Origin of the sequence: Allobosea sp. Root483D1 (assembly GCF_001429505.1) — a bacterium.
Lineage (GTDB): Bacteria > Pseudomonadota > Alphaproteobacteria > Rhizobiales > Beijerinckiaceae > Allobosea.
Map to the genome: position 1 here is coordinate 460905 of NZ_LMJW01000018.1, position 54589 is coordinate 515493.

Consider the following 54589-nt stretch of genomic DNA (forward strand, 5'->3'; position numbering starts at 1 on the left):
GGCGCAGCCCGTCACGGGCAGCCAATGGTCGCCGAGCCGCTTCCAGGCGGCGACGGGGCTCGGCGAGGTCAGGCTCGCCCTCGGCGCTGAGCGGCTGGAACTGACCGACAAGATCGCCTTGACCAAGGCACGGCTCGACCTGGCGGCGGGGCCGGACGGGCTCGTCCTCGACAATCTCCGCGGCAGCCATGCCGGGGGCGAGGTCAGCGGGCGGCTTTCGGCCCGTCGCGAAGGCGGGCTGGCGCAGATCACCGGCAAGCTCGGCCTCGCCGGGCTCGACCTTGCCGCACTGACGCAAGGGGCGCTGACAGGGAAGCTCTCCGGCAGTTTCGAGGCCGGCGGCTCCGGCGAGAGCCCGGCGCGCCTGATCGCGGCGCTCGGCGGCGCCGGCTCGATCAGCGTCTCGGGCGCCGGCATGGCGCGTTTCGATCCCTCCGCGATCTCCAAGGTGATCGCCGCGACGGGCGAGGATGCTTCCGAGAGCGAAACGGACCGTCTGCAGGACCGGATCGGCGCGGCTCTTGAGAAGGCAAGCTGGCCGCTTGGCGATGTCACCATTCCCTTCACCCAGGCGGCCGGCGTGCTGCGCGTCTCGCCCGTCTCGGTCGAGCGTGCGGGCCTGCGGGCCGATGCGACCGGGCTGGTCGACTGGCGGGCGATGACGACCGATCTGCGCCTGAATCTTCGCCCGCTCGGCGCTGCGCCGAAGGGCTGGCCGGAGCAAATTCCGCAGGTCGGCGTCGCCTGGCGCGGGCCGCTCGATGCGCCGAAGCGTGAGACCGATGTCGGGGCGCTCTCCAATGTGGTGGCGGCGCGGGCGCTGGCGCGCGAGATCGAACGGGTCGAGGCTTTCGAGGCGGACCAGCGCGAGCGGGCGATGAACGTTCGACGCCTGCGGGCCGAGCGCGAGCTGCGCGAGAACGAGCGCAAGCTCGCCGAATTCCTGAAGGCCGAGGAGGAGCGCCGCATCGCCGAGGAAAAGCGGGCGGAAGAGGCACGCAAAGCCGAGGAGGCCAGGCTAGCCGAAGAGGCTCGCAAGGCGGAGGCAGCACGCAAGGCCGAAGAGGCCCGGCTCGTCGAAGAAGCCCGCAAGGCCGAGATCGCACGACGAGCGGAGGAGGCCAGGCAAGTCGAGGAGGCACGCAGGACAGAGATCGCCCGCAGGCTGGAAGAGGCGCGCGTCACCGAGGAGGCGCGCAAGCTCGAGATCGCCAGGCGGCAGGAGGAAGCGCGCAAAGTCGAGGACGAGCGGCGCAGGGCCGAAGCCGAGGAACGGGCCAGGCAGGCGGCGATCCGGGCCGCGATCGAAGGACGGCCCGGGCCGATGATCCTGCAGGGAGCGCCGCCCTCCTATATTCCGGGCGATCCCTATGTCAGGCCGCGCGGCGAAGCCCCGCCGCTGCCACCGCCGCTCGACATCCAGCCGGTGCCGCGGCCGCTGTCGCGCTCGCCCCTGCAAAACTGATTCAAGCGGCTGGCATACTGATTCAAGCGCATGCGGCGCCGATTCAATTTTCTTTCATAAACCGTTGAAATAGCGATATTTTCTCCCGCAGCAAGTCGATCAGCTGCCCCGGAGCAGCTTGAAGGCAATCGCCCACATCGTGGCGGCGACGATGCCATCGAGGATCCGCCAGGATCTTGGATTGGCGAAGAGCGGGCGCAGCCAGCGGGCGCCGTAGCCGAGCCCGAAAAAGAACAGGAACGACGCGGTCATGGCGCCGGCGGCGAAGACTAGTTCCTGCCCGGGAAACTGGCTGGCGATGCTGCCGATCAGCAGCACCGTGTCGAGATAAACATGCGGGTTGAGCCAGGTCAGCGCAGCGCAGGTGACGAGGCTGGCCGAGAGGCTCGCGCCGCCGCTGGCCCCGACCGCCAGAGCCTCGGATGAGCGCAGGGCCGAGAGCAGGCTGCGCGCGCCGTACCAGATCAGGAAGGCGGCGCCGCCATAGCGCATGGCGGGTTCGAGCAGGGGCAGCATCGCCGTCGCCTGCCGCAGGCCGACGACGCCGGCCAGGATCAGGACCGCATCTGAAAGTGCGCAGGTGAGACAGACCGCGAAGACGTGCTCGTTCCGCAGGCCCTGCCGCAGTACGAAGCTGTTCTGGGCGCCGATGGCGACGATCAGGCTGAGGCCCATGGTCAGGCCGGTGACATAGACGGAGAAAGGCATGAGCGACGGTCCTGTTTCGTCGCCCTGCCTAGGCGCTGGGTTCGATTTAGTGTAGTTAAACATCATTAGTCTGATTAAGCTGAGCTAATGCAATGCTCGATTATCCCGCTCTGCGGGCCGTCTCGCTCGTGGTCAGGACCGGCAGCTTCGACAAGGCGGCGCAGGCACTGAACGTCACGCCCTCGGCGGTCTCGCAGCGGGTCAAGCAGCTCGAGGAGCGGCTGGGGACGGTGCTGATCATCCGGGGGCAGCCCTGCACAGCGACCGAGCGGGGCGAATGGCTCTGTCGCCATATCGAGCAGGTCGGCCTGCTCGAAGGCGAACTGATGACGCGGCTGCCGGCCCTGGCCGAGCCGGACCTGCCGCAGCAGCGCGTCACCCTGCGGATCGCCACCAATGCCGACAGCCTCGGAACCTGGTTCCTCGGAGCCGTCGCAGCTTTCACGAAGCGCAGCCCGCATCTCCTCGACATTGCCGTCGACGATCAGGAGCATACGGCGGATTGGCTGCGGCAGGGGCGGGTGCTCGCTGCCGTCACCGCGCTGGAGAAGCCGATCCAGGGTTGTCGCGTGATCACGCTCGGCTCGCTGCGTTATCTTGCGACGGCGAGCCCGCAATTCATGATGCGCCATTTCGCGCAAGGTGTGACGCTATCCGCGCTGGCGCAGGCGCCCTCACTGGTCTTCAACCAGAAGGATCGATTGCAGAGCCAGTGGATGGAAGCTGCCTTCGGTGAAAGCCCCGGCCATCCCGTGCATTGGGTGCCGTCGACGCAAGGCTTCGTCGAGGCGAGCCTGCTCGGCATCGGCTGGTGCGCCAATCCCGAACTGCTGGTGAGGGACCATATCGCCGCCGGGCGGCTGCGCGAGCTCATGCCCGGCACGGCGCTGGACATACCGCTGTTCTGGCAGGTCAACCGGATTGCGGCCGAGCGGCTGACGGATCTGACGCGCGCGGTCGTGGAGACGGCGCGACGCCTGCTCGTCAATCCACTGGGGTGAGCCGAGCGGTATCGGCACGCCCGCGATAATGCGCAAGCACCCGCAGCCGCAGCGCCGAGGAGAGGTTGAGCTCGCCGCGGCCGGAATCGACCTCCATAACCAGACTGGCGACGGGCCGCTTCTCGGCGGCCGCGATCTCCTTCAGCGCCTCCCAGAACGGCTCTTCGAGCGAGACGCTGGTGCGGTGGCCGGCGATGGCGAGGGAGCGCTTGCGCAGGCCGCTCATGTCTTGCCGCTCACGCCTTGTCCTTGCCGTCGGGCTCGTCGGAAAGGCGATGGCCTTCGAGGCGGCGTTCCGCCTGCGCCTTCTCCGCCTCGGTCAGTTTGCGCTCGGCCTTGGTCCGGCCGAACTCGATCCGGTTCTGCGCGGCCTGCGCTTCGGCGCTCGCCCGGTCGCGGGCCTTGCGGGCGCGGCGGAGATTGACGATCTCGGCCATGGCCCCCTCAACCCGGGCTGAGCATGTCTTCGGCGACGACGGTCTTGTCGAACAGCGCCGCGTCGACGCCAGCCTTGAGGGCTTCCTCGCGCAGGGTCGTGCCGTTGTGATGGGCTGCCTTGGCGATGCTGGCGGCCTTGTCGTAGCCGATCGCCGGAGCAAGCGCCGTCACCAGCATCAGAGAGCGCGAGAGCAGTTCGGCGAGGCGCTCGCGATTGGGCTCGATGCCCTCGACGCAATTGCTGCGGAAGCTGTCGGCCGCGTCTGCAAGGAGGCGAGCTGATTGCAGGAACGCCTGCGCGATCACCGGCTTGAAGACGTTGAGCTCGAAATGGCCCTGGCTGGCGGCGAAGGAGACGGTCGCCTGGTTGCCGTGCACGCGGGTCGCGACCATGGTCAGCGCCTCGGCCTGGGTCGGGTTGACCTTGCCGGGCATGATCGAGGATCCCGGCTCGTTCTCCGGCAGGCTGATCTCGCCGAGGCCCGAGCGCGGGCCGGAGCCCATCAGGCGGATGTCGTTGGCGATCTTGAACAGGTCCATGGCCAGCGCGGTCAGCGCACCATGGCTGTAGGAAATCGCGCCATGGCTGGCGAGCGCCTCGAACAGGTTGTCGGCGGTGCGGAAGGGCAGGCCGGTCAGCCTGGCGACCTCGGCCGAGAAGGCCTTGGCGAAATCGGGATGGGCGTTGAGGCCGGTGCCGACCGCGGTGCCCCCCTGGGCGAGCGCCAGCAGGCCGGGCAGGGTCTGCTCGATTCGGGCGATGCCGAGCTCGATCTGCGCGACATAGCCGGAGAATTCCTGGCCGAGCGTGACCGGGGTCGCGTCCTGGAGATGGGTGCGGCCGATCTTGACAAGGTCGGCGAAGGCGTCCGCCTTGGCGGCGAAAGCATCCTTCAGCCGGCCGAGAGCGGGCAGGAGGTCGTTCGAGACGGCGAGCGCGGCGGCGATGTGGATCGCGGTCGGGAAGCTGTCGTTGGAGGACTGGCCCTTGTTGACGTGATCATTGGCGTGGACCGGGCTCTTCTTGCCGAGGCCTGCGCCCAAGATCTCGTTGGCGCGGTTGGCCAGCACCTCATTGGCGTTCATGTTCGACTGGGTGCCTGAGCCGGTCTGCCAGACGACGAGCGGGAAATGCTCGTCGAACTTGCCGGAAAGCGCCTCGTCGGCCGCCTGGACGATCGCCTTCTCGACGGTGGCGTCGAGCAGGCCGAGCTTGGCATTGACGGTGGCGGCGGCCTTCTTGACCATGACCAGCGCGTGCACCAGCGACAGCGGCATGCGCTCGGCCGGCCCGCCGATCTTGAAGTTCTGCAGCGAGCGTTGCGTCTGCGCTGCCCAATAACGGTCGGCGGCGACGTCGATCGGACCGAAGGAATCGGTCTCGCTGCGGAATCCGGTCATGATGGGAGTCCTTGGGTCTCAGGTCTTCTTGCGGAAGGCGTCGAGGCTGACGACCTGGGCGCCGCCTTCTTCCTCGGCCCCAGCCGATTTCTGCTCGACGGCTAGGTCGGGCTTGCCGGCTTCGTCCGTTTTTTCGGCGGCTTTCGACTTGGCGGCCGGCAGCGACTTCACAGACGCCTTGGCGGGCAATGCCAGCGGCACAGCTGGTACGACACCAGGCTCCGACGCCGCGCCACGCGGGCCCTTCGCCGGCACGGGCGGTTCGCCCGCCGCGGCTTCGCCGGCTGCGTCCTGCGTCTCGAACTTCAGGCCGAACTGGACCGACGGATCGAAGAAGGTGGTGATCGCGTCATAAGGGATCAGCAGCCGCTCCGGCACGCCGGAGAAGGAGAGGCCGACCTCGAAGGCGTGGTCGCTGACGTTCAGGTCCCAGAACTGGTGCTGGAGCACGATCGTCATCTCGTCCGGGTGCTTCTCGCGCAGGCGCTGCGAGAGCCGCACGCCCGGAGCGGTCGTCCGGAAGGTGATGTAGAAATGATGCTCGCCCGGGAGTCCGTCGCGGCCCGCCTCGGACAGGATCTTGCGGACGACGCCCTTGAGCGCGTCCTGCACCATCAGGTCGTAGCGGAGAATATCCTTGGTCATCGCGTCCGGGTTCCGTTTCCGCTCCTCTAGATCACGTCATGATCGGAGGGAAGCTCCCCGAAACGAAAAACGTGACCAATTCCATTAGTTTAGATCGCCTCTCATGCAAAAGAGACTGGGCGCTTCCGCTGCTGGCCCGCGTCGGCGCAGCTGCACAAAAAAAGTGGAGGCTTCTGTTGCCAGGCGCCTCCGAGCCCCGCCTTACGCGGCTAAACGCAAGGGCTTTGGTTTGGGAACCAGCACCGCTTACGCGGCGACAGCAACCCGAGCATTGTTGTCGTTGGCAACTATGCTTTTGGCCCGATAACGGCGGAACCATGCCGAGCAAAAGAACGACCTTTACACCCTCGTCGATCCTATTTCGCCCCCGCCGCAGCCCTGCAGCCTGACGGCTGCAAGTCCCTGCCGCTCGCGCCGCAGGGCTGTGGTGGAGGCGCCGGGTACCGCCCCCGGGTCCGAAAGGCTTATTCCGACGTCCGTTTATCGCCATAGCCGACCTTGCGGACGGCAAGCGGAATATAGGGACTGAGTGCGCGCGGGGAAAGAGAGCAGAACGCCGTCCCGGCTAATTTCTGCGGAGGCGGCGCAGAAACCACAGGGAGAGCCCCGCAGCCTGCGCCGTTTCCGAACAAGATTGCGATCAGGGCGCTGCCGCGCCGCCGATCACCGAGCCGTCATAGGCATTGAGATCGAGGGTCACCTCAAGGCCGCCCTGGGCGCGTCCGGCGATCTCCCAACGCCAGTCGGAGAGGGCGATCTCCTCGATGTGGACGAGGCCGTGGCGGAAGGCGATCGAGCGCGCCTGCGCTTCCGTGATCTTCGGCGCGGTGGCGGCTGCCGGATTTTGAGGCTTGGCTTCAGCCGAGGCCGATGCCGAAGCGTGCCCTGCCAGGCCCACTGCCAGAAGCAGTGCGGCCAGCATGGATAGTCTGCTCATAATACGATCCTCATCAGCCGGGCGTTTGATGGAGCATCGGATCATTCCGGAAACCGGAAGCCACCTTGGTCCGATGCTTCAAGCGCAGGCCCGAAGCGCCCCTTCTGTTCATCACGCATTCAGATTGGGGCGATCTTTCGGCATTGCAATATCCGAGGCGATCACGATTTCTTTCGATGTCGCGAGGGCTGCGTGAAAAGCGGTTGAGAGCTGCGGCGCGCGAGGAGCGCGCCGGTGCGGATAGCGCTATTGTCGCGGGCTTTTCAGATTCGAATTCGGGTTCAATGCACCAGTATCACGCCCTTCTGCAGCGCGTCCTCGACGAAGGCGTCCGCAAGGACGACCGGACCGGCACCGGCACGCTCGCTCTGTTCGGCCACCAGATGCGCTTCGACCTGTCGGAAGGCTTTCCGCTGGTCACGACCAAGAAGCTGCACCTGAAGTCGATCATCCACGAGCTGATCTGGTTCCTGCGCGGCGACACCAATGTCCGCTATCTCCAGGAGAACGGCGTCACCATCTGGGACGAATGGGCGGACGCGAACGGCGATCTCGGCCCGGTCTATGGCCGTCAATGGCGCTCCTGGCCGGCCCCCGACGGCAGCACGATCGACCAGATCGCCTGGCTGGTCGACGAGATCCGCCGCAATCCCGATTCGCGCCGGCTGATCGTCTCGGCCTGGAACCCGGCCGATATCCCGAAAATGGCGCTGGCGCCGTGCCATTGCCTGTTCCAATTCTTCGTGGTCGACGGAAGACTGTCCTGCCAGCTCTACCAGCGCTCGGCCGATGTCTTCCTCGGCGTGCCCTTCAATATCGCGAGCTACGCATTGCTGACCCAGATGGTCGCGCAGGTGACCGGCTTGCGCGTCGGCGATTTCGTCCATTCCTTCGGCGATACGCATCTCTACCTCAACCATCTCGACCAGACGCGCGAGCAGCTTTCGCGTGCGCCGAGGGCGCTGCCGACGCTGAGGCTCAATCAGGCGGTGCGGCGGCTCGAGGACTTCCGCTTCGAGGACGTCGTGATCGAGGGCTACGACCCGCACCCGGCGATCAAGGCGCCGATCGCGGTATGACGCTCTCCATCCGTCCCGTCCGGCCCGACGAAGCGGGGTTGGTGCTCAGTTTCGTGCGCGAGCTCGCCGAATACGAGCAGCTGCTGCACGAGGTCGAGGCCAGCGAGGCCGATATGGCGGCCGCCCTGTTCGGGCAGGAGCCGAAGGTGTTCTGCGATATCGCCGAATGGGACGGCGCTCCCGCCGGCTTCGCGATCTGGTTCTACACCTATTCGACCTTCACCGGTCGGCACGGCATCTGGCTCGAGGACCTCTATGTCCGGCCCGAGCAGCGTGGCCGCGGCATCGGCAAGGCCCTGATGGCGCGCCTCGCCAAGCGCTGTGTCGACGAGGGCCTGTCGCGCTTCGCCTGGTGGGTTCTGAACTGGAACGAGCCCTCGCGGGTGTTCTACCGTTCGATCGGCGCGGTGGCGCAGAGCGAGTGGACGGTGAAGCGGATCGACGGGGCGGCGCTGCAAAAGCTCGCCGCCGGAGGCTGAGCGGGTGACGAAGCTCCCCATCGTCCTGATCGCGGCGATCGCCGACAATGGCGTGATCGGTCGCGACAACCAGCTGATCTGGCGGCTGCGGACCGATCTGCGCCGCTTCCGCGAATTGACCATGGGCTGCCCGATCATCATGGGCCGCAAGACCTTCCTCTCGATCGGGAAGCCGCTGCCGGGACGGCAGACCGTGGTGCTGTCGCGCGATCCGACCTTCCAGCTGGAGGGCGTCCATGTCGTGCCGGCGCTCGATCAGGCGCTGGAGACCGCGCAACGGCTCGGCGGAGCGATGGGCGCGCGCGCCGTCATCGTCGCTGGCGGCGGCGAGGTCTATGCGCAGGCGCTGCCCTTCGCGGACCGGCTGGAGCTGACCTTCGTGCACGCCCGGCCGGAGGGCGATGCGGTTTTCCCGGCCTGGGATCGTTCGGCCTTCCGCGAGAGCGTCCGCAGCGAGCATCCGGCTGGCCCCGAAGACGAATTTTCCTTTGCGTTCGCGACTTTCGAGCGGCAGAGCCAAGCGGCTATTTGACGCTATTAGGCTCATCCGGAGCAAGACCGCGGGTTTCGATGGCAAGGCTTTCCGGACAATGCAGCGCCCTTTTCGATGCGCTGAGCCCTCGGCGCCGGTCTCGCCCGGTCCATTTCTTGCCGATTGAGCCATGGAGTGGTACATAGATACTGCCTTGGAGCGGCGGAATGATCATAGGCTTTCGCGATCAGTGGCTGCGGGCCTTTTTCGTGGAGGATGTCCATTCCCGAAACATTCCGTCCGAGCTCGAGGCTCGCTTGTTTCGGAAACTCCAGATGATCGACGACGCTGTTACGGATCAGGATTTGCGTGTGCCGCCCAGCAATCATTTCGAGAAGCTGCGCGGCAGTCTGGCCGGTTTCCATTCGATCCGCGTCAACCAGCAATGGCGGTTGATCTTCCGGTGGGATGGCGAACGCGGCGAGGCGGATGGTATCTACCTGGACGATCACAGTTACCGATGAGAGCGAGGCGACGATGCTGACGACCAAGCGCAAGCCGGCGAGCGTCGGGGAAATCCTCACGGAGGAATTCATGCAGCCGATGGGCCTGACCCAGAGCGCGCTCGCCGAGGCAATGGGCGTCCAGCGCAAGCACGTCAACGAGCTCTGTGGCGACCGCAGGACCGTGACGGCGGCAACTGCGCTGATTTTGGCGCGGGTGTTCGGCAACAGCCCGGATTTCTGGCTGAACCTGCAGCGGCGCAGCGACCTCTGGGCGGTGATGAACACGCCCGAACAGCGCGAGCGGGTCGAGCGCGCGCGCCCCTTGCGGAATGCCGCCTGAGTAGGCTGCTTGAGCTGTCGGATCGAGAACTGCGACGAACGGCCTACGACTAAAGGGGCTTGCGTCGTTGACGAATCCGTGGCCGATGCCCAATTCAACGCCCATTGCGCCACATGGCGCTGACAGCGATCTGCCGTTCAGCTATGCACGGTCGAAGCAAAGAGTGAGGAACGGCTGAGGCATGCCTTGGAGTAACCAGAGCGGCGGTAGTGGTGGCAGCGGCGGCGGTGGTGGCCCCTGGGGCCAGCGTGGCGGCGGCGGCAATGGCGGCGGCCCCTGGGGGGGCGGCGGTCCTTCCGGCGGCAACACCCCGCCCGATCTCGAGGAGATCATCCGGCGCGGCCAGGACCGGCTCAAGAATTTCATGCCGGGCGGCAATCTCGGCGGGCGCGGGCTCCTGCTCGTCGGCCTCGGTCTGGTGCTGCTCTGGCTCGCCACCGGCGTCTACACGGTGCGGCCCAACGAGGTCGGCCTCAACCTGATCTTCGGAAAATATGTCGGCAAGACCGCGCAGGGCCTGAACTACAACCTGCCTTATCCGATCGGCAGCGTGGTCAAGCCGCAGGTGACCAACGTCATCACCACCGAGGTCGGCTTCCGCACCGTCGAATCGGCGCGCACCTCGCGCCAGACCGATGTCGCCGAGGAAAGCCTGATGCTGACCGGCGACGAGAACATCGTCGACATCGACGTGATCGTGCAGTGGCAGATCGATCCGGGCGCGCCCGAGGCCTTCGTTTTCAACATCCAGGATCCGCCGGGCACGGTGAAGGCGGTGGCCGAAAGCGCTGTGCGCGAGGTCATCGGCCGGCGCAACATCCAGCCGGTGCTGACCACCGATCGCGCCGCGATCGAGACCGAAGTGCGCCAGCTGATGCAGGACACGCTGAACAGCTACCGCGCCGGCGTGCTGATCCGGCTGGTGCAGTTGCAGAAGGTCGACCCGCCGCAGCAGGTCATCGACGCCTTCCGCGACGTCCAGGCGGCGCGCGCCGACCAGGAGCGCCTGCGCAACCAGGCCGAGACCTACGCCAACCAGGTCGTGCCCGAATCGCGCGGCCGTGCGGCGCAGCTGCTGCAGTCCGCCGAGGCCTTCAAGGACCAGACGGTCAACGAGGCGCTCGGCCAGATCAGCCGCTTCAACTCGGTCTATGAGCAATACAAGAACGCGCCCGCCGTCACCCGCGAGCGCCTCTTCCTCGAAACCATGGAGCGCGTCTTCGGCGGCATGGACAAGGTGATTCTCGATCAGAACGGCTCCGGCAACGGCGTCGTGCCGTATCTGCCGCTCGGTGAGCTCGGCCAGCATCAGCAGCGCCGGCCAGCCGGCCAGAACCAGGGCCAGGCCCAGGCCCAGCAGCAGGGAACGACCCGATGAGCGGCTTCCTTCGCGTCGGCGCCCTGGCCGTCATCGCCATCGTCGCGGTTGTCTTCTACGCCGCGACCTTCGTCGTCCAGCAGACCCAGTCGGCGATCGTGCTGCGCTTCGGCGCGGTGCGCAGCGTCGTCACCGAGCCGGGGCTCTATTTCAAGCTGCCGGCTCCGTTCGAGCAGGTCACCTATCTCGACAACCGTATCCTCGACCTCGACCTGCCGGCGCAGGAGATCATCGCCTCCGACCAGAAGCGGCTGGTGGTCGATGCCTTCACGCGCTACCGGATCTCCGATCCGCTGCGCTTCTACCAGGCGGTCAACAACATCCCGCGCGCCAATTCGCAGCTCGCCTCGATCGTCAACGGCCAGGTCCGCTCGGTTCTCGCCGAGGCGACGTTCACGTCGATGGTGCGTAACGATCGCTCGCGGCTGATGAACCGCATCCGCGACGACGTGAACCGCGAGGCCGCTCGTTTCGGCATGACCGTGGTCGACGTCCGGTTGCGCCGTGTCGACCTGCCGCAGGCGAACTCGCAGGCGGTGTTCCAGCGCATGCAGACCGAGCGCCAGCGCGAGGCGGCGGAAGCACGCGCGCTGGGCGGCCAGCAGTCGCAGGAGATCCGGGCACGGGCCGAGCGCGACGCGATCATCATCGTCGCCGAGGCGCAGCGGAAGTCGGACGAGACCCGCGGCCAGGGCGAGGGCGAGCGTAACCGCATCTTCGCCGAGGGCTTCGGCAAGGATCCGGAGTTCTTCGCCTTCTACCGTTCGATGCAGGCTTATGAAGCGAGCCTGAAGGCCGGCGACACACGCATGTTGCTGACGCCGGATTCGCCGTTCTTCCGCTTCTTCAACGACCCGTCCGGCAAACGTGCCGGCGCGGCCAGCGATGCGGCCCCGGCGACGCCGGCAGCACCCAAGCCCTGATCCTAGAGCAGGATGCGAAAAAGTGGGAACCGGTTTTTCGCAGAAATCCTGCTCTAAATCCCTAGAATCGATCACGTTTTATGATTTTGGATCGCTTCGATCCAAAATCACCGTGATCTAGGACCGAGCGCTGCGCATGACAGATTTCCTCGCGGCGCTCGGCCTGGTCTTCGCCATCGAGGGACTGCTCTTCGCGTCAATTCCCGAGATCGCCAAGGAGGCGCTGCGAAGCGCCTCCGAGACGCCCGCGGAGCGGATGCGCCTGATTGGCATCGTCTCGGCGGTCGTCGGCGTCGGCCTGGTCTGGCTGGCCAGGAGCTGACCGGACCTTTTCGAACGATCACGGCATTATGACGCAATCTTGCGTCGCCCTTACGCCTCATTTTGACGTTCTTAAGTTGCGTTCGGATTCCGGCTGCGCTGCAATGACGTCAAGGCCGACAACTTGGCGCGACATCTCATGATCATGAGGACATCGATGGCACTCACACATTCCCATGCCTACCGTCTGGCGCGGGTCGCGACTGTCGCCGGCATGGCCTTCGCGACGGTGCCCGCCTTCGGTCAGGCGACGCCGGCACCTGGCAACGTCCAGGCCACGCCGCAGGCCCATGGCACCACCATCTCGCTGGCCGATCTCGCCGAGCGGGTGATGCCGGCAGTGGTCAACATCGCGGCAGTGACGACCAGCGAGACGCGCGGCCGCAACCTGCCGCAGCTGCCGCAGCTCGGCCCCGACACGCCGTTCGGCGACCTGTTCGAGGAATTCTTCAATCGCCGTGGCCAGGGCCAGCAGGGCCAGCAGGGTCAGAACCAGCCGCCGCAGCCGCGCCGCTCGCAATCGGCCGGCTCGGGCTTCGTGGTCGACCCGTCGGGCCTGGTGGTGACCAACAACCATGTCATCGGCGACGCCAACGAGATCACCGTGGTGTTCAGCGACGGCCTGCGCCTCAAGGCCGAGGTCGTCGGCAAGGACACCAAGGTCGACCTAGCGCTGCTGCGCGTGAAGCACGACAAGCCGCTGCCCTTCGTGAAGTTCGGCGATTCCGACAAGATGCGGATCGGTGATCCCGTCATGGCGATCGGCAACCCGTTCGGCCTCGGCGGCTCGGTCTCGTCGGGCATCGTCTCGGCCCGCAACCGCGACATCAACCAGGGCCCCTACGACACCTATATCCAGACCGACGCGGCCATCAACAAGGGCAATTCCGGCGGCCCGCTGTTCAACATGGCCGGCGAGGTGATCGGCATCAACACAGCGATCCTGTCGCCGACCGGCGGCTCGGTCGGCATCGGCTTCGCCGTGCCATCGTCGCTCGCGACCAACATCGTCGATCAGCTGCGCGAGTTCGGCGAGACCCGCCGCGGCTGGCTCGGCGTGCGCATCCAGAACGTCGATGACGCCGCTGCCGAGGCGCTCGGCCTCGGCACCGCACGCGGCGCGCTGATCGCCGGCATCGACGAGAAGGGCCCGGCCAAGCCGGCCGGCCTCGAGATCGGCGACGTGATCGTCAAGTTCGACGGCAAGGACGTGAAGGATTCGCGCGAGCTGCCGCGCATCGTCGCCGGCACACCGGTCGGCAAGGACGTTCCGATCCAGGTGATGCGCAAGGGCAAGGAGCTCGCCAAGACGGTCAAGCTCGCCCGGCTCGAGGACGGCGAGAAGGTCCAGCAGGCTTCGGCCAACAAGCCGGCGGTCGAGGCCGCCAAGCCCGCGACCGCTTCGGCGCTCGGCCTCGAATTCTCGGCCCAGAGCGAGGAGCTGCGCAAGCGCTACTCGATCAAGGACGGGCTGAAGGGCGTGATCATCACCAAGGTCGACAGCAACTCCAACGCCGCCGACAAGCGCATCCTGGTCGGCGAGCTGGTGGTCGAGGTCGGCCAGGAGCCGGTGAATTCGCCTGATGACGTCACCAAGCGGCTCGACGCCCTGAAGAAGGAGGGCAAGAAGTCGGCCCTGCTGCTCGTCTCGAACGCCCAGGGCGAGGTCCGCTTCGTCGCGGTGACGATGAACTGACCTCGTCAGCCTGGTCCAAGCACGATCAAAGGCGGCCTGCGGGCCGCCTTTTTTCTTGGGCGATGGCAGTGATCAGCATTTTGCATTGGCCGCGCGCTGGCGGCTCCGGCAGGTTTGCCGGAACACGCGTCAGAGAGGCCGCCAATGCGCATGAGCGAGATCCCCTTCGGCACGACCGACTGGTCGACAGTCGAGCCTGAACACTTCGCTGGAGATCAGGGGCAAGCGACCTGGCGCACGCGGCGCTTCGGGCCGGCGGACAATCCGATCCGCGTCAGGATGGTCGAGTATTCGCCGGGCTATGTCTCGGACCATTGGTGCGAGAAGGGGCATATCCTGCTCTGCCTCGAGGGCGAGCTCGAGACGACGTTGGCCGATGGCCGGGTCATGCTGCTTCGCGCCGGGATGAGCTATCAGGTCGCCGATCATGCCGAGCCGCACCGCTCGCGCGCGCCGAAGGGCGCGCGGCTGTTCATCGTCGACTGAGTTTCAGCCCCTGACGATCTCGTCGCCGCGATAGCCCTGGGCGTAGAGCAGCGCGGTGAGATCGGCATGGTCGAGGCGCGCATCGGCCGCGGCCGCGACCGCCGGCTTGGCGCGATAGGCGACGCCGAGCCCGGCCTCGCCCAGCATGGCGAGATCGTTGGCGCCGTCGCCGACAGCGAGCGTCGCCTCGTTCGGCAGGCCGAAGCGGGCGCGCAATTCGATCAGCGCGTCGAGCTTGGCCTGCTTGCCGAGGATCGGCTCGGCAACCAGCCCCGAAAGCAGTGCCCCCTCGCTGAGCAGGATGTTGGAGCGGTGCTCGTCGAAGCCGATCGTCTGGCTGATCGGGCCGGTGAAGACGGTGAACCCGCCCGAGACCAGCGCCGTATAGCCGCCATGGGCGCGCATGGTGCGGACCAGAGCGCTGCCGCCGGGTGTCAGCGTGATGCTCTTGGCGATGATCTCGTTGACGACGCCGAGCGCGATGCCCTTGAGCAAGCCGACGCGCTCGCGCAGCGCCGGCTCGAATTCGAGCTCACCGCGCATGGCCCGCTCCGTGATGCCGGAGACCTTGTCCTTCAGGCCGACATAGGCGGCGAGCTCGTCGATGCACTCCTGGCCGATCATGGTGGAATCCATGTCGGCGAGGAACAGGCGCTTGCGGCGGGTGGCGGCGGGCTGGACGATGATGTCGACCGGAGTGCCGCCCAGCGCCTCGCGCAGTGTCGCTTCGAGCTTGCGCGCATCGCCGGCTTCCGCGAAGAGGTCGGCCGCGATCTCGCCATCGAGGCGTTCGGTTCGCGCAGGGGCGGGCGAGGCAGCGCGCAGGCGGGCGAGCAGGCCATCGTCGAGCAGGGCCTGACCATGGGCGGAGACGAAGGTGGCGACGAGCGTCATGAGGGAGCCGGGCAACAGGTGAGATACAGCGCGGTGCTCATCGCAGGTCCGACCGCGAGCGGCAAGTCGGCGCTGGCGGTCGAACTCGCCCGCCGTTTCGGCGGCGTCGTGGTCAATGCCGACTCGATGCAGGTCTATCGCGACCTCCAGGTCATCACGGCGCGGCCGACGCCGGCGGAGATGGGCGAGGTGCCGCATCGGCTCTACGGCCACATCGACGGCGCGGTGAACCATTCCGCCGCGGCCTATGCGACCGAGGTCACGGCGCTCTTGCAGGAACTGGCGGGGCAGGGCGCCTTGCCGGTGCTGGTCGGCGGCACCGGGCTCTACTTCAAGGCGTTGACCGAGGGGCTTTCGGAGATCCCGCCGGTGCCCGAGGAGGTTCGCATCGCCTTCCGGGCTCGGGCGGAGCAGCGCGAAACCGGCGAATTGCACGCAGAGCTCGCCGACAGAGATCCGGAGATGGCGGCGCGCCTGCGGCCGAGCGATCGCCTGCGGGTGATGCGGGCGCTGGAGGTGTTCGAGGCGACCGGGCGCTCGCTGGCGAGCTTCCAGGGTTCGAGGCGGCCGGGGCCATTGGCGGGGCAAAGCCTGCTCAAGCTCTTCCTGGCGCCGGAGCGGGAGCTGGTGCGTGCCCGGATCGATCAGCGCTTCGATGCGATGATGGCGCAGGGGGCTCTCGACGAGGTCGCGACCATGCGTGAGCGCCGGCTCGATCCGCTGCTGCCGGTGATGCGCGCCCATGGCGTGCCGGGGCTGATCGCCTATCTCGACGGGCAGCTTCCGTTGGACGAGGCAGTGGCGCGCGGCAAGGCCGACACCCGGGCCTATGCGAAGCGGCAGGTGACCTGGTTCCGTCACCAGATGGAAGGCTGGGCAGCGGCGGCGCCGGAGACGGCGCTGGATGTCGCGCTCGCGGCTTGCAGCGCGACGGACTGAGCCATTCCTTTGACACGGGGGCTGTTCTTGCCTGCAGGCGCGGGAGCCCTCCCCACAAGGGGGGAGAGGACAGGCCGCGGCTCCGTGGATGAGCATGTGCAGCCTTCTTGCGATCGTCCTGTGCCGGCTCTAATCCCGCTTGACCATGCGGCGCTGCTCGTTTAGCGTTCGGCAACTTTCGTTCCAACAGGGCTGCGACATGCGCAAGCTTATTATCGTACAGGTGCGCTGGTAGGGGCCGGTTTAACAACCGGGCGTCCCCGACGCCAGCGCACGCCCAGGCCCCTCCGAGGGCCTTTTTTATTGCCTTTTTCCGACCGAACCTGACCAAGACCTCCGCAGGAGACCGTTATGAGCGAGATGATGACCGGCGCCGAGATGGTCGTTCGCGCCCTCCAGGACCAGGGCGTGGAGCATCTCTTCGGCTATCCCGGCGGCGCCGTACTGCCGATCTACGACGCGATCTTCCAGCAGGACAAGGTCAAGCACGTGCTCGTCCGCCATGAGCAGGGCGCGGTCCATGCCGCCGAGGGCTATGCCCGCTCGGCGCCGGGCAAGGTCGGCTGCGTCCTCGTCACCTCCGGCCCCGGCGCGACCAACGCGGTCACCGGCCTGACCGATGCGCTGCTGGATTCTATCCCGCTCGTCGTCATCACCGGCCAGGTCCCGACCCATCTGATCGGCTCGGACGCCTTCCAGGAATGCGACACGGTCGGCATCACCCGCTCGTGCACCAAGCACAACTATCTGGTGAAGAGCATCGCCGACCTGCCGCGCGTCCTGCACGAGGCCTTCTTCGTCGCGGCTAATGGCCGGCCCGGCCCGGTCGTCATCGACGTTCCCAAGGACATCCAGTTCGCCACCGGCGCCTATAGTCGCCCGCGCGACAACCAGCACAAGACCTATCGGCCGGTGGTCAAGGGCGACCTCAACAAGATCAAGGCCGCGGTCGAGCTGATCGCCAAGGCGAAGAAGCCGGTGTTCTACACCGGCGGCGGCGTCATCAATGCCGGCCCGCACGCCTCGGCGCTGCTGCGCGAGCTGGCGCGGCTGACCGGCTATCCGGTGACCTCGACCCTGATGGGACTGGGCGCCTTCCCGGCGGCCGACCGGCAGTGGCTCGGCATGCTCGGCATGCACGGCACCTACGAGGCAAACCTCGCCATGCATGACTGCGACGTCATGATCAATATCGGCGCGCGCTTCGACGACCGGATCACCGGCCGGCTCGATGCCTTCTCGCCGCACTCGAAGAAGATCCACATCGACATCGACCCGTCCTCGATCAACAAGAACGTCAAGGTCGACATCGGCATCATCGGCGACTGCGCCCATGTGCTCGAGGACATGGTCCGGATCTGGCGCGAAACGTCGCCGCAGATCGACAAGACCGCGCTCACCGCCTGGTGGACGCAGATCGATGGCTGGCGGGCGAGGAACAGCCTCGGCTACAAGCAGTCCGGCTTGGTGATCAAGCCGCAATACGCGCTCGAACGGCTCTATGAGCTGACCAAGGACCGCAACACCTACTTCACCACCGAAGTTGGACAGCACCAGATGTGGGCGGCGCAGTATCTGCGCTTCCAGGAGCCGAACCGCTGGATGACCTCCGGCGGGCTCGGCACCATGGGCTACGGCCTGCCGGCGGCGATCGGCGTGCAGATGAAGCATCCGGGCGCGCTCGTCATCGACGTCGCCGGCGAGGCCTCGATCCTGATGAACATGCAGGAGATGTCGACGGCGGTGCAGTACCGGCTGCCGGTCAAGATCTTCATCCTCAACAACGAGTACATGGGCATGGTGCGCCAGTGGCAGGAGCTTCTGCATGGCGGGCGCTATTCGGAGAGCTACTCGGCGTCGCTGCCGGACTTCGTCAAGCTGGCGGAGGCCTATGGCGGCCATGGCATCCGCTGTTCCGACCCGGCCGATCTCGACCGCGCCATCATGGAGATGATCGAGACGCCCGGCCCGGTGATCTTCGACTGCCTGGTGGCGAAGGAAGAGAACTGCTTCCCGATGATCCCATCGGGCAAGGCGCATAACGAGATGATCCTGCCGGACTTCGAGGGCGATACCGGCGAGATCATCGACGCCAAGGGCAAGCAGCTCGTTTGATCGGGCAGCGTCATGCTCGGGCCTGACCCGAGCATTTCAAGCGGAGTGAGGCGCCAGCCGGTGCCTTCTCGTCAGGAGATTCTCGGGTCTGCGCGGAGTTTATCCTTGGGCCGACCGAAAGTCGGACCCGAGGGCTTCGCCCGAGAATGACGGCATCGGCACAGCATGGGGGACCACATGGCGACCATCGGCCTGATCGGCGGAATGAGCTGGGAATCGACGGCAGTCTATTACCGGCTGCTCAACGAGGGCGTGCGGGCGCGCCAGGGCGGGCTGCACTCGGCCGATGTCCTGCTGCACTCGGTCGACTTCTCGGCGATCGCCGAGATGCAGGCGAAGGGCGACTGGGACCGTGCGGGGGCGGCGATGGCGGCGAGCGCGCGCCGGCTCGAGCAGGGCGGCGCAGTCTGCATCGTGCTGGCCACCAACACCATGCACAAGCTCGCCGACCACATCACGCAGGCGACGAACCTGCCTTTCCTCCATCTCGCCGACGTCACCGCCAAGGCGATCCGCAAGACGACTGCGCGCCGGCCCCTGCTGCTGGCGACGCGCTTCACCATGGAGCAGCGTTTCTATCGCGACCGGCTCGGCGCCTTCGGCGTCGAGGCGCTGGTGCCGAACGAGGCGGAGCGGACCGACGTCCATCGCATCATCTATGAGGAGCTCTGCCGCGGGCAGGTGCTGCCGGCCTCGAAGGCGCGCTATCGCGAGATGGTCGCGCGGGCGGCACTGGAGGAGGGGGCCGACGGCGTCATCCTCGGCTGCACCGAGATCGGGCTGCTGGTTTCGCAGGCCGATTTCGATATCCCCACCTTCGACACCACGGCGCTGCATGTCGAGGCGGCGCTCGACTTCACGCTGGCAATGGAGCAGGCGGCATGAAGCTCGTCATCGCCAACAAGACCCACTCGTCCTGGTCGCTGCGGCCGTGGCTCGTCCTCAAGGAATTCGGCATTCCGTTCGAGGAGGTGCTGGTGCCGTTCGGGCCGACCTTCGACGATCCGGAGTGGAAGCGCACCGTTGCCGAGTACACGCCGGCGCGTAAGGTTCCGTCGCTGGTCGACGGACCGATCGCTGTCTGGGATTCGATCGCCATCATCGAATACCTCGCCGAGACGCATCCGGAGCTGCCGATCTGGCCGCGTGACAAGGCGGCGCGGGCCATGGCGCGCTCGATCTCGGCCGAGATGCATTCGGGTTTCGTGGCGCTACGCAGCGCCTGTCCGATGAACCTCGCCTGGGTCCACCCGGCGCGCGATCGCGGCGAGGCGGTCGCGGCCGATATCGCCCGTGTCACCGAGATCTGGCGCGATGCAAGGCAGCGCTTCGGCGCCGGCGGCCCGTTCCTGTTCGGGGAGTTCAGCGCGGCCGACGCGATGTTCGCGCCGGTGGCCAGTCGTTTCACCACCTATTCGGTCGCGCTCGATCCTGTCAGCGCCGCCTATGTCGAAACCCTACAGGGCACTGCCGGCTTCCAGGCCTGGCGCGAGGCCGCGCTGGCCGAGCCCTGGATCGTATCCGAGGACGAGGTCGACGAACCGGTCCTGACCGATTTCCGCCCGCATATCAGCCGCAGCAAGGCCCAGCGATGAACACGACGCATTATCCGAGCGCCCCGACCGCCCAGCCGATCGCCCGCCACACCCTGGCGGTGATCGTCGACAACGAGCCGGGCGTTCTCGCTCGCATCGCCGGCCTGTTCTCCGGCCGCGGCTACAACATCGAGAGCCTCACCGTCTCCGAGACCGAGCATGAGAAGCACCTCTCGCGCATCACCGTCGTCACCTCCGGCACGGCGAACGTGATCGACCAGATCAAGGCGCATCTCGACCGGCTGGTGCCGGTCCATCGCGTCGTCGACCTGACCCTTCAAGGCGAGGCGATCGAGCGCGAGCTCTGCCTGGTCAAGGTCGTCGGCAAGGGCGACTACCGTGTCGAGGCGATGCGGCTCGCCGCATCCTTCGGCGCGCGCACGCTCGATGCGACGCTGACTTCCTTCGTCTTCGAACTCACCGGCACAACCGAGGAGATCGAGCGCTTCATCAAGCTGATGACCGTGGTCGGCCTGACCGAGGTCTCGCGCACCGGCATCGCGGCGATGAGCCGCGGCGCGGAGGCGATGTGACCCGGTAAGCTGGTTGCGGCATGAGTCGCAGCCTCGCCATCATCGGGTGCGGAACCGCCGGGCTGGCGGCCGCGCTGCTGCTCGAACGGGCCGGCCACAAGGTCACGCTGGTCGAGCGCTTCGGCGAACCGCAACCGCTCGGCTCCGGCTTGATCTTGCAGCCGAGCGGGCTCGCGGTCCTCGATGCACTCGGACTTGCCGCCCCCTTGATCGCCGCTGGCAGCCGGATCGACCGGCTGTTCGGGCTGAACGCTGATACGGGCTCCGTTGTCCTCGATGTGCGCTATGCCGCGCTGGAGCGCGAGCGCTTCGGCGTCGGCATCCATCGCGCGGCGCTGTTCGAGGCGCTGTTCGCGGCAGTGCAGAAGCGGCCGGTCGCGATCGAGACCGGGATCGAGGTCGGCGATGTCGAGACGGATAGTGGCGGAAAGGTCTGGCTGATCACGGCGAGCGATCGCCGCGTCGGCCCGTTCGATCTCGCGGTCGATGCGTCGGGCACGCGATCGCCGCTGCTGGGCCATGCCGCTGCCCCCGCAGCACGCGTGCCGCTGAGCTATGGCGCGCTCTGGGCCAATGTCCCGCTCGGCGGGGCCGGATTCGACCGCCATGCGCTGGAACAACGCTATCGCCGCGCCAGCGTGATGGTCGGCGTGCTGCCGATCGGTCGCCATGCCGGGGAGAGCGAGCCGCAGGCGGCCCTGTTCTGGAGCCTGAAGGCTGATGCGCTCGACGCCTGGCGCAACGCCGGGTTGGCAGCCTGGAAAGCCGAGGTCGAACGCGCCTGGCCGGCGACTGCGCCGCTGCTCGCGGAGATCGTCGATCCCGAGCAGCTGACCTTCGCGAGCTATCGCCACCAGACGCTGCCGCAACCTTTCGGCCGGCGGCTCGCCTTCATCGGCGATGCGGCCCATTCGACCAGCCCGCAACTGGGGCAGGGGGCGAACATGGCCCTGCTCGACGCGTATGCGCTGGCCGTGGCGCTCGATCAGGCCGCTGATCTCGATGGCGCGCTACGCCGCTATGCCCAACTGCGCCGCTGGCATGTCCGGCTCTATCAGGCGGCGAGCCGGATGTTCACGCCGTTCTACCAGTCGGACAGTGCCGTGCTGCCGTTGATCCGCGACCGGGTGGTCCCGCCATTGGCGCGGTTGCCTGGCATCGACCGGATGCTGGCGCTCCTGGTTTCCGGGCTGATCGGCGATCCGCTGCGAAGGCTGGGGTTGAAGGCGCCCGCGATTGCTGGTGAAAGCGATCGTCCGGCGCTGGCCGGGGAGGGGGCAGAGCGGTGACGATCGGACTGAATGAAATCTCGCTCGGCCTCGGCGCCATCGGCTTCGCCTGCTTTGCCTGGCCGATCTACCGGCGCCTGTCGGGGAAGACCGAGGCCGAGCCGCTTGGCTCGGGCAAGAGCCTGCGCTCGCCGCTGTGGTGGGCTGGTTTCGTGCTGACGGTGGCGGCGATCTTCCTGCAGCGGATCGCGGCGCAGCAGATGGCGGGTGGCTGAGCCGCGGCAGCGCGCTTGATTGCCGGCGGCGATTGACGGCAAATGCGCTGCGTAATCCCTTGCGAGCGAGCAGGCGATGTCGATCCATCTCGAAATCCGCAGCTATCGCGGCGGCGACCGTCACCGCCACGACTATAGCCAGATCCTGCTGCCAATGCAGGGCGCGATGCGGCTCGATGTCGAGGGGCATTGCAGCGTCGTGTCGAGCCAGTGCGTCGCGATCATCCCGCGCGATCACGAGCATGATTTCGTGCCGACGCCGGATTGCAGCATGCTCATCCTCGATGTCGAAGCCGGGGCCTTCGCCGGCGAGGCGGAGCCGGCCCTGCTCCGCGATACCGCGCCGTCGCTGACACGGGTCGAGCCCTGGTTGTGGCGGATGTTCCGCCAGCTCGGCGCCGAGGTCGAAGCCGGCGCCTGCCGGGCTGATGATGCCGCCCACCTGGCGCTGGCGGGGCTGCAACTGGTCGCACCACGCGCGATGCCCCGGCCCGTGCCGCACTCGGAACGTCGCGTCATCGCTATAGCCCGCGAGGGTGGAGCGGGGAGCGTCGCCGAGATGGCGAGGGCAGCCGGCCTCGGCCAGAGCCGGTTCCATGCGTTGTTCCGGGCGACGACGGGGCAGTCGCCCAAGCAATCACAGCTGGCCCGGCTGTTCGACGAGGCGGCCGAGCAATTGGCCACGACGGCGCTGTCGGTTTCCGAGATCGCCTATGCCCTCGGCTACCAGAACGCCTCGTCCTTCAACCGGCAGTTCAAGCGACGTTTCGGCCTGACGCCGTCCGAGTTCCGCGCCGCGGGCCGGAGTGGCCTGGGCCGATAAGCGCAGCTTCGGTCAAGTCGTTCGGAGCTTTGCCTCATCACGGGGGTGCGGGTGGTCGCTATGGTCGATGCAACTCCGCATCCATGAGGACCATTCGCGATGAAACTCACCGATTTCAAGGTTCTGACCTTCGACTGCTACGGCACGCTGATCGACTGGGAGACCGGGATCTGGAACGCGCTGCAGCCGCTGCTCAGCGCCGGCCGGCTCGCTCTGGGTCGTGAGGAGGCGCTCGCGCATTTCGGCCGCGTCGAGACAGAGCTGGAGGAGGCGGGGCCGTCGTTGCGCTATTCGACACTGCTCGCCGCGGTCCATGCGCGCCTCGCCAAGGATCTCGGCGTCAACATCCATGCCGATCTGAACGAGCGCTTCGGCGGCTCGGTGCCGGACTGGCCGGCCTTTCCGGATTCCGCCGAGGCGCTGGCCTATCTCAAGCGGCACTACAAGCTGGTGATCCTGTCCAATGTCGATCGAACGAGCTTCGCGGCGAGCAACCGCAAGCTCGGCGTGACCTTCGACGCGATCTACACCGCCGAGGATGTCGGCTCCTACAAACCCGACCCGCGCAACTTCGCCCATCTGCTGGCGCATCTGGAGACCGATCTCGGCCTCAAAGCGGGCGACGTTCTGCACACGGCGCAGAGCCTGTTCCACGACCATGTCCCGGCCGAGCGGGCCGGGCTCGCGCGCGCCTGGATCGATCGGCGCTTCGGCATGGCGGGCAGCGGCGCGACACAGGTTCCCGCGAACCAGCCGAAGGTCGACTTCCACTTCAAGAGCATGGCCGAACTGGCCCAAGCTCACCGGAAAGCCGTCGGAGGCTGATCAGCCGCTGAAGCCACCGTCTTCGAGGAAGCTCTGTTCCTCGGTCGAACTCTCTCGGCCGAGGACGGTGTTTCGGTGCGGGAAGCGACCGAAATCGCGGATGATGTCGCGGTGGATGACGGCGTATTTGACCGAGTCGTCATCGCCCGAGGCCTCGCTCAGGGCGACGCAACGCTCCTGGTCGGCAAGATCCTCGGAGTGCATGAACGGCATGTAGAGGAAGCGCCGTTCGGGATTGTCGAAGGCCTCATCGAAGCCGCGCGCGATCGCTCGGCCTGCGACCTCGCGGGCGAGCGGATCCGCCGCGAAGGCGTGAGCCGAACCGCGGTGGAGATTGCGCGGGAACTGGTCGAGCAGGATCAGCAACGCGTAGACGCCCTCCGGCGTCGCTTCCCAGTCCGAAAGCTCGCCCCTGGCGGCGGCATCGACCAGCGGCCGGAAGCGCCCGGCGATCTCGGCGTCGAAGGCATCGTCCTTGGCGAACCATTTGTCCGGGCCGGCCGCGCGCCAGAAGGCGAGGACTTCGGCGGCAGCAGGCGGGGTAGGCTGTGTCATGGTAGGCTCCGGATCAGGCGCTCTCTTCGGGGAAGATATAGGTGCCCTGACGGCGCGCGGGCGATGAAATTTCTCCTGCATGCCCTTGCGCGTCGGCAAGCCGTACGGTAGATGCCAGAACCGTAACGTACGGTACTCTCTGGATCGATGAGCGACACCGCGACCCATAGCCAAGGCGAGGCGCTGAGCGAGCGGCAGCAGGCCGTGCTCGACGCCGTGCTGGCGCTGATGGTGGAGCAGGGCGACCAGCTCACCATGACGGCGGTCGCCCGGCGCGCGAGCTGCTCGAAGGAGACGCTGTACAAATGGTTCGGCGATCGCGATGGCCTTTTGACTGCGACGGTGCAGTGGCAGGCCTCGAAAGTCCGGGCTGACAATTACGACCGTCAGGCGCTCGATGCGGCGACGCTGCGCAAGAGCCTGCGCGATTTCGCCGAGAACTGGCTCAGCGTGATCACGAGCCAGACCTCGATCGCGCTTAATCGTGCCGCCATCGGTCATGCTGCCTCGGGCAAGAGCAATCTCGGCGGCATCGTGCTGGCGAACGGGCGTGTCGCTATTGGCGAGCGGCTGAAGCCGGTTCTGGAGGCCGGTCGCGCCGCCGGACTGCTCTCATTCGACGACGCCGAGACGGCGTTCCGCACCTTTTTCGGCCTGGTCGGCCGCGACGTTCAGATCAGGCTGCTGCTGGGCGATGTGCTCGTCTCTGGCAAAGCCGAGATCCAGCGCGACGCGGCCCGGGCCACCGACCAGTTCCTCACCCTTCACGGACGGCAGGGCGCCGTACCGAAAGCCTGAAGCAAACAGATCAACCCCAAGGAAGGACGCATCACATGCGCGTTTATTACGATCGCGACGCCGACATCAATCTGATCAAGGGCAAGAAGGTCTGCATCGTTGGCTACGGCTCGCAGGGTCATGCCCACGCGCTCAACCTGCGCGATTCCGGCGTCAAGGACGTCATCATCGCGCTGAAGGCCGGCTCGGCCACCCGCAAGAAGGCCGAAGAGGCTGGCTTCAAGGTCATGACCCCGTCGGAGGCCGCCAAGGTCTCAGACATCATGATGATGCTGACCCCGGACGAACTGCAGGGCGACATCTACCGCGACGAACTGCACGGCAACATGAAGGAGGGCGCTGCCCTCCTGTTCGCGCACGGCCTCAACGTCCATTTCAACCTGATCGAGCCGCGCAAGGACCTCGACGTGCTGATGGTCGCGCCGAAGGGCCCGGGCCACACCGTGCGCTCCGAGTACCAGCGTGGCGGCGGCGTGCCGACCCTGATCGCGATCCACCAGGATGCGACCGGCAACGCCCATGACCTCGGCCTCTCCTACGCCTCGGCCAATGGCGGCGGCCGCGCCGGCATCATCGAGACCACCTTCAAGGAAGAGTGCGAGACCGATCTGTTCGGCGAGCAGGTGGTGCTCTGCGGCGGTCTGGTCGAGCTGATCAAGGCCGGCTACGAGACGCTGACCGAGGCCGGCTATGCCCCGGAGATGGCCTATTTCGAGTGCCTGCACGAGGTGAAGCTGATCGTCGACCTCATCTACGAGGGCGGCATCGCCAACATGAACTACTCGATCTCGAACACCGCCGAGTTCGGTGAGTACGTCACCGGCCCGCGCATCATCACCGCCGAGACCAAGGCCGAAATGAAGCGCGTGCTGACCGACATCCAGTCGGGCAAGTTCACCCGCGATTGGATGCTGGAGAACAAGGTCAACCAGACCTCGTTCAAGGCGACCCGCGCCCGCATGGCCGCCCATCCGATCGAGGAAGTCGGCGCCAAGCTGCGCGACATGATGCCCTGGATCAAGGCCAAGGCGCTGGTCGACAAGACCAAGAACTGAGAAGGCCTACTCCGTCATTCCGGACAAGCGGCGAAGCCACGCAGCTCCGGAATCCAACGTAGAATGCAATGTCTTATGATGGATTCCGGCGCTCCGCTTCGCTGCGGCCGGAATGACGGCATCGAGGTTAAAGGAAGTCGAACGGGCGCCCGGCAGGGCGCCCGTTTCGCGTTGAGGAACTTCGCTTCGGGAACCGCTTCCCGCGGCAGGCGTTGATGCTCCAGTCGATGGAAGCAGGAGCGTGCGATGACCGGCCAAGACGAACTGAGGCACATGGCGATCGAGCGGCTGCATCAGCGCCATGCCCGTCACGGGCTGGCCGATGTCGCCAAGCCGGCATCATGGGAAGATCAGATCCTCGTCCTGCTGCTGGGTGGTTTTCTCGCCGTCACCATGCTCGCGAGCATCCTGATGCGCGCGGCCGGCGGCTGATACGGTTCCGAAGCCAGCCAATGGAGGCGGCGATGCAAGACGACGTGAAGGAGCGCGAGGCGCGGATTCCCGAAAAGGGTGGCCAGCCGATCCCCCCAATGCGGGCGGATGTCCATTCCGATGCCGATCCGGCAGTCGAGACCCCGGTAGAGGCGAGGCAAGGCTTCCTCGACCGGCCTGTGCTGATCGTTCTCGTCGCAGGGCTGGTGCTCGCATTGGTCGGCTGGGGCATCGCTGGAATGTTGGCCTCTTGAGCCATCGCGACCCGGCCGAGACGAAAGAGCTCGACGACGAAGCAGACCAAGGCTGAACAGATGGAGGCGATGATGACACCGATCCGATCGATGCCTGCGTCCCAAGGTTTTCAGTTCAAGTTCGCGCATCTGGCGCTGGGGGCCTCGTTTGCCCTGGTGATAATGGTCGTCTTTGGCCTGCTGTAGCGTGCCAAGGCCCCAAAGCCGGCATGGTCAAATCCTGACCGGGCCGGCTTTCGTTTTGGGATCGTGATCTCCATCGGGCTCGCCCAATCACCCCTGACAGAAGCTGTCATTGAGCCCCGGAGCTTCTGACAACTCCTGTCAGGCTCAGGGTGTCCTGTGCCGTCTCACAACGACGGAGACAGGTCATGATCAGCTTCATCATCGGATCGGCCAAGCCTGTGCTCGCAGTGGTCGGCGCGATCGGCCACTGGCTGCAGTCGCGGCGCGACTACCGCACGCTCAGCGACATGAGCGAGCGCGATCTGCGCGATCTCGGTTTGCGCGACAGCGATCTGCGCGACACGAGGGCCGCCCCATTTTTCGGAGACCCGACCGCGATCATCTCATTGCGCGTCGAGGAGCGGCGCGGCCTTGCGGGCGGGGAAAGCGCTGGGGAGGTCCGGGGTGGCCTGAGCGCCGGTGCATCGTCCCCGCTGGAGCGGAGCGTTCAACGGGCGGACAGCGCCACGAGCAGCCGGGTGGTCTTCCTCCGGGCTGCGGAGTGAGCGGCAGGGGGGCAGGGTGACCGCTGACACCGGTCGACCGAAACAAGAAAGAGCCGGCCGCGGAAGTGGCCGACTCTTCGATTTTTGGGCAGGGATCAGAAGGTGACGTGATCCTTGATGTCGGCTTCGACGTTCGAGGGCAGCACGCTGCGCTTCACCAGATCGTCGAAGTTCTTGAACTTCGCTTTGCCGCGCTCCTCGACGATCTTCTTGGAACGGGCCTCGCCGATGCCCTTGAGCTGCTCGAGCTCGCTGGCGCTGGCAGTGTTGATGTTGACCTTCTTGGTCTGGGCCTGGGTTGTGGGCGCAGCCGGCTTCGCGGCGGGTGCAGCGGGAGTGGTCACGGGCGCGGCCGGCTTGGCCGGGGTCGTGGGCTGGGTCGCGGTCTGCGCGAGGGCCGGGCCGGCGGCGAGGGCGAGCGCAGCGAGGCCGATGGCGAAACGAGTCATGGTCATGATCTCGACTCCTGTAAGTCGTGCCCGGTGGAGCTGGAGCGCGGATGCCGGGCCGTCCGCGCCGCCGCGCCGGTGGTGAACCGGGGGATCCGGTCTCGACGCGATGGCCGGACTTTCGGCCGCCGCGCCTGAACGCGATCTGAGGTGAGCGTTCAGCTGGCGTTGTGCTTTCCGCCGGGTTTTCGCCACGGTTCGTCGGCGCTACTTGCCGGTGAACTGCATCATGTATTCGGAGAAGCGCCCGGCGCCGTAGATCAAGCCGAAGCCCCAGGCGAAGGACGCCGCGAAGTTCGCGATCTGGAAGGGCCAGAACGGCATCTTCACGATGCCGGCGACGAGCGCGATCACCGCCCGGATCGGCCCGAAGAAATGGCCGATGGCGACGCCGAGCACGCCCCATTTCTCGAAGAAGTCGTGGCCGCGCTGGAGCAGGGCCGGATTGTTGCGCACGGGCCAGTGGTCGTTGACGCGCGGGCCGAGGACGAGGCCGACCCAATAGGAAATCCAGAAGCCGGAGGCGGCGCCGAGCGCCGCCGCGAGCGAGAGCGGCATGAGATTGAGGCCCGAAGCGCCGGCAACCGCGCCAAAGGCGGTGAAGAACACCGTCGCCGGCACGAGCCAGGACAGGATCGCGACGCATTCGGCGAAAGCGATGAAAAAGACGATCGGCGCGGCCCAGTACTGGTTGGCACGCATGAACGCGACGAGCTCGTGCATCCATTGCTCAAGCGGGGGCATGGGCCGGCGATTCTCCCTAAGGGCGGTGAACGATATCGGGAGCGATAGAGCAGAAGCGTCGCTTTTTCGCTACCCGGTGAGCGGACTGCGAGACCGGATGCCGCGGGCGGGTTGCCTTCGCGGATTGATTGCCTAGTGTCGCGACGAACGGAAATAAGCCGCGCGGGCCGGGACGGCGCCGACGGCAGGGGACGGGATATCCATGGAGTCCAAGGTCAGCCCGCCCGGCGATGCGGGCGCGGCAGAAGAACAGCCGGCGGTCAGGCTCGCCGGCATCGACATCACCTTCCATCTCCAGGGCGGCAGCCGCTACCAGGCGGTGAAGGGCATCGACCTTGCGGTAGCACCGGGCGAGTTCGTCTCGGTGGTCGGCCCGACGGGTTGCGGCAAGTCGACCCTGCTCAACGCCGCCGCCGGTCTGCTGACGCCGTCTGCCGGCAAGGTTGCGATCTTCGGCCAGCCGCTTTCGGGCCTGAACCGCCGCGCCGGCTATCTCTTCCAGCAGGATGCGCTGATGCCGTGGAAGACGGCGCTCGACAACGTCAAGGTCGCGCTCGAGCCGATGGGCGTCTCGGATGCGCAGGCCGACAAGCGAGCCCGCGACTGGCTCGGCCGGGTGGGCTTGCGCGCCTTCGTCGAGCGCTATCCGCATATGCTCTCCGGCGGCCAGCGCAAGCGCGTCGCGCTGGCGCAGATGCTGATCCGCGATCCCGAGATCCTGCTGATGGACGAGCCCTTCGGGCCGCTCGATGCGCAGACCCGCCAGATCATGGGCAATCTCCTGCTCGATCTCTGGAGCAGGGACCGCAAGGCACTGATCTTCGTGACGCATGACCTCGAGGAAGCGATCGCACTCTCGGACCGGGTCGTGGTGATGACGGCAGGGCCGGCCGCTGGCATCGTCGCCGACTACCGGGTGCCGCTGCCGCGTCCGCGCGACATCGCCGAGATCAGGCTGGAGAAGGCCTTCCACGAGATCCATCGCGACATCTGGGCTTCGCTTAGGGTCGAGGTGCAGAAGGCCTATGCCATGGGCGAAGGCAAGGAACTGGTCGAGGGAGCTGCGTCATGAACCGCGTGAAGCTCCTTGCCCTGCAAATCCTGGTCATGGTCGTGTTCCTGGCGATCTGGCACATCGTCACCACCACCAGCCTGTTCGGCGAGGTGAAGACGATCCAGTTCTTCTTCTCGACGCCCGGCGAGGTTCTGGCCCGAACCTGGAAGCAGCTCACCGGCACCGATATCTACTGGCATCTCGGCATCACCCTGACCGAGACGGTGCTCGCCTTCGTGATCGGCTCGGTCGCCGGCATCTTCTTTGGCTTCGCCTTCGCCAGGAACGCGCTGCTGGCGGCGGTGTTCGATCCCTATATCAAGGCGTCGAACGCCCTGCCGCGGGTCGTGCTGGCGCCGATCTTCGCGCTCTGGTTCGGCCTCGGCATCTGGTCGAAGGTGGCACTCGGCTTCACGCTGGTGTTTTTCATCGTCTTCTTCAACGTCTACCAGGGCGTGAAAGAGGTCTCGCCGACCGTGCTGGCCAACGCCCGCATGCTCGGCATGAACGAGCGCCAGCTCTTCCGCCATGTCTACTGGCCGTCGGCACTGACCTGGATGTTCTCGTCCCTGCACACCTCGGTCGGCTTCGCGCTGGTGGGTGCGGTCGTCGGCGAATATCTCGGCTCGTCCGCGGGACTCGGCTACAAGATCCACGAGGCCGAGAGCGTCTTCGACGTCACCGGCGTGTTCTCGGGCATGCTGATTCTGGCGATCTTCGTGATCCTGATCGATTCGATCGTGACCCTGGTCGAGAACCGGTTGTTGGTCTGGCGGCCGGGGCAGAGCAGCACGACGACGACGTAACGTAAGCTCTGCTTGATTCCCGGCGCGAATGAGCGCCATCCTCGCCCTTCCACCGTTGAGGGGCGGTCATGGAACTCGACGTCTGCGATCGTATCACGGCCGATCCGACGCGCGAGGACATCACCCGCGCCATCGACCAGAGCGGCGACGATCCGGGTTGGTTCATCAACCTCTCCGACGATGACGGTTATGTCGAAGCGGAGCGGGACGAGCGCGGCCGGTTCCGGCTGGCCTATCACTCGGGCAAGGCACGGTTCGACGCTGCCGAAACGGTTGACGCCGCGACCCTGAACCGGATCCTGCTCGCCTATCTCGGCGGCGACACCAGCTGGCGCGGCAAGCTGGCCTGGCAGCGCCAGGTCTCGCCGGCCAAGGCGGCAGAAGCTGCGGGCGAACCGCCGGTCTGGGCGATCGTGGCGGTGGTCGCCTCGCTCGCGCTGATCTTCGTGATCGTGGAAGTGCTGCCGGAGAGCTGGCTGGAGCAGTTGCCCTTTGCCGGCACGACCTTCGGCAACATCGCCCTGATCGCCCTGCCGGTGGTGGTGATGGTCGCTGCGATGGTGGTCAACGCGATGCTGAAGGTGCGCCGGGCCAGGAGCTGGGCCCAGGCGCCGGGGCGCGTGATCCGGTCGCATATGGCGGCGCGGCGGCCGCCCAAGGGCAACGAGATCGGGACCGTCGTCAATATCCCCGCCGTGACCTATTCGTTCTCGGTCAAAGGCGTGACTTATCAGGGCACACGGATCAGCCTCGGCGACATCAGCGGCAAATATGCCGAGGAGGCGCTGGCGCGCTATCCGGCCGGCGCGAATGTGACCGTTTTCTACGATCCGGCCGATCCCGGCGATTGCGTGCTGGAGCGCGAGGCGCCGAAGGGAGCGGTCAAGGGCTGCGGCCTTCTGCTGCTCGGGGTCGCCCTGCTGGGCGGCGGTTTACACTGGGCGGTGACGCAAGGGGCCGAGGTTCTCAAAGCCCGAATGCCGGACGCGGATGTTCCGGTGATGCTGTTCGCCGGCCTGTTCGGCCTGATGGCGCTGCTGTTCTTCGTCGGGCACCGGCGCTATCTCGCGCGCGCCAATGCCTGGCCGGTCACACAGGGGGAGATCATCTCCAGCGTCGTCGAGCAGCGGGGCTCGACCGAGAACGGCAAGACGCGCACGACCTATCTCCCCGTCGTCGAGTTCGCCTACACGGTCGGCGGCAACCGCTTGCACAGCCGGCAGGTGAAGCTTGGGCTCGAAATCTCGGGGTCGGAGAGCTTCGCGCAGGCGATCGTCACGCGCTATCCGGCCGGAGCGGCGGTCGACGTGCACTACGATCCGCGGGACCCGTCGAATGCGGCGCTGGAAAACCCGACAGAAACCAACTGGCTCCTGCTCGGCGTCGCGCTGGCCTGCTTCGCCATCGCGCTCTATGCGAGCCGCGCCTTCCGCTAGGCGTCCCGGCCCGGCGGGGCTTCGAGCATGCGTACCAGTTCGGCATAACGCGGCATCAGTTCCTCGCGCCGTTGCATGTCGCGATCGAACTGCGTCCGCTTGTCCGCCACGCTGCTCTCGTCCTGCGGCGCGACGGCTCCCTGGAACATCTCGTCGAGGGCATGGGCCGTGGCTCGATCGCTGAGCCAGACGAGTTCCTGCTGCAGCGCCGTATACTCGGTCATCAGTTTGAAGCGCTTTTCGACCCAGCTCGGCTCGGCCGGGTCGTCGGCACCGGCTCCTGGCGTCTGCGCAGCGGCGCTGCCCTGGGCCATGGCGGCGCGAGCCTGGTCCGACAGGTCGAGGATGACGGCGTCGTCTCGATCAGGCGTTGCCGACGTCATGGCGGCAGGCGGAGAGCTTGCCCTGTCCGGAGCCGGCACGCCCGCTGACGGCGCGCTGTGCGGGAGTTCATAGGGGGAAGGCGCAGTCCGGGCCGCTACTGCGTCCACCATGACCGTCTCCTGTTTCGTCCGTTCTGGTCGAAAGCCGTCGTCGAGGCATCGTCGGGAGGCACCGAATCCAGCCAGTGTGGAAGGCGAGCTTTAACAAGCCTTGAATCTTTCCTGTCGCTTCCGCGGCGATCGGCCCCGGCTTCGCGCTCCGCGCCATGCCTACGCTTGCCCAGCTTGCGGCAATGCGCCTATCTTCATTGCGAAATCGCGCCTTTTACGAAGCGCGTCGTCGATCAACCGGAGGAAACCCATGTTTTTTACTCGTCGCGCGGCGCTGGCTGCGCTCGCCTTCACCACGGCACTCGGCGCTTCGTCTGCCTTCGCCCAGAACGCCGAGAAGCCCAAGCTGACGCTCGGCGTCGGCGGCAAGCAGCTCCTGTACTATCTCCCGCTGACGGTCGCGGAGAAGAAGGGCTTCTTCAAGGACCAGGGGCTCGACGTCGAGATCAATGATTTCGGCGGCGGCGCCAAGTCGCTGCAGGCGCTCGTCGGTGGCTCGGTCGATGTCGTCACCGGCGCTTATGAGCACACCATCCGCATGCAGGCCAAGGGCCAGGATATCCGCGCCGTGATCGAGCTCGGGCGCTTCCCGGCGATCACCATCGCGGTGCGCAAGGACCTCGCCGACAAGGTCAAGTCGGCGGCCGACTTCAAGGGGCTCAAGATCGGCGTCACCGCGCCCGGCTCCTCGACGGCGCTGACCGCGCAATACGCCATGGTCAAGGCGGGCCTCAAGGCGACGGATGCGCCGATCATCGGCGTCGGCGCGGGCGCCAGTGCGGTTGCGGCGATCAAGCAGAAGCAGGTCGATCTGATCTCGCATCTCGATCCCGTCACCTCGAAGCTGGAAGCGGACGGCGATGTCGTCTCGCTGATCGACACCCGCACCGAGGCGGGGACCAAGGCGCTGTTCGGCGGCTCGAACCCGGCGGCGGTGCTCTATCTCAAGAACGACTTCGCCGAGAAGAACCCGGTCACGACGCAGAAGCTCGTCAACGCGCTGATGAAGTCGCTGAAATGGCTTGAGACGGCCAAACCCGAGGATGTCGCCGATCTCGTCCCGCCGGAATACCATCTCGGCGACAAGCCGCTCTACCTGACCGCCGTGAAGAACTCGCAGGAGAGCTATTCGCGCACCGGCATCCCGACCGCCGACGCGATGAAGAGCATGTACGACTCGCTCAAGCTGCTCGATCCGGAGCTGACGAACTCGAACGTCGACCTCGGCAAGACCTTCATCGATTCGTTCGCCAAGAAGGCGGCGGCGGGGTCGTAGCCGAAACGGAAACCCTTCTCCCCTCGGGGGAGAAGGGGACAGCCTCAGCCCCGCGTCCCGCCGACCGAGATGAAAGCCATCAGGCAGGGCTCGGCCAACGGATTGCGCCAGCGATGCCGTGTCCCGTTCTGCACGATGCAATCGCCCTGGCGCAGATGGACTCTTTGCCCATCGTCCAGCTCAAGCGTCATCTCGCCGCGCACCACGACCCCGTAATCGATGGTGTCCGAGGTGTGCATGCCCGGTGCACTGAGATCGAAATGGTCGCCCATGCGCGGCACCTTCTCCGACATCTCCTGCAGCGCGCTCTCGAAGGTGACGCCGGCCGGCGGCTTCCAGCCCTCGGGTCGCCGCGGCGGATAGGAGATCAGACGGAACATCGTGCCGCCGGGGCCGGGAAAGGCGACCGTTCCCGCGAGCATCGGGTCGGATTCCAGCCCGGTGAGCTTCGGCACGCCCTCGGTCCTGTAGAGCTCGTAGAAGGTCAGCCCGGGATTTGAGTCGATCTCCACCACCTTGGGCGTGACGTCGAAGGACTTGAACACCGACTTGCCGGCCTCGTCGCGGCCGGTCAGCGCCCGTTTCGGGGGCGGCAGCTCGCTGGAATCCTTCGCTTGGACAGGGGCTGAGACGGCGGCCAGAGCGCCGCCGCCGACCATGGCGGAGAGCGCCTGGAGCAAACGCCGCCGATCGTCTTGCTCAGGCTGGGGGGAAGAAAATTCTGTGCTGCCCGCGGAGCTATTCTTGTTTCGCCGCGGCCAAAGCCAGGAAATCATGCGCATTTGTCCCCTCCGTTGTTCGACCGCTTGTTATGTCTGTGAGGTGATCGCTTCTTCGGTTTGATCCGTCGCGGATATAGTTTGCTGCATACTGATTTTCCCAAGAATTCGAGCGCTTGCAATTGGACATTAGACGCGTCGCCTAGGCGGAGTTCAGCGCGGATTCTGCTAGGGATGTGCAAGTAACGGGCGATGGCTCGTTCTTCGGGCGGCGAGGCAGCGTATTCGTTCGGTCGCCGGCTCATTTCTGATCCGCCTAAAGTCCAATTGTTAGCGATGATCAGCGGATGAATATTTCGGAGGCGTCTGCTGGAAGGCCTTTCCAGCGGGATGGCCAAAAGGTGCTCGCATGACGCCGAATGCCGCCGCCTTGTTCGCCTTCGTCATCCTGATCCTGCCGATGGGCTATCTGCTGCTGGCGGCGCCCGGCTTTCTGTTCGTGAAGCTCGACATCCTGCCGGTCGCCCGGCTCATGCGCATGATGTTCAGCGCCTATTTCCAGGTTCTGGTTATCGCTGCCGTCATCGGGACCGTGGTTTTCGCCCTGACCGAGCGCTGGGCTTTCGTTATCGGCGTCGGCGTGCTGGCCTCCACGCTGATGGTGCGCCGCTGGCTCCTGTCGCGGCTGGATAGCCAGATCGACAATTGGCCCGCCGACGTCGGTCGCCGGCTGCGCCGCCTGCACTATAGTGGCATGGCATGCAACGCGGTTCAGCTCGCCATCGTTATCGGCAGCATTCCCTACATCATGGGCTCGCCGGCCTGACAGTTCGGGCACCTGCGCACTGGACTTGCGGTCGCCACGGCGTGAGAGTGGTCGTTGACGCAAGGAGAGGCGCCATGACCGATCGCGCTGCCGTCGAGACCTTGATCCGGGACGCTTATGCCGCCCGCCATCGCGGCGATCTCGATGCCCTGATGGGATTCATGCACTCCGATTGCAGCTATCGACTCGCGGGCGGACCGCAGGCTGCCGAAGTCTTCGCGCAGCCCGAAGGCCATGCTGCCGTGCGCGAGCAAATGGCAGGGCTGATCGCGACCTATGCCTTCAGCGACATTGAGGAACTGGCGCTGACGGTCGATGACGACAAGGCGACGCTGCACTGGCGCGCCAATGTCGCATGCAAGCCGACCGGGCGCAGCGGCGCGTTCGAAATCATGGATGTCTTCACCATCGTCGACGGCAAGCTGAAGAGCGTCACCCAGTTCACCGACACGGCAGGGGTGGCGCGGCTGTCGAGCCCATAGCGCCAGGGCTGATCGCTTCCATCACGGCTTTCGATTGGCGCCGGCCGCACCAGCCGCTAGGTTCGCCGCGTCGTGTCGTCGAAGGCTGGCCTGCCCCCATGAACATCCTCTCGATCCAGTCCCATGTCGCCTATGGCCATGTCGGCAATGCCTCGGCCGTGTTCCCGATGCAGCGCCTCGGCGTCGAGGTCTGGCCGATCCACACCGTGCAGTTCTCGAACCACACCGGCTATGGCGCCTGGAAGGGACAGGTCTTCGACGGCGCCACCATCGATGAGTTGATGGAGGGCATCGGCGAGCGCGGCGTACTCGGAAAATGCGACGGCGTGCTGTCCGGCTATATGGGCTCGGCCGATATCGGCCACGCCATCCTCCAGGCGGTAGCCAAGGTGCGCGAGGCCAACCCGAAGACGATGTATTGCTGCGATCCGGTGATCGGCGATGTCGGCCGCGGCGTCTTCGTGCGGCCGGGTATCCCTGAATTCATGCGCGAGCAGGCGGTGCCGGCCGCCGACATCGTCACGCCGAACCAGTTCGAGCTGGAATTGCTCACCGATGTCGAGGTCAAGACGCTGGCCGATGCGCACCGCGCCGTCGAGGCGCTGCGCGATGCCGGTCCCAAGGTCGTGCTCGTCACCTCGCTGATCACCAACGAGACGCCGGATGACGCGATCGACCTGATGGCGGCGGACGGGCGGGGCACTTACCGCGTGCGCACGCCGAAGATCGACATCAACATCAACGGCGCGGGCGACGCGATCGCAGCGCTGTTCTTCGTCCATTATCTGCGCGACGGCTCGGCGGCGAGCGCGCTCGGCAAGGCGGCCTCCTCGATCTACGGCCTGCTGAAGCGGACCAAGGAAGCCGGCTCGCGCGAGATCCTGACGGTGGCGGCGCAGGACGAGTTCGTCACGCCCTCGCAGCTCTTCGCCCCCGAGGCGGTCTGAAGCGCATGAAGCTGCGCCTTGGCACCTTCAACGTCGAGAACCTGCTGACGCGCCACCGCTTCGAGCCGGGCGGGCGGACCGAGACGGCGGCGGCGATGTCGCTGTTCCATTTCCCGCGCGCCGATGAGCGCGATGCGGTCGAGCGCTCGCTTGCGGTCGCGCTCGAGGACGACAAGCGCCAGATGACGGCGCTCGCCATCGCCGAGGCCAATGCCGATCTCTGGATGCTGCAGGAGGTCGACTCGCTGGCTAGCCTGCAGGCCTTCTTCGCCAACTACGTCCACCGCATCGCCGACCACCGCTACGGCCATTTCACCCTGCTCGACGGCAATGACCGGCGCAATATCGACATTGGCTTCGCGGCGCGGCGCGACCTGGTGAAGCCGCCGCAGGTCACGGTGCGCTCCTATAAGGGCATGAGCTTCGCCGATGCCGAGGCGTTCTCGCCCGAGGTCGCCGCCTTCGGCATCAGCCCGCGCGACAAGGTCTTCGCCCGCGACTGCCTGGCGGTCGAGCTCGATCTCGGCGACCGGCGGCTGACCCTGTTCGGCTGCCATTTCAAGTCGATGAACAATGGTCGCGACGACGGCAGGCAGGCGACCCTGCCGATCCGCCGGGCCGAGGCGCTGGCAGTGAAGAAGATCGTCCAGAACTGGTTCGGTCCCGGCTGGCGCGAGGCGAACTGGGCGATCCTCGGCGATCTCAACGGCTACCGCATCGGGCTCGGCCCGCTGGCGGCGCCGGTCGACGAGGGCGACAGCGGCATCGAGCCGCTGCTCGAAGATTTCGCCGTCGATCCGATCGAGAGCCTGCCGCCGCATGAGCGCTGGACGCATTTCCGGCGCTACTGGTCGGAGGAGCGGCAAGCGCTGGTCGACAGCCATATGCCGCTCGACCATATCCTGCTCTCGCCAGCACTCGCCGCGGCCAATCCGAAGCCGTTGATGCAGATGATCCGGCGTGGCCTGCCTTATCGCGTGCCGCTCGATCCACGCGAGGCCGACCGCTCGATGGCCAAGCTCGCCTTGACCTGCGACCGCTATCCGCGCGTCGGCTGGGACCGGCCAAAAGCCTCCGACCATTGCCCGCTGACGATCGAGCTTACGATCCCGAAGGAGCCCGCATGAGCCGCCGCTTCGTCACGCTCGACGTGTTCACGACGAGGCCGCATGCGGGCAACCCGCTCGCCGTGGTGCTCGACAGCGAAGGGCTGGACACCGCTGCGATGCAGACCATCGCGCGCGAGTTCAACCTGTCGGAAACGGTCTTCGTCACGCCGCCGGCCAACCCGGTTAATCGCGCCGCGATCCGCATCTTCACGCCGGGGCAGGAACTGCCCTTCGCCGGGCATCCGACGGTCGGTACAGCTGCGCTGCTGGCGCTGCGCGATGCCGCGGAGGGGCGGGTGTCGGACAGCCTCATCCTGGAGGAGAAGGTCGGCCTGGTGCCTTGCGTCGTGGCGCTCGGCAATGCGCGTAGCGCCCGCGCCGCCTTCACCTTGCCGAAGCTGCCGGAGCAGATCGCGCAGCCGATCGCCGATGCAGCGCTGGCGGAGGCGCTTGGGCTGGATCTCGCCGATCTCGGTTTCGAGGGCCATCGGCCGAGCGCCTTCTCGGCCGGCGTCGCCTACACCACGGTGCCGGTTGCCAGCCGCGAGGCAGTCGCAAAGGCGCGCATCGCCGGGACCTTCGAGCGCACGATGGCGCCGGCCCAGAACGGCAATGCCTTCGTCTATTGCCGCCAAACGGAAGAGGCCGGGCATCACTACCACGCCCGGATGTTCTGGCCGGAGAGCGGGATTAGCGAGGATCCGGCGACCGGCTCGGCCGTCGCTGCCTTCGCCGGGGCGGTCATGGCATTCGATCGGCCGGGCGATGGCACGCACCGTCTCGTCATCGAGCAGGGCTACGAGATGGGCCGGCCCTCGCAGATCGAGCTGACGCTGACCGTCAAGGGCGGCGCGCTGGCCTCGGCGACGATCAGCGGCTCGGCGGTGGTGATGAGCGAGGGCGTGCTGCTGTGAATGGCGTCGTCGATGGCGAGATCGTCGGGCTCGATCGCGTCGAGGCCAGGATCGAGGCTTTCGACTGGGCTTTTGCCCGCGAGCGCGCCGACGAGATCGCGGCGCATTGGGCCAGGATCAGCGACGGCAAGCCGGCGATGTTCAATGGCCGCGTCATGCTGCAGCATCGGGCCGCGATCGAGGGCGGGGTGTTCCAGTCCGGTTATTTCGAGGCCGACTATGCCGCTTTCATGAGCTGGCGTGATTTCGGCCATCCCGGTCCGGTGATCCGGAACGGCTTTGCCATGGCGGCGCTGCGGTCGAGCGACGGCGCTTTCCTGCTGGGCCGGATGGGCAATCACACCGCTAATCCGGGCAAGGTTTATTTCGCCGCCGGCACGCCCGACCGGGAGGATGCCCGCCCGGACGGTACGCTCGACCTTGCCGGCAGCGTCACCCGCGAACTCTGCGAGGAGACGGGTCTCACGCTCGATGAGATCTCGGTCGAGGAGCGCTGGACGGCGGTGATCGCGCCGGGCCGCGTCGCCTTCATGCGGCCGGTCGGGATCGACCTGCCGGCTAAGGCGGCGCGCGCGCTGATGCTGGAGCGGATCGAAACGCAGGCGGAGCCCGAGCTTTCCGACATCGTGATCGTCCGCAATCTCGCCGATTGCGCGGGTTACGACATGCCGCCCTTCATGACGTCCTATCTCGTCCATATCTTCGGGCGGGGATGACCCTTACCGATCGAGGTTACCGATGGCCGACGCGTCCGAAGTCCTGAACCTGCCTGCCGGCAATCCCTTCGGGCGTGCCTGGGAGACGCCGTTCGGCCTGCCGCCCTTCGCCGAGATCACGCCAGAGCATATACGCGAGGCCTATCCGGCGGCGCTGGAGCAGCACCGGACCGAGATCGCGGTGATCAAGACCGAGACGGCTGCGCCCGACTTCGCCAACACGATCGAGGCGCTGGAGCGCTCGGCGCGCGGCATGAGCCGGCTGGGCGGCGTGTTCTATAATCTCGCCGGGGCCGACACCAACGAGGCACTGCAGGCGATCGAGCGCGAGATGTCGCCGGTGATGTCGCGGCACTGGTCGGCGATCATGATGGATCACGACCTCTTCGCCCGCGTCGATGCGGTGTTCGTGCAGCGCGAGAGCCTGGGGCTGGACGAGGAGCAGTTGCGGCTGCTGGAGCGGACGCATCGCGGATTCATCCGCTCGGGCGCCAAGCTCGAAGGCGAGGCCAAGGCCAGGCTCGCCGCGATCAACGAGCGCCTGGCCGGCCTTGGCACCAGCTTCGGCCAGAACCTGCTCAAGGATGAGTCGAGCTATGCGCTGATCATCGAGGACGAGGCCGATCTCGACGGCCTGCCGCCCTTCGTCGTCGCGGCGATGGCCCGTGCCGCCGCCGATCGCGGCCAGGACGGCAAGCATGCGGTGACGCTGGCGCGCTCGATCATCGAGCCCTTCCTGACCTTCTCGACGCGGCGTGACCTGCGCGAAGAGGCTTTCACCGCCTGGAGCAAGCGGGGGGAGAATGGCGGCGAGACCGACAACCGCGCCATCGTCGCCGAGATGGTGAGCTTGCGGGCCGAGAAGGCCAAGCTCCTCGGCTTTGCGACCTTCGCCCATTTCAAGCTCGACGATTCGATGGCGAAGACGCCGGAGAACGTCCGCAACCTGCTCGAGCTGGTCTGGAAGCCGGCCCGCGCCCGCGCCGGGCAGGAAGCGGCCGATCTTGCGGCGCTCGCGCAGAGCGAGGGCGAGAACGCTCCGATCCGCCCGTCCGACTGGCGCTTCTACGCCGAGAAGGTCCGGCAGAAGACCTATGCGCTCGATGAGGCCGTGCTGAAGCCCTATCTCCAGCTCGACAAGATCATCGCCGCTTCCTTCGATACCGCCGGCAAGCTGTTCGGGCTCTCTTTCGCCGAGCGCCCGGAGCTGAAGGGCTACCATCCGGACGTACGCGTCTTCGAGGTGACGGAGACCGCGAGCGGCCGGCATATCGGCCTCTTCCTCGGCGATTATTTCGCCCGCGCCTCGAAGCGCTCGGGCGCCTGGATGAGCGCCTATCGCGGCCAGCGCAATTTCGACGGCGAAATCCGGCCGATCATCGTCAACGTCTGCAACTTCGCCAAGCCGGCGGAGGGCAAGCCGGCGCTGCTCTCGATCGACGATGCCCGCACGCTCTTCCACGAATTCGGCCATGCCCTGCACGGCCTGCTCTCGGACGTGCATTACGGCTCGCTCGCCGGCACTTCGGTCTCGCGCGATTTCGTCGAACTGCCCTCGCAGCTCTACGAGCACTGGTTCCTGACGAAGGAGGTGATGCAGCGCTTCTGCCTGCATGCCGAGACGGGCGAGCCGATCCCCGAGGCGCTGGTCGACAAGATCAAGCGGGCGCAGACCTTCAACCAGGGTTTCGCCACGGTGGAGTACACCTCCTCTGCGCTGGTCGATCTCGCCTTCCACTCGCTGGAGGCGCCGGCGCAGGTTGATCCACTCGCCTTCGAGGCCAAGGAGCTTGCCCGGATCGGCATGCCCGCCGAGATCACCATGCGCCACCGCACGCCGCATTTCTCGCATGTCTTCTCGGGTGACGGCTATTCGGCCGGCTATTACAGCTATCTCTGGTCGGAGGTGATGGACGCCGACGCCTTCAACGCCTTCATCGAGGCGGGCGACGTCTTCGCTCCCGAGGTCGCCGGCAAGCTCAAGCGCTATATCTATTCGGCCGGCGACACGCGCGACCCGGCCGAGGCCTATACGCTGTTCAGGGGCCGCCTGCCGACGCCGGATGCATTGCTGGAGAAGCGGGGGTTGGCGGCGTAGCCGCCGCCTCTACTCCCGCGCCAGCACGACCAGACGCGCGCCGCGCCCGCTCAACAATGTGAGCGCGCCGCGCTCGATCCGCCAGCTCCGCGTCGCTTCCAACGCCGCGCGGAACTGGTTCTCGAGCTGCATGCGCGGCTCGGGGCAAGCCATCATCGTGCCGACCAAAGGCCCGAAGCGGATTGTCTTGTCGCGGATGGTCGCCTGGCCGCCCATGCCGTTGCAGCCGCTATGGGCGGAGACGCGCCCGTCCGACTCGATTTTCAACGTGGCTCGGACATCGGCCGGCAGCGGCCGGCCACGCAGGTTCTCGACGCGCCAGGAACCGGCGGGGCCGCCGACCTCGGCTGGCGGCGCGACGCGCTGGACGACGATCTCGCCGCTCGCATCCGGCACGAGCGCGGCATGGTGCTCCGTCGTCGTGAACCAGAGCTGGCCGCGGACCCTGATCTCGGCACGCAACGCGTAGCGATGGCCTGGCCGGATCACCGCGTCGTTGAAGCGCAGCCGGTAAGGGATCGGCACCTGCCCGCGCGGGGCGATCCGCGTGCGCGCGATGGTGCGGGACGGCGCGTCGGCGAGCGAGACGTCGAGCAGGCTGACCTCGACCACGGCACCAGGCGGCAGCGCGATCCGCTCGCGATAGGTAACTGTGCCCGAGAGCGTGCGCGGCGCGGCGAGCGCAGGCAGCGGCAGCGCGGCCAATGCGAGGGGCGCAACTGCGAAGATGCGACGGGTGATCATGATCTACGCTTCTCCGTTGGCCTCGCCGGCATTTTGCCCTTCGAAGCCTTTCACTGCCGAAGCGACCAAGGATGCCTTCTCTCCGCCTGCGGAGAGAAGGAGGGTTACGGGTAGCCGAACTTCGTCCGTGTCGCGCGGATCTGCCCGATGGCGCCACCATCATTGCCGGCGGCGCAGCTCTTGCGGGCGGTGTCGATCTCGGCGCTGACGCGGGTGTGGACACCCTTGGTGGTGTGGCCAGTCTGCAAATCGTTGTCCATCACCGCCTGGAAGCGGTCGACCTCGCCGGCGCAGCCAGTGCCGGTCGGCATGCGGAAGGTGTTCGGCGTGACCCCGGTCGGCGCCTGCTCGGGCGAGGGGGCCGGTGGTGGGCCGCCTGACGGCGTCTGGCAGGCTGCGAGCAGCAATGCGGTGAGAGCCGGCACGAGGATCGATGTGGTGCGCATGGACAAGGCTCCGGCAGGTCGGATGCAAACCATGGTCGATTCCGTCGGCGAGGCAAAGCCTCCTCGCAGGAGGAGAGGCCGTTCAGTCCTGGCTAGGCATGAAGAGAGCGATAAAGGTGAAGAAGCCTGCCGCCGCGACCGCCAGCCAGATCGAATGCAAGCCGACCCGGCCATGCGCGAAAGCACCCAGGAGCGCGCCGCCGAGCAGGCTGAGCCAGAGCACGAAATGGCGCAGGAAGGCGAGCTTCGGCCCACCGAGCAGGGCACCGGCAATCCGCTGCCCCATCTTGACCAGTGTTCCGGTCATATAGGTCAGGCCGATCGTGACCTCGCCGTCGCGCTGGAAGACGGCGTTCTCGGCGCCCATCGCCAGAGCGAGGATGCCTGCAGCGGCGATTCCCGCCCCGATGGAGTCGAGCCCGGCCGACAGGGCCAGCGCCAGCGTCACGAAGGCGAGCACAGCCGCCTGGCGCCGTCGCCCGCCGAAGTGGCCGGAGAGCGAGCCGCAGATCACGCCGAGGATGAAGAGGATGATGATCATGCCGGCCAGCACAATGCCATCCATGCGGCGCTCCACCAGCTCGATGCCGAGGCGTGTGGTGTTGCCGGTCATGAACGAGACGAAGAAGCCGCCGAGATTGAGGAAGCCGAGCGCGTCGACGAAGCCGGCCAGCCCCGAAAGGCCGATGGCAAGCCCGATGGCAGGACGATCATAGCGCAGCATCGAGACGGACTCCGGTTATGCGGACCGGCTTCCAATGCGCCATAGTCGGCCGAATCACGTCATCAGATTAATCCACACATCTCATCCGTCATTCCCGCGCGCCGGAGCTTTGCGCACTTACTCCCGTCACATTTCGACGGAACGCTGGCTGCCATGACTGTGCTGCACACCACCGAGCTCGAAATCTTCGCCGACTACTTCCAGTTCTATCTTCAGGACGAGGCGGTCGACGAGGATTGGGGGATGTTCTGGACCGACGAGACGGTGGAGCGGATGCTCGCCGTCGGCGAATGCTCCGTCGGCATCGCGACAGCGCGGAACATGAACGTCCCGGTCGTGGTCTCGGTCCATGACGCGGCGCCGGATGCCGATTTCGGCGAATGGGAGCTGGTCAACGAGTGCTCTTTCCGCGTGCGCTCGGGCCAGGTGATGGTGATCGGCTGCACCGAAGGCTCGCCGCAGGAGCGGGCACGCTTTTCGCTCGCGCCGGGGCCCTATCGCGTGCGGGTCTCCTATGCCGGGCTCGACACGCTGAGCGAGAATGGGCTGGAGGGCGACGATTTCTACCGGCTGCAGGTCTGGCCGGCGCCGCTCGCCGGGACGAGGACGCTGAAAGAGCGGGCAGGCGCTGCAGGTTGAACTCGGCGCACGAACGTTCAAGACCTCCGAGGCTTGCCTTCCTAGCCTGCGATCCGGTAGACAGCCCAAGTCGTCGAGAGGATCGTTCGTGGCCCAATTCGCCACCCATGCCGAGAGCCAGAACCGCGCCACTGCGCGGACGGCCGGCATGTGCGCTTCTTCGCGCGCTCCCTCGCTCCTTGGTCAGCTGCTTCTCCTTACCTGCCCCTGAGGGCCGGCCGGGCACCTGTGCCTGGGCGCTCAGGGGATGACGAGAACAGAGCTTCAGACCTCGCGCGCCAGCCCGCACCGAGACGCGGCGCGCCGACCAAGGACAAGATCCATGAGCAATGCCAGCAACACCGTCTCCGCCAAGGACCGGGTTCTGATCTTCGACACCACGCTGCGTGACGGCGAGCAATGCCCCGGCGCGACCATGACCTTCGAGGAGAAGCTCGAGGTCGCGGACATGCTGGACGCGATGGGCGTCGACATCATCGAGGCCGGCTTCCCGATCGCCTCTGACGGTGATTTCGAGGCCGTCTCCGCCATCGCCAGCCGGATCAAGCGCGCCAGCGTCGCAGGGCTCGCCCGCGCGATCCCCGCCGACATCGCCCGCGCCGGCGAGGCGGTGCGCCATGCGGCCAGGCCGCGCATCCACACCTTCGTCTCGACCTCGCCGATCCATCTGCAATACCAGATGCGCAAGAGCGAAGAGGAGGTGCTGGAGATCATCACCAGGACGGTGACGCAGGCCCGCAACCTGGTCGAGGACGTCGAATGGTCGGGCATGGACGCGACCCGCACGCCGATCGATTATCTCTGCCGGGCGGTCGAGACCGCGATCAAGGCGGGCGCGACCACGATCAACCTGCCCGACACGGTCGGCTACGCCACGCCCGACGAATACCGCGCCATGTTCAAGGCGGTACGCGAGCGCGTGCCCAACGCCGATAAGGCGATCTTCTCGGCGCATTGCCATAATGATCTGGGACTCGCCGTCGCCAATTCGCTGGCGGCGATCGAGGGCGGGGCGCGCCAGGTCGAGTGCACCATCAACGGCATTGGCGAGCGCGCCGGCAATGCGGCGCTGGAGGAGATCGTGATGGCGCTGCGGGTGCGCGGCGACGTCATGCCCTACGACACCGGCATCGACGCGACCTATCTGATGCGGGCCTCGAAGGCGGTCTCGAGCGCCTGCTCCTTCCCGGTGCAGTACAACAAGGCGATCGTCGGCCGGAACGCCTTCGCGCATGAAAGCGGCATCCACCAGGACGGCATGCTGAAGCATCAGCAGACCTACGAGATCATGACCCCGGCCTCGGTCGGCGTGACCAAGACCTCGCTGGTGATGGGCAAGCATTCCGGCCGCGCCGCCTTCCGCTCGAAGCTGAAGGAGATGGGCTACGAGCTCGGCGACAACCAGCTGGAGGATGCGTTCACCCGTTTCAAGGCGCTCGCCGACCGCAAGAAGCACGTCTACGACGAGGATATCGAGGCGCTGGTCGACGAGAATCTCGCCACTGCCCATGACCGGGTGAAGCTGGTCTCGCTGACGGTGATCGCCGGCACGCGCGGCCCGCAGCGCGCCATGCTGAAGCTTGATGTCGACGGCCGGGTAACGGCTGAGGAGGCCGAGGGCAACGGGCCGATCGACGCCGTGTTCAACGCGGTCAAGGCGATTGTGCCGCATGAGGCGGTGCTCGAGCTCTACGACGTCCACGCCGTCACCGAAGGGACCGATGCCCAGGCCGAGGTCACCGTGCGTCTCTCCCATGACGGCGCGGCGGTGACCGGCCGCGGCGCCGATCCGGACACGCTGGTTTCTTCGTGCAAGGCCTATCTGGCGGCGCTCAACAAGCTGGTCGCCCGGGGCAGCCGCGTGCACGCGCAGGCGGCGGAGTAACTGTAGCGAACCTGCTGCCTGGTGAGCCGGTGTGCTGCGCTGTGACCAGTGCGGCACAGCGGCTCATTTTTTGCTTCAGCGATGGAACAAAGTCTGGATTCGCAAAACGGGTGAGCGCTCTCATGTGCGTGGGGATCACCGCGAGACGTTTTCGATGAAGTTGCTGCGCCTGATGTCGCTCGGCGCGCTTGCCGTACTAGGCGCCCAGCCCGTCGCTGCCCATGCGCCTGCCTCCGTGCCGGAACGGGCCGAGCGCGCGCAGGAGCGCGTGCGCGTCTGCATGGGCGCGATCGAAGCCGGCAGCGCCGAGCGGCGCTCAGCCTGCGACGAGAGCCTGAGCGGGGAGCTCAACCGTGCCGTCCGGGCCGACCTGCTCGCCAGCCGCGGCTGGCTCTCCGAGGCCAGCAACGCCCTCAATGAGGCGCTGCGCGATTTCGATGCGGCGCTCAAGGCGGTGCCGAATCACCTTGCCGCCCTGCGTGGCCGGGCGCACACCCTGTCCGAGCTCGGCCGGCATGTCGAAGCCGCGGCGCTGATCGAGCGGGCGATAGCCATCGGCGGGCGCGCGACGCTGCTGGCCGACCGGGCCCTGCTGCGCGAGCGCGCCGGCAACATCGCCGGAGCCCGCGCCGATCTCGACGGCGCCATCGCGCTCGATCCGTCCAATAGCTGGGCGCGCGGCACGCGGGGGCGCTTCCTGCAGGACGAGAGCGAGCACCAGGCGGCGCTGCTCGATTTCGACGCTGCGCTGGCTCTCGAGCCGGAGGTGACCTCCTATCATTACCGCCGCGGCTTCTCGCTCGTCGCGCTGGGCCGGCCGCGCGAGGCGATCGCCGCTTTCGACGATGCCTTGCGGCTGGAGCCGACCGTCGTTCAGGTCTGGCTCGAGCGCGGGCGGGCCTTCGAGCTGCTCGGCCATGAGGGCCCGGCGCTCGCCAGCTACGAGCGGGCGCTGCGTCTCGACACAAGGCACGAGGCCGCGCTGTCGCGGCGCGCCTTCCTGCTGCAGCGGACCGGCCGCGTCGATGAGGCGATCGCCGCCTATGATCGCCTGCTCGTCGTCCAGCCGCGCGCTGCCTTCGGCCTGAACAATCGGGCCGGCCTGCTCACAGGCGCCGGCCGGCGCGAGGAGGCGCTGCGCGATCTCGACCGTGCCATCGCGCTCGTCCCGGGCGACGGCAATGCGCTGCGCAACCGGGCGCAGCTCCTCCTAACGCTCGGCCGCAACGACCTGGCGCTGCGCGATCTCGACCGGGCCGGTCCCGGCCATGACGCCGGAGCCTGGCATGGCATGCGCGGCGATGCGCTGCTGGCGCTCGGCCGGCCGGCGCCGGCGCTGGAGGCTTATCGCGCCGCGCTGGCGCTGAAGCCGCAGGATCGGGCGACGCTGTTCGGCTTCGGCCTGGCGCAGGAGATCCGCGGCGATCGGAGCGCGGCGGCTGCCGCCTATGGCGCGCTGCTCGCGGTCGATCCGGAGCATGAGGGGGCGCTCGAACGCCGCGAGGAATTGCTGCCGGTGCTCGGCCGCTCGATCGAGGTCTGGCCGGCGCGCCTTTCCGGGCTGTTGCGTGATGCGGGCGACGCCTATGAGCGGGAGCGCGAGGCGCTGCGGGGTGTCTACGGCGCATTGCGACCGCAGGCCCAGCCGCAGCCGGTTCTGGTCTTGCCGACCCCGCCCAATCCGCTCGCGGCGCTCGATGCCGCCCTTTTGCTCGACGCCTTCGACGTGCCGCGCCTGATCCGCCGGGCCCAGTTCAGCATCGGCCAGCCGCAGCGCGAGGCGCAGGTGCGGACTGACCTCGCCACCGCCTTGCTGCTCGAGCCGGAGAACCCGGCGGCGCTGGTGCAGCGCGCCCGGATGAGATTCCGCGATGGCGCCTTCGCCGCGGCGCAGGCCGATGCCGAAGCGGCGCTGCGCAGCGAGCCGGGCTCGATCGAGGCGCTGTTCCAGCGGGCGAGGGCGCTGACGGCGCGCGGCCAGCTCAGCGCCGCGCTGAAGGCTTATGACGACGTCGTCGCGGTCGCGCCCGCGAATGCCGCAGCGCTGCTCAACCGGGCCCTGCTGCTGCAGCATGCCCGCGAATACGAGCGGGCGCTGGCCGATCTCGACGCCGTGGTCGCGGCCAACCGGGCCGATCCGGACGGCTGGGTGGCGCGCGCCGCGCTGCGCACGGCGCTTGGGCAGACCGATGCGGCGATCGCCGATTTCGACCGGGCGCTGTCGCTCGATGCCCGTCTCGGCCAGGCCTGGTACGGCCGCGCTCTGGCACATCAGCGCCGCGGCGACGCAGCCGAAGCGGCGGCCGATTTCGCCAAGGCGCAGGCGCTCGACGCGAAGGTCGAGGAGCGCTATCGCGCCTTCGGCGTGACCACGCCCTGATCGCAGGCCTCGGCTTCGTCAGATCGGTTTTCGACCGATTCACAGCCTGAATCGCCGTTTTGCGGTGGACGGCGCGCGCCGCTCGCTTGGCGCAGGCCTGATTCTTGCCACTATTCCGTTCCGGTGCGCGTGCGCGCGTTGGCTGGGAGCGGGACGATGGCTGGCTATTTTCCGAACTGGACGCTGAAGACCTCCGGCGATGTGATGCCGGACGAGCGCCTGCCGACCGGGCAGACGGTGATCGCCGGCCTGCAGCATGTCGTCGCCATGTTCGGCTCGACCGTGCTGGCGCCGATCCTGATGGGCTTCGACCCCAACGTCGCGATCTTCTTCTCGGGCATCGCGACGCTGCTGTTCTTCGTCATCACCGGCGGGCGGCTGCCGAGCTATCTCGGCTCCTCCTTCGCCTTCATCGGCGTCGTCATCGCCGCGACCGGCTATGCCGGCAGCGGCCCGAACGCCAATCTGCCGGTCGCGCTCGGCGGCATCATCGCCTGCGGCGCGGTCTATGCCGCGATCGGCCTCATCGTGCAGGGCGTCGGCACGCGCTGGATCGAGACGTTGCTGCCGCCGGTGGTGACCGGCGCCGTCGTCGCGGCGATCGGCCTCAACCTGACCGCGGTCGCGATCAGCATGATCTCGGCCAGTCCCTACACCAAATGGGTCGCGCTCTTCACGGTGGTGGCGGTCGCGCTGGTCGCCGTCTACGGACGTGGCCTGGCGCAGCGCCTGCCGGTGCTGATCGGCGGGCTTGCGGCCTATATCCTCTATGCCGCGACTGCGACGAGCTTCGGCGCGCCGCCGGTCGATTTCGGAAAGGTCGCCGCAGCCGCCTGGTTCGGCCTGCCGAACTTCGTCGCGCCGGTGTTCGAGCCCAAGGCGATCGCGCTGATCGTGCCGGTCGCGATCATCCTGGTCGCGGAGAATCTCGGACACATCAAAGGCATCTCGGTGATGACCGGGCGCAATCTCGACGGGCTGATCGGGCGCGGCTTCTTCGCCGACGGCGTCGGCACGATGATCGCAGGCTCCGGCGGCGGCACCGGCGTCACCACCTATGCCGAGAACATGGGCGTGATGGCGGTGACGCGGGTCTATTCGACGCTGGTCTTCGCTGCCGCCGGCGTGATCGCGCTGCTGCTCGGCTTCTCGCCGAAGTTCGGCGCGGTGATCGGCACCATCCCCGTCGCGGTGCTGGGCGGCCTCGCCGTCGTCGTCTTCGGCCTGATCGCCGCGACCGCCGGCCGAATCTGGGTCGAGAACAAGGTCGACTTCGCCCAGCCGAAGAATCTCCTGACCGTGGCGACCGCGCTGATTCTCGGGGCCGGCGACCTCAAGCTGCCGATCTTCGGCTATGAGCTCGGCGGCATCGGCACGGCGACCTTCGCCGCGATCGCGCTCTACCATCTGCTCAATCGCCGTTCGGCGGCCTGAAACCCTCGAAAAGCAGCCTGTCGCGCTGTGCGCGGCAGGCTTTTCGCCGCCCTGTCGGGAGGCGAGCCGAGGTTCTCCCGAAACGAGTTTGCATATTTCTGTCGCAAACGGGTGGACAGGACCGGGGGTGTTTGCTACATCGCCGGCCGTCGGGACGCGGTCCACGCCTCTCCGGCAACGTCTTCGTGGCGTATGGGTGATTAGCTCAGTTGGTAGAGCAGCTGACTCTTAATCAGCGGGTCGTAGGTTCGAGCCCTACATCACCCACCACGGACATCTGATACCAGGCGGATGGCGGTTGAAGGCAGGGCGCGAACGGCGCCCTTTTTTGCGTTCGCGTGACCTCGAATGCTGCAACTCGCTGGTTTCTGAGCGGGCTTTCGGGATCTAGCGAACCGACAGGCCTATCGCCACGTCCGCGCAGTCGCCCATACGCCTTTGCGGCTCGGCATACGTTGCCGGCACGGCGGGGCCGCTCTATCCCTGGCGGGAGAACAGACGCGAGGGTAGGGCGACCATGGCCGGCGAGACCAGCATCGGCAGCTTCGACTACGTCATCATCGGCGCCGGCTCGGCCGGCTGTGTGCTGGCCAACCGGCTCTCGGCTAACCCACGCCGCAAGGTGCTGATCGTCGAGGCCGGCGGCAAGGACGACTGGATCTGGCTCCACATCCCGGTCGGCTATCTCTACGCCATCGGCAATCCGCGAGCCGACTGGCTGTTCCAGACCGAGGTCGAGGCTGGACTTGGCGGGCGTGCGCTGGCCTATCCGCGCGGCAAGGTCGTCGGCGGCAGTTCGGCGATCAACGCGATGATCTACATGCGCGGGCAGGCGGCCGATTATGACGCATGGCGCCAGCAGGGACTGACCGGCTGGGGCTGGGACGATGTCCTGCCGCTCTTCCTCAAGCACGAGGACCATATCGCCCCGGACGGCCGCTTCCACCGCGCCGGCGGCGAGATGCGCGTCGAGCATCCGCGCGTGCGCTGGGACATCCTCGATGCGCTGCGCGATGCGGCCGAGGCGGCCGGCATCCGCAAGATCGACGACTTCAACACCGGCGACAATGAAGGCTCCTCCTATTTCCAGGTCACCCAGAAGCGCGGCCGGCGCTTCAGTGCGGCGCGCGCCTTCCTGGAGCCGGCGCTCAATCGCGACAACCTGCGGGTGGAACTCGGCTGCATGGTCGAGCGCATCGTCGTCGAGGATGGCCGCACGACCGGCGTCGTGCTGACCCGTGACGGCGAGCGCTATCTGGCCGAGGTCTCCGGCGAGGTGCTGCTCAGCGCCGGCGCCGTCGGTTCGCCCGCCATCCTCGAACGCTCCGGCATTGGCGATGGCGAGCGCCTGAGCGGGCTCGGCATCGAGACCGTCCGGCACGCGCCCGGCGTCGGCGAGAACCTGCAGGACCATCTGCAATTGCGGCCGATCTACAAGGTCGACGGCGTGCGCACGCTCAACACCGATTACGCCAAGCTCTGGCGCCGACCGCTGATGGCGCTGGAATATGCGGTGCGTCGCACCGGCCCGCTGACCATGGCGCCTTCGCAGATGGGCGCCTTCGCCAAATCGGCGCCGCATTACGCCAGCGCCAATCTCGAATTCCATTTCCAGCCGCTCTCGCTCGACAAATGGGGCGACGGGCTGCACCGGTTCGGCGCCTTCACCGCGAGCGTCTGCAACCTGCGTCCATCGAGCCGCGGCAGCGTCCACCTCAAATCGGCCGATCCGGCGGCGGCGCCTGCGATCGCGCCGAACTATCTTTCGACCGATGAGGACCGGCAGGTCGCGGTCGATGCGCTCAAGCTCGCCCGACGCATCGTGGCGCAGTCTCCGCTCGCCCGCTTCAACCCGCAGGAGCATCTGCCGGGACCCGGCTTCGAGACGGATGAGGCGCTGGCCGAGGTCGCCGGCCGGATCGGCACTACGATCTTCCACCCGGTCGGCACGGTGAAGATGGGCCGCGACGACGACGCCAAGGCCGTGCTCGACGAACGCCTGCGCGTGCGCGGCGTCGCGGGCCTGCGCGTCATCGATGCCTCGGTGATGCCGGCGATCACCTCCGGCAACACCGCGGCGCCGGCGATGATGATCGGCGAGAAGGGCGCGCAGATGGTGCGCGAGGATGGGCGGTAACGTCCGTCTTCCCGAGAGGAAGAAGAGGATCGCGCTGCAATTCCGGCGCGCCAGATATGACCAGCCGGCAACATCCGGCCCGTTCTTGTGACGATCGCCGGGCAACGATCTTTACTTTCCGGGCGAACCGCAGCACGAACAGGTGCATGGCGCAGCCTCATCTCCAGGTTGTGCGCCAGTCCGGGGGGACTTCAGTGGAATCCGTGCTCGCCGCCGAGGTTGGGAGACCATCTGCCGCGCGGCTCCGTTCGCGCTTGTGCGCGGGGACGGCTCTTGTGCTCCTGTGCACGTCTCTCGCCGGCCCGGCGCTGGCCAATGGCGGCGCCGGTGGCGGGACGGTCAATGGAGCGGGCGGCAATGGCGGCGCCGACAATCTGACCAGTGCCGGTGACCCCGGCATTGCCGGCAGCAATACCATCCCCGGGGCCGGTGGCGGTGGTGGCGGTGGAGCCGGCTCTGGAACGGGCGGAGCAGGTGGCGCAGGTGTCACCACCCTCGACGGGACCTCCGGAAGTGGCGGTGCCGGCGGCGCCCATGGCTATGTCGGGGGAGCGATTCCGGTTGGCGCGGCGCCTGGCGGAGCCGGCGTTGATGGCGGGAATGGTCTTTACAATAACGGCGCAGCGAATGTGGGCGGCGGCGGCGGTGGCGCGGGCGGCTACGGTGCCGTTGTCACGGCGGCCGGTTCGTCCGGAACGGTGTCGGGGACCTTCACGGGCGGCGCCGGTGGCGCGGGCGGCAATGCCGGTGTCAGCGGAAGCGGGAGCATGGGCTTTGGCCGCGGCGGCTCCGGCGGCTCCGGCGGCGCAGGGCTCGCTTTCACGGCTGGCGGCGCGACGCTGACGGTCATCGGTACAGTCCAAGGTGGCAACGGCGGGGCTGCCGGCGCGAGCGGGTCCTTCGGCGGCGCGGCGGCGCCCACGGCCGGCGCCGGCGGCGAGGGCATCGTCGGCTCGAACCTGACGATCACCAATAGGGGCACGATTGCGGGCGGCGTGTCCGGTGGCGGGACCCAAGCGGCGGCGATCCATTTCACCGGCGGCAGCAACACGCTGAGCTTCGGCAACGCTACCTCCGGCCTGACCGGCGGGATTGTCATCGACTCCGGTACGCTCACCTTCAACCAGTCGAGCGCGGTTACGGTCGGCAACGTCATCAGCGGTGGTGGCAGCGTGACCAAGGACGGTGCCGGCACTGTGACGCTCACCGGCGCCAACACCTATACCGGCGGTACGACGCTCAACCAGGGCACGCTCTCGATCTCGTCCAACGGGAACCTCGGCAACGCCTCGGGCGGGCTCACCTTTGGCGGCGCCAGCATCTTGCAGGTGACGTCGAGCTTCACGACGGCGCGGACGACGACGCTCAACGCCAATGGCACGGTCGAGGTGACCGCTGGCCAGAATTTCACCATGGGCGGTGCGATTTTCGGTGCAGGCGGCCTCGCCAAGACCGGAAGCGGGACGCTGATCCTGACCGGCACCAATTTCTTTACCGGCGGCACGACGATTTCGGAAGGTGTGGTCTCGATCTCGTCCGATGCCAATCTTGGCGGCGGCGGGGTCACGATCAGCAGCGGCTCGGCCTACGTCCCCTCGACCGGACTGGGCGCCGAGGCGACGCTGCGCGTGACTGCGAACACCTCGATGAGCCGGACAATCGATTTCGCCAGTTTCGGTGGCCGCATCGATATCGCTGGGGGCACAGCCACGACCCTGACTGGCAGCATCACCGGCGCGCCCGGCGCAAGCTTCATCAAGCAGGGTGGCGGCACGCTCCTCCTGACCGGAGACAGCAGCGGCTTTCTCGGCACGACGCGCGTCAATGACGGTACGTTGCGGATCGCGGCCGGCGGCCAACTCGGCAACGCCGTGCAAGGGGCAGGTTACATCTCGAACGGCGCCACGGTGGTGGTGACGGATACAGGATCGACCTGGACGACTTTCGGTTCGATCATCGTCGGCGACTCAGGGGCGGGCACGCTGCGCATCGAGAACGGCGGCAAGGTCAGCAGCGGCGGCACCGGCATCGTCGGCGCAGGCGGGGCCAGCAGCGTCACGATCACTGGTGCGGGCGGCGGTACGGCCTCGGAATGGGACAACCGGACCGCGCAGCTCTATGTCGGCCATTTCAACAGCGGCACACTCACGGTCTCGGATGGCGGCATCCTGCGCGTCGGCGGCGGCACCGGCACGGTCACGGCGGGATTGAGTATCGGTGGCGCCGGCGGTACGATCAATATCGGCGCGGCCGAGGGTGGCGTAGCCACGCAGGCTGGCCAGATCCTCGCCGGGACGGTCGATCTCGTCGCCAGCGCGAGCCAACTGGTCTTCAATCATACGGGCGCCGGCTACAGCTTCGCATCCGACATCACCGGAGCCGGGTCGGTGCGCCAGGTCGCCGGCGTCACGATCCTGACCGGCAACGACAACGATTATTCGGGCGCCACCCAGGTGCTAGGCGGACGGCTTGTCGCCGGCAGCGCGGGCGGCTTCTCCTATAACTCCGACTATACGGTCGCGGCCGGCGCGACGCTCGAAGTCGGCAGCGGCGCTTTCAGCGTCGCCGAGATCGGCTCGCTCGCGGGCGCCGGCGCTGTCGAGATCGCTACCGGCCAGACGCTGGCCATCGTCGGCCTCTCCGGCCAGGTCAAGACCTTCTCGGGCAGCTTCTCCGGCGACGGCTCGCTCCAATTCAGCGGCACGGGCGCGCAGATCTACACTGGCACCGGCACGCTCGGCCGAGGGCTCTCGGTCTGCTCCTGCCTGGGCAGCACCGGCTCCTTCATCATCCGGGGCGGCT

58 protein-coding genes, 1 tRNA gene and 1 other RNA gene (1 of these 60 running past the window's edge) are annotated in these 54589 nt (G+C 67.0%); 44 read left to right on the top strand and 16 right to left on the bottom strand.

Annotated features, from left to right (window positions below; translation table 11 throughout):
* The coding region (locus ASE66_RS32515) for an AsmA-like C-terminal region-containing protein (protein WP_274532961.1) at nucleotides 1–1465 on the top strand (1465 nt) is incomplete at its 5' end.
* A 99-nt stretch (nucleotides 1466–1564) separates the two neighbouring features.
* On the opposite strand, the gene ASE66_RS17520 is transcribed toward ASE66_RS32515, so the two are convergent.
* On the bottom strand, nucleotides 1565–2173 hold the full coding sequence (locus ASE66_RS17520) for a LysE/ArgO family amino acid transporter (RefSeq protein ID WP_057190959.1): 609 nt from the start codon (nucleotides 2171–2173) through the stop codon (nucleotides 1565–1567).
* 92 nt (nucleotides 2174–2265) lie between these two features.
* On the opposite strand from ASE66_RS17520, the gene ASE66_RS17525 reads away from it, so the two are divergent.
* Complete coding sequence (locus ASE66_RS17525; protein ID WP_057190960.1) at nucleotides 2266–3174, top strand: LysR family transcriptional regulator ArgP; 909 nt, start codon at nucleotides 2266–2268, stop codon at nucleotides 3172–3174.
* Here the strand turns inward: ASE66_RS17525 and ASE66_RS17530 are convergent.
* The 6 genes from ASE66_RS17530 to ASE66_RS17550 form a co-directional block, all read right to left on the bottom strand.
* On the bottom strand, nucleotides 3158–3400 hold the full coding sequence (locus ASE66_RS17530) for a ribbon-helix-helix domain-containing protein (RefSeq protein WP_057190961.1): 243 nt from the start codon (nucleotides 3398–3400) through the stop codon (nucleotides 3158–3160). The genes ASE66_RS17525 and ASE66_RS17530 overlap by 17 nt on opposite strands.
* Nucleotides 3401–3410: 10 nt before the next feature.
* The gene (locus tag ASE66_RS17535; RefSeq protein WP_057190962.1) at nucleotides 3411–3611 is read right to left on the bottom strand and encodes a DUF4169 family protein; all 201 of its coding nucleotides are present in this window, start codon (nucleotides 3609–3611) and stop codon (nucleotides 3411–3413) included.
* Between the two features lie 7 nt (nucleotides 3612–3618).
* A complete protein-coding gene (fumC, locus tag ASE66_RS17540; RefSeq protein ID WP_057190963.1) occupies nucleotides 3619–5013 on the bottom strand; it encodes a class II fumarate hydratase in 1395 nt (464 codons plus the stop codon).
* 18 nt (nucleotides 5014–5031) lie between these two features.
* Nucleotides 5032–5658 (bottom strand): SspB family protein, encoded by a 627-nt coding sequence (locus ASE66_RS17545; RefSeq protein WP_057190964.1) that lies wholly within the window; start codon nucleotides 5656–5658, stop codon nucleotides 5032–5034.
* A 162-nt stretch (nucleotides 5659–5820) separates the two neighbouring features.
* Nucleotides 5821–6206, bottom strand: a transfer-messenger RNA (tmRNA) gene (gene ssrA, locus ASE66_RS31430).
* A 92-nt stretch (nucleotides 6207–6298) separates the two neighbouring features.
* Complete coding sequence (locus ASE66_RS17550) at nucleotides 6299–6595, bottom strand: PepSY domain-containing protein (protein ID WP_162262501.1); 297 nt, start codon at nucleotides 6593–6595, stop codon at nucleotides 6299–6301.
* Between the two features lie 284 nt (nucleotides 6596–6879).
* Between ASE66_RS17550 and ASE66_RS17555 the strand changes: the two genes are divergently transcribed.
* From ASE66_RS17555 to ASE66_RS17600, 10 genes are all read left to right on the top strand, one after another.
* Nucleotides 6880–7674 (top strand): thymidylate synthase, encoded by a 795-nt coding sequence (locus ASE66_RS17555; protein WP_057190966.1) that lies wholly within the window; start codon nucleotides 6880–6882, stop codon nucleotides 7672–7674.
* A complete protein-coding gene (locus ASE66_RS17560; protein WP_057190967.1) occupies nucleotides 7671–8153 on the top strand; it encodes a GNAT family N-acetyltransferase in 483 nt (160 codons plus the stop codon). Before ASE66_RS17555 ends, ASE66_RS17560 begins: the two co-directional genes overlap by 4 nt.
* Before the next feature lie 4 nt (nucleotides 8154–8157).
* A complete protein-coding gene (locus tag ASE66_RS17565) occupies nucleotides 8158–8685 on the top strand; it encodes a dihydrofolate reductase (protein ID WP_057190968.1) in 528 nt (175 codons plus the stop codon).
* A 167-nt stretch (nucleotides 8686–8852) separates the two neighbouring features.
* The gene (locus ASE66_RS17570) at nucleotides 8853–9149 is read left to right on the top strand and encodes a type II toxin-antitoxin system RelE/ParE family toxin (RefSeq protein ID WP_057190969.1); all 297 of its coding nucleotides are present in this window, start codon (nucleotides 8853–8855) and stop codon (nucleotides 9147–9149) included.
* Between the two features lie 13 nt (nucleotides 9150–9162).
* On the top strand, nucleotides 9163–9471 hold the full coding sequence (locus tag ASE66_RS17575; protein WP_057190970.1) for a HigA family addiction module antitoxin: 309 nt from the start codon (nucleotides 9163–9165) through the stop codon (nucleotides 9469–9471).
* 181 nt (nucleotides 9472–9652) lie between these two features.
* On the top strand, nucleotides 9653–10849 hold the full coding sequence (gene hflK, locus ASE66_RS17580; RefSeq protein WP_057190971.1) for an FtsH protease activity modulator HflK: 1197 nt from the start codon (nucleotides 9653–9655) through the stop codon (nucleotides 10847–10849).
* Nucleotides 10846–11772 carry a protease modulator HflC gene (hflC, locus tag ASE66_RS17585; RefSeq protein WP_057190972.1) on the top strand — a complete coding sequence of 309 codons (927 nt, stop codon included), beginning with the start codon at nucleotides 10846–10848 and terminating at the stop codon, nucleotides 11770–11772. Before hflK ends, hflC begins: the two co-directional genes overlap by 4 nt.
* 136 nt (nucleotides 11773–11908) lie before the next feature.
* A complete protein-coding gene (locus ASE66_RS17590) occupies nucleotides 11909–12094 on the top strand; it encodes a DUF2065 domain-containing protein (protein WP_057190973.1) in 186 nt (61 codons plus the stop codon).
* Between the two features lie 156 nt (nucleotides 12095–12250).
* Complete coding sequence (locus tag ASE66_RS17595) at nucleotides 12251–13789, top strand: Do family serine endopeptidase (RefSeq protein WP_244494967.1); 1539 nt, start codon at nucleotides 12251–12253, stop codon at nucleotides 13787–13789.
* 144 nt (nucleotides 13790–13933) lie between these two features.
* The gene (locus tag ASE66_RS17600) at nucleotides 13934–14275 is read left to right on the top strand and encodes a DHCW motif cupin fold protein (RefSeq protein WP_057190975.1); all 342 of its coding nucleotides are present in this window, start codon (nucleotides 13934–13936) and stop codon (nucleotides 14273–14275) included.
* Nucleotides 14276–14278: 3 nt separating this feature from the next.
* On the opposite strand, the gene serB is transcribed toward ASE66_RS17600, so the two are convergent.
* The gene (gene serB, locus ASE66_RS17605) at nucleotides 14279–15169 is read right to left on the bottom strand and encodes a phosphoserine phosphatase SerB (RefSeq protein ID WP_057191125.1); all 891 of its coding nucleotides are present in this window, start codon (nucleotides 15167–15169) and stop codon (nucleotides 14279–14281) included.
* On the opposite strand from serB, the gene miaA reads away from it, so the two are divergent.
* The 9 genes from miaA to ASE66_RS17650 all read left to right on the top strand — a co-directional run bounded on the left by miaA (nucleotide 15137) and on the right by ASE66_RS17650 (nucleotide 23503).
* Nucleotides 15137–16108: a tRNA (adenosine(37)-N6)-dimethylallyltransferase MiaA gene (gene miaA, locus ASE66_RS17610; protein WP_082613545.1), complete on the top strand. Its 972-nt coding sequence runs from the start codon at nucleotides 15137–15139 to the stop codon at nucleotides 16106–16108. The genes serB and miaA overlap by 33 nt on opposite strands.
* Before the next feature lie 351 nt (nucleotides 16109–16459).
* Nucleotides 16460–18223 (top strand): acetolactate synthase 3 large subunit, encoded by a 1764-nt coding sequence (locus tag ASE66_RS17615; RefSeq protein WP_057190977.1) that lies wholly within the window; start codon nucleotides 16460–16462, stop codon nucleotides 18221–18223.
* 177 nt (nucleotides 18224–18400) lie between these two features.
* The gene (locus ASE66_RS17620; protein WP_057190978.1) at nucleotides 18401–19108 is read left to right on the top strand and encodes an aspartate/glutamate racemase family protein; all 708 of its coding nucleotides are present in this window, start codon (nucleotides 18401–18403) and stop codon (nucleotides 19106–19108) included.
* Nucleotides 19105–19818: a glutathione S-transferase family protein gene (locus ASE66_RS17625; RefSeq protein WP_057190979.1), complete on the top strand. Its 714-nt coding sequence runs from the start codon at nucleotides 19105–19107 to the stop codon at nucleotides 19816–19818. Before ASE66_RS17620 ends, ASE66_RS17625 begins: the two co-directional genes overlap by 4 nt.
* The gene (ilvN, locus tag ASE66_RS17630; protein WP_057190980.1) at nucleotides 19815–20351 is read left to right on the top strand and encodes an acetolactate synthase small subunit; all 537 of its coding nucleotides are present in this window, start codon (nucleotides 19815–19817) and stop codon (nucleotides 20349–20351) included. The genes ASE66_RS17625 and ilvN overlap by 4 nt, the downstream gene beginning before the upstream one ends.
* Before the next feature lie 20 nt (nucleotides 20352–20371).
* Nucleotides 20372–21640: an FAD-dependent oxidoreductase gene (locus ASE66_RS17635; protein ID WP_057190981.1), complete on the top strand. Its 1269-nt coding sequence runs from the start codon at nucleotides 20372–20374 to the stop codon at nucleotides 21638–21640.
* Nucleotides 21637–21855, top strand: a complete 219-nt coding sequence (locus ASE66_RS17640; protein WP_057190982.1) for a hypothetical protein — start codon at nucleotides 21637–21639, stop codon at nucleotides 21853–21855. Before ASE66_RS17635 ends, ASE66_RS17640 begins: the two co-directional genes overlap by 4 nt.
* A gap of 76 nt (nucleotides 21856–21931) precedes the next feature.
* Nucleotides 21932–22678, top strand: a complete 747-nt coding sequence (locus ASE66_RS17645) for a helix-turn-helix domain-containing protein (RefSeq protein WP_057190983.1) — start codon at nucleotides 21932–21934, stop codon at nucleotides 22676–22678.
* Between the two features lie 99 nt (nucleotides 22679–22777).
* Complete coding sequence (locus ASE66_RS17650) at nucleotides 22778–23503, top strand: haloacid dehalogenase type II (protein WP_057190984.1); 726 nt, start codon at nucleotides 22778–22780, stop codon at nucleotides 23501–23503.
* Here the strand turns inward: ASE66_RS17650 and ASE66_RS17655 are convergent, their stop codons facing one another.
* On the bottom strand, nucleotides 23504–24058 hold the full coding sequence (locus ASE66_RS17655; protein WP_057190985.1) for a DUF924 family protein: 555 nt from the start codon (nucleotides 24056–24058) through the stop codon (nucleotides 23504–23506).
* A gap of 147 nt (nucleotides 24059–24205) precedes the next feature.
* On the opposite strand from ASE66_RS17655, the gene ASE66_RS17660 reads away from it, so the two are divergent.
* From ASE66_RS17660 to ASE66_RS17680, 5 genes are all read left to right on the top strand, one after another.
* Nucleotides 24206–24856 (top strand): TetR/AcrR family transcriptional regulator, encoded by a 651-nt coding sequence (locus ASE66_RS17660; protein ID WP_057190986.1) that lies wholly within the window; start codon nucleotides 24206–24208, stop codon nucleotides 24854–24856.
* A 35-nt stretch (nucleotides 24857–24891) separates the two neighbouring features.
* Nucleotides 24892–25911, top strand: a complete 1020-nt coding sequence (ilvC, locus tag ASE66_RS17665; protein WP_057190987.1) for a ketol-acid reductoisomerase — start codon at nucleotides 24892–24894, stop codon at nucleotides 25909–25911.
* A gap of 246 nt (nucleotides 25912–26157) precedes the next feature.
* Nucleotides 26158–26343, top strand: coding sequence for a hypothetical protein (locus ASE66_RS17670; protein WP_057190988.1), 186 nt, complete (start codon nucleotides 26158–26160; stop codon nucleotides 26341–26343).
* 32 nt (nucleotides 26344–26375) lie between these two features.
* Nucleotides 26376–26597: a hypothetical protein gene (locus ASE66_RS17675; RefSeq protein ID WP_156412203.1), complete on the top strand. Its 222-nt coding sequence runs from the start codon at nucleotides 26376–26378 to the stop codon at nucleotides 26595–26597.
* A 371-nt stretch (nucleotides 26598–26968) separates the two neighbouring features.
* A complete protein-coding gene (locus ASE66_RS17680) occupies nucleotides 26969–27328 on the top strand; it encodes a DUF1127 domain-containing protein (protein ID WP_057190990.1) in 360 nt (119 codons plus the stop codon).
* Nucleotides 27329–27423: 95 nt separating this feature from the next.
* On the opposite strand, the gene ASE66_RS17685 is transcribed toward ASE66_RS17680, so the two are convergent.
* Nucleotides 27424–27783: a ComEA family DNA-binding protein gene (locus ASE66_RS17685; RefSeq protein ID WP_057190991.1), complete on the bottom strand. Its 360-nt coding sequence runs from the start codon at nucleotides 27781–27783 to the stop codon at nucleotides 27424–27426.
* A 201-nt stretch (nucleotides 27784–27984) separates the two neighbouring features.
* Nucleotides 27985–28521, bottom strand: coding sequence for a DedA family protein (locus ASE66_RS17690; protein ID WP_156412204.1), 537 nt, complete (start codon nucleotides 28519–28521; stop codon nucleotides 27985–27987).
* A 202-nt stretch (nucleotides 28522–28723) separates the two neighbouring features.
* On the opposite strand from ASE66_RS17690, the gene ASE66_RS17695 reads away from it, so the two are divergent.
* From ASE66_RS17695 to ASE66_RS17705, 3 genes are all read left to right on the top strand, one after another.
* Nucleotides 28724–29593, top strand: coding sequence for an ABC transporter ATP-binding protein (locus tag ASE66_RS17695; protein ID WP_082613526.1), 870 nt, complete (start codon nucleotides 28724–28726; stop codon nucleotides 29591–29593).
* The gene (locus tag ASE66_RS17700) at nucleotides 29590–30381 is read left to right on the top strand and encodes an ABC transporter permease (protein ID WP_057190993.1); all 792 of its coding nucleotides are present in this window, start codon (nucleotides 29590–29592) and stop codon (nucleotides 30379–30381) included. Before ASE66_RS17695 ends, ASE66_RS17700 begins: the two co-directional genes overlap by 4 nt.
* A gap of 68 nt (nucleotides 30382–30449) precedes the next feature.
* Nucleotides 30450–31817 (top strand): DUF3592 domain-containing protein, encoded by a 1368-nt coding sequence (locus ASE66_RS17705; protein ID WP_057190994.1) that lies wholly within the window; start codon nucleotides 30450–30452, stop codon nucleotides 31815–31817.
* Here ASE66_RS17705 and ASE66_RS17710 read toward each other — a convergent pair.
* Nucleotides 31814–32311: a hypothetical protein gene (locus ASE66_RS17710; protein WP_156412205.1), complete on the bottom strand. Its 498-nt coding sequence runs from the start codon at nucleotides 32309–32311 to the stop codon at nucleotides 31814–31816. The two genes, ASE66_RS17705 and ASE66_RS17710, sit on opposite strands and share 4 nt — an antisense overlap.
* 250 nt (nucleotides 32312–32561) lie before the next feature.
* On the opposite strand from ASE66_RS17710, the gene ASE66_RS17715 reads away from it, so the two are divergent.
* Complete coding sequence (locus ASE66_RS17715; protein ID WP_057190996.1) at nucleotides 32562–33587, top strand: ABC transporter substrate-binding protein; 1026 nt, start codon at nucleotides 32562–32564, stop codon at nucleotides 33585–33587.
* 44 nt (nucleotides 33588–33631) lie between these two features.
* On the opposite strand, the gene ASE66_RS17720 is transcribed toward ASE66_RS17715, so the two are convergent.
* The gene (locus ASE66_RS17720) at nucleotides 33632–34267 is read right to left on the bottom strand and encodes a cupin domain-containing protein (RefSeq protein WP_057190997.1); all 636 of its coding nucleotides are present in this window, start codon (nucleotides 34265–34267) and stop codon (nucleotides 33632–33634) included.
* Between the two features lie 448 nt (nucleotides 34268–34715).
* Between ASE66_RS17720 and ASE66_RS17725 the strand changes: the two genes are divergently transcribed.
* From ASE66_RS17725 to ASE66_RS17755, 7 genes are all read left to right on the top strand, one after another.
* The gene (locus ASE66_RS17725) at nucleotides 34716–35132 is read left to right on the top strand and encodes a hypothetical protein (RefSeq protein ID WP_057190998.1); all 417 of its coding nucleotides are present in this window, start codon (nucleotides 34716–34718) and stop codon (nucleotides 35130–35132) included.
* Between the two features lie 74 nt (nucleotides 35133–35206).
* On the top strand, nucleotides 35207–35614 hold the full coding sequence (locus ASE66_RS17730; RefSeq protein ID WP_057190999.1) for a nuclear transport factor 2 family protein: 408 nt from the start codon (nucleotides 35207–35209) through the stop codon (nucleotides 35612–35614).
* A 98-nt stretch (nucleotides 35615–35712) separates the two neighbouring features.
* A complete protein-coding gene (pdxY, locus tag ASE66_RS17735; RefSeq protein ID WP_057191000.1) occupies nucleotides 35713–36561 on the top strand; it encodes a pyridoxal kinase PdxY in 849 nt (282 codons plus the stop codon).
* Nucleotides 36562–36566: 5 nt separating this feature from the next.
* Entirely contained in the window at nucleotides 36567–37688 is a 1122-nt protein-coding gene (locus ASE66_RS17740) for an endonuclease/exonuclease/phosphatase family protein (protein WP_057191001.1), read from the top strand.
* Nucleotides 37685–38584, top strand: coding sequence for a PhzF family phenazine biosynthesis protein (locus ASE66_RS17745; protein ID WP_057191002.1), 900 nt, complete (start codon nucleotides 37685–37687; stop codon nucleotides 38582–38584). Before ASE66_RS17740 ends, ASE66_RS17745 begins: the two co-directional genes overlap by 4 nt.
* On the top strand, nucleotides 38581–39300 hold the full coding sequence (locus ASE66_RS17750; protein WP_057191003.1) for a hypothetical protein: 720 nt from the start codon (nucleotides 38581–38583) through the stop codon (nucleotides 39298–39300). The genes ASE66_RS17745 and ASE66_RS17750 overlap by 4 nt, the downstream gene beginning before the upstream one ends.
* 22 nt (nucleotides 39301–39322) lie before the next feature.
* Entirely contained in the window at nucleotides 39323–41398 is a 2076-nt protein-coding gene (locus ASE66_RS17755; protein ID WP_057191004.1) for a M3 family metallopeptidase, read from the top strand.
* Nucleotides 41399–41407: 9 nt separating this feature from the next.
* Here the strand turns inward: ASE66_RS17755 and ASE66_RS17760 are convergent, their stop codons facing one another.
* The 3 genes from ASE66_RS17760 to ASE66_RS17770 form a co-directional block, all read right to left on the bottom strand.
* Nucleotides 41408–42142, bottom strand: coding sequence for a YbaY family lipoprotein (locus tag ASE66_RS17760; protein WP_057191005.1), 735 nt, complete (start codon nucleotides 42140–42142; stop codon nucleotides 41408–41410).
* A gap of 104 nt (nucleotides 42143–42246) precedes the next feature.
* Entirely contained in the window at nucleotides 42247–42588 is a 342-nt protein-coding gene (locus ASE66_RS17765) for a hypothetical protein (RefSeq protein ID WP_057191006.1), read from the bottom strand.
* An 82-nt stretch (nucleotides 42589–42670) separates the two neighbouring features.
* Nucleotides 42671–43312: a YoaK family protein gene (locus ASE66_RS17770; RefSeq protein ID WP_057191007.1), complete on the bottom strand. Its 642-nt coding sequence runs from the start codon at nucleotides 43310–43312 to the stop codon at nucleotides 42671–42673.
* Between the two features lie 153 nt (nucleotides 43313–43465).
* Here ASE66_RS17770 and ASE66_RS17775 point away from each other — a divergent pair, with 153 nt between their 5' ends.
* From ASE66_RS17775 to ASE66_RS17805, 7 genes are all read left to right on the top strand, one after another.
* Nucleotides 43466–43951, top strand: a complete 486-nt coding sequence (locus tag ASE66_RS17775; protein ID WP_057191008.1) for a hypothetical protein — start codon at nucleotides 43466–43468, stop codon at nucleotides 43949–43951.
* A gap of 322 nt (nucleotides 43952–44273) precedes the next feature.
* Nucleotides 44274–45836: a 2-isopropylmalate synthase gene (locus ASE66_RS17780; protein ID WP_057191009.1), complete on the top strand. Its 1563-nt coding sequence runs from the start codon at nucleotides 44274–44276 to the stop codon at nucleotides 45834–45836.
* Between the two features lie 154 nt (nucleotides 45837–45990).
* Nucleotides 45991–48216 carry a tetratricopeptide repeat protein gene (locus ASE66_RS17785; protein WP_057191010.1) on the top strand — a complete coding sequence of 742 codons (2226 nt, stop codon included), beginning with the start codon at nucleotides 45991–45993 and terminating at the stop codon, nucleotides 48214–48216.
* 156 nt (nucleotides 48217–48372) lie between these two features.
* A complete protein-coding gene (locus ASE66_RS17790; protein WP_057191011.1) occupies nucleotides 48373–49650 on the top strand; it encodes a solute carrier family 23 protein in 1278 nt (425 codons plus the stop codon).
* 194 nt (nucleotides 49651–49844) lie between these two features.
* A tRNA-Lys gene (locus ASE66_RS17795) sits at nucleotides 49845–49920 on the top strand.
* A 247-nt stretch (nucleotides 49921–50167) separates the two neighbouring features.
* A complete protein-coding gene (locus ASE66_RS17800) occupies nucleotides 50168–51787 on the top strand; it encodes a GMC family oxidoreductase (RefSeq protein ID WP_057191012.1) in 1620 nt (539 codons plus the stop codon).
* Nucleotides 51788–52062: 275 nt separating this feature from the next.
* On the top strand, nucleotides 52063–54589 hold part of the coding region annotated (locus ASE66_RS17805; RefSeq protein WP_156412206.1) for an autotransporter domain-containing protein (this coding region is incomplete at its 3' end). Its footprint extends 2003 nt past the window's final position; 2527 of 4530 annotated nt are visible.

What these genes read in the sequence shown, in the direction of transcription:
- ASE66_RS17520 (WP_057190959.1), bottom strand. Translation starts at nt 2,173, where the DNA reads ATGCCTTTCTCCGTCTATGTCACCGGCCTGACCATGGGCCTCAGCCTG.
- ASE66_RS17525 (WP_057190960.1), top strand. Translation starts at nt 2,266, where the DNA reads ATGCTCGATTATCCCGCTCTGCGGGCCGTCTCGCTCGTGGTCAGGACC.
- ASE66_RS17530 (WP_057190961.1), bottom strand. Translation starts at nt 3,400, where the DNA reads ATGAGCGGCCTGCGCAAGCGCTCCCTCGCCATCGCCGGCCACCGCACC.
- ASE66_RS17535 (WP_057190962.1), bottom strand. Translation starts at nt 3,611, where the DNA reads ATGGCCGAGATCGTCAATCTCCGCCGCGCCCGCAAGGCCCGCGACCGG.
- fumC (WP_057190963.1), bottom strand. Translation starts at nt 5,013, where the DNA reads ATGACCGGATTCCGCAGCGAGACCGATTCCTTCGGTCCGATCGACGTC.
- ASE66_RS17545 (WP_057190964.1), bottom strand. Translation starts at nt 5,658, where the DNA reads ATGACCAAGGATATTCTCCGCTACGACCTGATGGTGCAGGACGCGCTC.
- ASE66_RS17550 (WP_162262501.1), bottom strand. Translation starts at nt 6,595, where the DNA reads ATGAGCAGACTATCCATGCTGGCCGCACTGCTTCTGGCAGTGGGCCTG.
- ASE66_RS17555 (WP_057190966.1), top strand. Translation starts at nt 6,880, where the DNA reads ATGCACCAGTATCACGCCCTTCTGCAGCGCGTCCTCGACGAAGGCGTC.
- ASE66_RS17560 (WP_057190967.1), top strand. Translation starts at nt 7,671, where the DNA reads ATGACGCTCTCCATCCGTCCCGTCCGGCCCGACGAAGCGGGGTTGGTG.
- ASE66_RS17570 (WP_057190969.1), top strand. Translation starts at nt 8,853, where the DNA reads ATGATCATAGGCTTTCGCGATCAGTGGCTGCGGGCCTTTTTCGTGGAG.
- ASE66_RS17575 (WP_057190970.1), top strand. Translation starts at nt 9,163, where the DNA reads ATGCTGACGACCAAGCGCAAGCCGGCGAGCGTCGGGGAAATCCTCACG.
- hflK (WP_057190971.1), top strand. Translation starts at nt 9,653, where the DNA reads ATGCCTTGGAGTAACCAGAGCGGCGGTAGTGGTGGCAGCGGCGGCGGT.
- hflC (WP_057190972.1), top strand. Translation starts at nt 10,846, where the DNA reads ATGAGCGGCTTCCTTCGCGTCGGCGCCCTGGCCGTCATCGCCATCGTC.
- ASE66_RS17590 (WP_057190973.1), top strand. Translation starts at nt 11,909, where the DNA reads ATGACAGATTTCCTCGCGGCGCTCGGCCTGGTCTTCGCCATCGAGGGA.
- ASE66_RS17595 (WP_244494967.1), top strand. Translation starts at nt 12,251, where the DNA reads ATGGCACTCACACATTCCCATGCCTACCGTCTGGCGCGGGTCGCGACT.
- ASE66_RS17600 (WP_057190975.1), top strand. Translation starts at nt 13,934, where the DNA reads ATGCGCATGAGCGAGATCCCCTTCGGCACGACCGACTGGTCGACAGTC.
- miaA (WP_082613545.1), top strand. Translation starts at nt 15,137, where the DNA reads ATGGGCGGAGACGAAGGTGGCGACGAGCGTCATGAGGGAGCCGGGCAA.
- serB (WP_057191125.1), bottom strand. Translation starts at nt 15,169, where the DNA reads ATGACGCTCGTCGCCACCTTCGTCTCCGCCCATGGTCAGGCCCTGCTC.
- ASE66_RS17615 (WP_057190977.1), top strand. Translation starts at nt 16,460, where the DNA reads ATGAGCGAGATGATGACCGGCGCCGAGATGGTCGTTCGCGCCCTCCAG.
- ASE66_RS17620 (WP_057190978.1), top strand. Translation starts at nt 18,401, where the DNA reads ATGGCGACCATCGGCCTGATCGGCGGAATGAGCTGGGAATCGACGGCA.
- ASE66_RS17625 (WP_057190979.1), top strand. Translation starts at nt 19,105, where the DNA reads ATGAAGCTCGTCATCGCCAACAAGACCCACTCGTCCTGGTCGCTGCGG.
- ilvN (WP_057190980.1), top strand. Translation starts at nt 19,815, where the DNA reads ATGAACACGACGCATTATCCGAGCGCCCCGACCGCCCAGCCGATCGCC.
- ASE66_RS17635 (WP_057190981.1), top strand. Translation starts at nt 20,372, where the DNA reads ATGAGTCGCAGCCTCGCCATCATCGGGTGCGGAACCGCCGGGCTGGCG.
- ASE66_RS17645 (WP_057190983.1), top strand. Translation starts at nt 21,932, where the DNA reads ATGTCGATCCATCTCGAAATCCGCAGCTATCGCGGCGGCGACCGTCAC.
- ASE66_RS17650 (WP_057190984.1), top strand. Translation starts at nt 22,778, where the DNA reads ATGAAACTCACCGATTTCAAGGTTCTGACCTTCGACTGCTACGGCACG.
- ASE66_RS17655 (WP_057190985.1), bottom strand. Translation starts at nt 24,058, where the DNA reads ATGACACAGCCTACCCCGCCTGCTGCCGCCGAAGTCCTCGCCTTCTGG.
- ASE66_RS17660 (WP_057190986.1), top strand. Translation starts at nt 24,206, where the DNA reads ATGAGCGACACCGCGACCCATAGCCAAGGCGAGGCGCTGAGCGAGCGG.
- ilvC (WP_057190987.1), top strand. Translation starts at nt 24,892, where the DNA reads ATGCGCGTTTATTACGATCGCGACGCCGACATCAATCTGATCAAGGGC.
- ASE66_RS17670 (WP_057190988.1), top strand. Translation starts at nt 26,158, where the DNA reads ATGACCGGCCAAGACGAACTGAGGCACATGGCGATCGAGCGGCTGCAT.
- ASE66_RS17675 (WP_156412203.1), top strand. Translation starts at nt 26,376, where the DNA reads ATGCAAGACGACGTGAAGGAGCGCGAGGCGCGGATTCCCGAAAAGGGT.
- ASE66_RS17680 (WP_057190990.1), top strand. Translation starts at nt 26,969, where the DNA reads ATGATCAGCTTCATCATCGGATCGGCCAAGCCTGTGCTCGCAGTGGTC.
- ASE66_RS17685 (WP_057190991.1), bottom strand. Translation starts at nt 27,783, where the DNA reads ATGACCATGACTCGTTTCGCCATCGGCCTCGCTGCGCTCGCCCTCGCC.
- ASE66_RS17690 (WP_156412204.1), bottom strand. Translation starts at nt 28,521, where the DNA reads ATGCCCCCGCTTGAGCAATGGATGCACGAGCTCGTCGCGTTCATGCGT.
- ASE66_RS17695 (WP_082613526.1), top strand. Translation starts at nt 28,724, where the DNA reads ATGGAGTCCAAGGTCAGCCCGCCCGGCGATGCGGGCGCGGCAGAAGAA.
- ASE66_RS17700 (WP_057190993.1), top strand. Translation starts at nt 29,590, where the DNA reads ATGAACCGCGTGAAGCTCCTTGCCCTGCAAATCCTGGTCATGGTCGTG.
- ASE66_RS17705 (WP_057190994.1), top strand. Translation starts at nt 30,450, where the DNA reads ATGGAACTCGACGTCTGCGATCGTATCACGGCCGATCCGACGCGCGAG.
- ASE66_RS17710 (WP_156412205.1), bottom strand. Translation starts at nt 32,311, where the DNA reads ATGGTGGACGCAGTAGCGGCCCGGACTGCGCCTTCCCCCTATGAACTC.
- ASE66_RS17715 (WP_057190996.1), top strand. Translation starts at nt 32,562, where the DNA reads ATGTTTTTTACTCGTCGCGCGGCGCTGGCTGCGCTCGCCTTCACCACG.
- ASE66_RS17725 (WP_057190998.1), top strand. Translation starts at nt 34,716, where the DNA reads ATGACGCCGAATGCCGCCGCCTTGTTCGCCTTCGTCATCCTGATCCTG.
- ASE66_RS17730 (WP_057190999.1), top strand. Translation starts at nt 35,207, where the DNA reads ATGACCGATCGCGCTGCCGTCGAGACCTTGATCCGGGACGCTTATGCC.
- pdxY (WP_057191000.1), top strand. Translation starts at nt 35,713, where the DNA reads ATGAACATCCTCTCGATCCAGTCCCATGTCGCCTATGGCCATGTCGGC.
- ASE66_RS17740 (WP_057191001.1), top strand. Translation starts at nt 36,567, where the DNA reads ATGAAGCTGCGCCTTGGCACCTTCAACGTCGAGAACCTGCTGACGCGC.
- ASE66_RS17745 (WP_057191002.1), top strand. Translation starts at nt 37,685, where the DNA reads ATGAGCCGCCGCTTCGTCACGCTCGACGTGTTCACGACGAGGCCGCAT.
- ASE66_RS17755 (WP_057191004.1), top strand. Translation starts at nt 39,323, where the DNA reads ATGGCCGACGCGTCCGAAGTCCTGAACCTGCCTGCCGGCAATCCCTTC.
- ASE66_RS17760 (WP_057191005.1), bottom strand. Translation starts at nt 42,142, where the DNA reads ATGATCACCCGTCGCATCTTCGCAGTTGCGCCCCTCGCATTGGCCGCG.
- ASE66_RS17765 (WP_057191006.1), bottom strand. Translation starts at nt 42,588, where the DNA reads ATGCGCACCACATCGATCCTCGTGCCGGCTCTCACCGCATTGCTGCTC.
- ASE66_RS17770 (WP_057191007.1), bottom strand. Translation starts at nt 43,312, where the DNA reads ATGCTGCGCTATGATCGTCCTGCCATCGGGCTTGCCATCGGCCTTTCG.
- ASE66_RS17775 (WP_057191008.1), top strand. Translation starts at nt 43,466, where the DNA reads ATGACTGTGCTGCACACCACCGAGCTCGAAATCTTCGCCGACTACTTC.
- ASE66_RS17780 (WP_057191009.1), top strand. Translation starts at nt 44,274, where the DNA reads ATGAGCAATGCCAGCAACACCGTCTCCGCCAAGGACCGGGTTCTGATC.
- ASE66_RS17785 (WP_057191010.1), top strand. Translation starts at nt 45,991, where the DNA reads ATGAAGTTGCTGCGCCTGATGTCGCTCGGCGCGCTTGCCGTACTAGGC.
- ASE66_RS17790 (WP_057191011.1), top strand. Translation starts at nt 48,373, where the DNA reads ATGGCTGGCTATTTTCCGAACTGGACGCTGAAGACCTCCGGCGATGTG.
- ASE66_RS17800 (WP_057191012.1), top strand. Translation starts at nt 50,168, where the DNA reads ATGGCCGGCGAGACCAGCATCGGCAGCTTCGACTACGTCATCATCGGC.